Origin of the sequence: Flavobacterium tagetis, assembly GCF_016735615.1 — a bacterium.
GTDB lineage: Bacteria > Bacteroidota > Bacteroidia > Flavobacteriales > Flavobacteriaceae > Flavobacterium > Flavobacterium tagetis.
In genome coordinates, this window is the sequence record NZ_JAERSF010000001.1 from 1 (window position 1) to 57,671 (window position 57,671).

43 protein-coding genes (1 of these 43 running past the window's edge) are annotated in these 57,671 nt (G+C 34.0%); 29 read left to right on the forward strand and 14 right to left on the reverse strand.

Annotated features, from left to right (window positions below):
* Positions 1-293 (reverse strand): hypothetical protein (locus JI750_RS00005; RefSeq protein WP_201998096.1); only part of this gene is annotated, 293 nt, incomplete at its 3' end.
* Positions 294-742: 449 nt separating this feature from the next.
* The gene (locus tag JI750_RS00010) at positions 743-1,747 is read right to left on the reverse strand and encodes an LLM class flavin-dependent oxidoreductase (RefSeq protein ID WP_201998097.1); all 1,005 of its coding nucleotides are present in this window, start codon (positions 1,745-1,747) and stop codon (positions 743-745) included.
* A gap of 174 nt (positions 1,748-1,921) precedes the next feature.
* On the opposite strand from JI750_RS00010, the gene JI750_RS00015 reads away from it, so the two are divergent.
* The 4 genes from JI750_RS00015 to JI750_RS00030 all read left to right on the forward strand — a co-directional run bounded on the left by JI750_RS00015 (position 1,922) and on the right by JI750_RS00030 (position 7,188).
* The gene (locus JI750_RS00015) at positions 1,922-2,437 is read left to right on the forward strand and encodes a DUF2975 domain-containing protein (protein WP_201998098.1); all 516 of its coding nucleotides are present in this window, start codon (positions 1,922-1,924) and stop codon (positions 2,435-2,437) included.
* A gap of 2 nt (positions 2,438-2,439) precedes the next feature.
* Complete coding sequence (locus tag JI750_RS00020; protein ID WP_008466864.1) at positions 2,440-2,646, forward strand: helix-turn-helix domain-containing protein; 207 nt, start codon at positions 2,440-2,442, stop codon at positions 2,644-2,646.
* Between the two features lie 116 nt (positions 2,647-2,762).
* On the forward strand, positions 2,763-3,647 hold the full coding sequence (locus JI750_RS00025) for an ABC transporter ATP-binding protein (RefSeq protein ID WP_201998099.1): 885 nt from the start codon (positions 2,763-2,765) through the stop codon (positions 3,645-3,647).
* Positions 3,648-3,651: 4 nt separating this feature from the next.
* Positions 3,652-7,188, forward strand: a complete 3,537-nt coding sequence (locus JI750_RS00030; protein ID WP_236672942.1) for an ABC transporter permease/M1 family aminopeptidase — start codon at positions 3,652-3,654, stop codon at positions 7,186-7,188.
* A gap of 176 nt (positions 7,189-7,364) precedes the next feature.
* Here the strand turns inward: JI750_RS00030 and JI750_RS00035 are convergent, their stop codons facing one another.
* Complete coding sequence (locus tag JI750_RS00035) at positions 7,365-8,579, reverse strand: polysaccharide deacetylase family protein (protein WP_201998102.1); 1,215 nt, start codon at positions 8,577-8,579, stop codon at positions 7,365-7,367.
* Positions 8,580-8,745: 166 nt separating this feature from the next.
* On the opposite strand from JI750_RS00035, the gene JI750_RS00040 reads away from it, so the two are divergent.
* From JI750_RS00040 to JI750_RS00085, 10 genes are all read left to right on the forward strand, one after another.
* Positions 8,746-10,092: a sigma-54-dependent transcriptional regulator gene (locus JI750_RS00040; RefSeq protein ID WP_201998104.1), complete on the forward strand. Its 1,347-nt coding sequence runs from the start codon at positions 8,746-8,748 to the stop codon at positions 10,090-10,092.
* 203 nt (positions 10,093-10,295) lie between these two features.
* Positions 10,296-10,577 carry a DUF7674 family protein gene (locus JI750_RS00045; protein WP_113677797.1) on the forward strand — a complete coding sequence of 94 codons (282 nt, stop codon included), beginning with the start codon at positions 10,296-10,298 and terminating at the stop codon, positions 10,575-10,577.
* Positions 10,578-10,767: 190 nt separating this feature from the next.
* Positions 10,768-10,845 carry a K(+)-transporting ATPase subunit F gene (kdpF, locus tag JI750_RS00050; protein ID WP_201999725.1) on the forward strand — a complete coding sequence of 26 codons (78 nt, stop codon included), beginning with the start codon at positions 10,768-10,770 and terminating at the stop codon, positions 10,843-10,845.
* Positions 10,846-10,953: 108 nt separating this feature from the next.
* Positions 10,954-12,675 carry a potassium-transporting ATPase subunit KdpA gene (kdpA, locus tag JI750_RS00055; RefSeq protein WP_201998106.1) on the forward strand — a complete coding sequence of 574 codons (1,722 nt, stop codon included), beginning with the start codon at positions 10,954-10,956 and terminating at the stop codon, positions 12,673-12,675.
* Between the two features lie 201 nt (positions 12,676-12,876).
* A complete protein-coding gene (gene kdpB, locus JI750_RS00060) occupies positions 12,877-14,934 on the forward strand; it encodes a potassium-transporting ATPase subunit KdpB (protein WP_201998108.1) in 2,058 nt (685 codons plus the stop codon).
* 102 nt (positions 14,935-15,036) lie between these two features.
* Positions 15,037-15,588, forward strand: a complete 552-nt coding sequence (locus tag JI750_RS00065; RefSeq protein WP_201998110.1) for a K(+)-transporting ATPase subunit C — start codon at positions 15,037-15,039, stop codon at positions 15,586-15,588.
* Positions 15,589-15,949: 361 nt separating this feature from the next.
* Entirely contained in the window at positions 15,950-17,029 is a 1,080-nt protein-coding gene (locus JI750_RS00070) for a porin (protein WP_201998112.1), read from the forward strand.
* 91 nt (positions 17,030-17,120) lie between these two features.
* Positions 17,121-18,242, forward strand: coding sequence for a sensor protein KdpD (locus tag JI750_RS00075; RefSeq protein ID WP_201998114.1), 1,122 nt, complete (start codon positions 17,121-17,123; stop codon positions 18,240-18,242).
* An 88-nt stretch (positions 18,243-18,330) separates the two neighbouring features.
* On the forward strand, positions 18,331-20,046 hold the full coding sequence (locus JI750_RS00080; RefSeq protein WP_201998116.1) for an ATP-binding protein: 1,716 nt from the start codon (positions 18,331-18,333) through the stop codon (positions 20,044-20,046).
* A 324-nt stretch (positions 20,047-20,370) separates the two neighbouring features.
* A complete protein-coding gene (locus tag JI750_RS00085; RefSeq protein ID WP_201998118.1) occupies positions 20,371-21,132 on the forward strand; it encodes a phosphatase PAP2 family protein in 762 nt (253 codons plus the stop codon).
* A gap of 96 nt (positions 21,133-21,228) precedes the next feature.
* Here the strand turns inward: JI750_RS00085 and JI750_RS00090 are convergent, their stop codons facing one another.
* Entirely contained in the window at positions 21,229-22,002 is a 774-nt protein-coding gene (locus tag JI750_RS00090; protein WP_201998120.1) for an XRE family transcriptional regulator, read from the reverse strand.
* Positions 22,003-22,092: 90 nt separating this feature from the next.
* Between JI750_RS00090 and JI750_RS00095 the strand changes: the two genes are divergently transcribed.
* From JI750_RS00095 to JI750_RS00120, 6 genes are all read left to right on the forward strand, one after another.
* Positions 22,093-22,548 carry a LexA family protein gene (locus JI750_RS00095; protein ID WP_369409994.1) on the forward strand — a complete coding sequence of 152 codons (456 nt, stop codon included), beginning with the start codon at positions 22,093-22,095 and terminating at the stop codon, positions 22,546-22,548.
* A 97-nt stretch (positions 22,549-22,645) separates the two neighbouring features.
* Complete coding sequence (locus tag JI750_RS00100) at positions 22,646-23,905, forward strand: Y-family DNA polymerase (RefSeq protein ID WP_201998121.1); 1,260 nt, start codon at positions 22,646-22,648, stop codon at positions 23,903-23,905.
* 38 nt (positions 23,906-23,943) lie between these two features.
* Positions 23,944-25,326, forward strand: coding sequence for an exonuclease domain-containing protein (locus JI750_RS00105; RefSeq protein WP_201998123.1), 1,383 nt, complete (start codon positions 23,944-23,946; stop codon positions 25,324-25,326).
* A 45-nt stretch (positions 25,327-25,371) separates the two neighbouring features.
* The gene (locus JI750_RS00110) at positions 25,372-25,998 is read left to right on the forward strand and encodes an alpha-ketoglutarate-dependent dioxygenase AlkB family protein (RefSeq protein ID WP_201998125.1); all 627 of its coding nucleotides are present in this window, start codon (positions 25,372-25,374) and stop codon (positions 25,996-25,998) included.
* Between the two features lie 161 nt (positions 25,999-26,159).
* The gene (locus JI750_RS00115) at positions 26,160-26,621 is read left to right on the forward strand and encodes a DUF1810 domain-containing protein (protein WP_201998126.1); all 462 of its coding nucleotides are present in this window, start codon (positions 26,160-26,162) and stop codon (positions 26,619-26,621) included.
* Between the two features lie 158 nt (positions 26,622-26,779).
* On the forward strand, positions 26,780-27,184 hold the full coding sequence (locus tag JI750_RS00120; protein WP_201998127.1) for an MFS transporter: 405 nt from the start codon (positions 26,780-26,782) through the stop codon (positions 27,182-27,184).
* Between the two features lie 73 nt (positions 27,185-27,257).
* On the opposite strand, the gene JI750_RS00125 is transcribed toward JI750_RS00120, so the two are convergent.
* Positions 27,258-28,667, reverse strand: coding sequence for an APC family permease (locus JI750_RS00125; RefSeq protein WP_201998128.1), 1,410 nt, complete (start codon positions 28,665-28,667; stop codon positions 27,258-27,260).
* Between the two features lie 408 nt (positions 28,668-29,075).
* Between JI750_RS00125 and JI750_RS00130 the strand changes: the two genes are divergently transcribed.
* The 5 genes from JI750_RS00130 to JI750_RS00150 all read left to right on the forward strand — a co-directional run bounded on the left by JI750_RS00130 (position 29,076) and on the right by JI750_RS00150 (position 33,067).
* Positions 29,076-29,609, forward strand: coding sequence for a hypothetical protein (locus JI750_RS00130; RefSeq protein ID WP_201998129.1), 534 nt, complete (start codon positions 29,076-29,078; stop codon positions 29,607-29,609).
* A gap of 97 nt (positions 29,610-29,706) precedes the next feature.
* The gene (locus tag JI750_RS00135; RefSeq protein WP_201998130.1) at positions 29,707-30,051 is read left to right on the forward strand and encodes a hypothetical protein; all 345 of its coding nucleotides are present in this window, start codon (positions 29,707-29,709) and stop codon (positions 30,049-30,051) included.
* Between the two features lie 33 nt (positions 30,052-30,084).
* Positions 30,085-30,843 carry a methyltransferase domain-containing protein gene (locus JI750_RS00140; RefSeq protein ID WP_201998131.1) on the forward strand — a complete coding sequence of 253 codons (759 nt, stop codon included), beginning with the start codon at positions 30,085-30,087 and terminating at the stop codon, positions 30,841-30,843.
* 420 nt (positions 30,844-31,263) lie between these two features.
* Positions 31,264-32,688, forward strand: coding sequence for a sensor histidine kinase (locus tag JI750_RS00145; RefSeq protein ID WP_201998132.1), 1,425 nt, complete (start codon positions 31,264-31,266; stop codon positions 32,686-32,688).
* Positions 32,678-33,067, forward strand: a complete 390-nt coding sequence (locus tag JI750_RS00150) for a response regulator (protein WP_201998133.1) — start codon at positions 32,678-32,680, stop codon at positions 33,065-33,067. Before JI750_RS00145 ends, JI750_RS00150 begins: the two co-directional genes overlap by 11 nt.
* Here the strand turns inward: JI750_RS00150 and JI750_RS00155 are convergent.
* Positions 33,064-34,224 carry a C40 family peptidase gene (locus JI750_RS00155; RefSeq protein ID WP_201998134.1) on the reverse strand — a complete coding sequence of 387 codons (1,161 nt, stop codon included), beginning with the start codon at positions 34,222-34,224 and terminating at the stop codon, positions 33,064-33,066. The genes JI750_RS00150 and JI750_RS00155 overlap by 4 nt on opposite strands.
* A gap of 242 nt (positions 34,225-34,466) precedes the next feature.
* Here JI750_RS00155 and JI750_RS00160 point away from each other — a divergent pair, with 242 nt between their 5' ends.
* Both JI750_RS00160 and JI750_RS00165 read left to right on the forward strand, forming a co-directional pair.
* A complete protein-coding gene (locus tag JI750_RS00160; protein WP_369409996.1) occupies positions 34,467-35,846 on the forward strand; it encodes a Kelch repeat-containing protein in 1,380 nt (459 codons plus the stop codon).
* 215 nt (positions 35,847-36,061) lie between these two features.
* Positions 36,062-37,465, forward strand: a complete 1,404-nt coding sequence (locus tag JI750_RS00165) for a Kelch repeat-containing protein (RefSeq protein WP_201998135.1) — start codon at positions 36,062-36,064, stop codon at positions 37,463-37,465.
* 74 nt (positions 37,466-37,539) lie between these two features.
* Here JI750_RS00165 and JI750_RS00170 read toward each other — a convergent pair whose 3' ends face one another.
* The 4 genes from JI750_RS00170 to JI750_RS00185 all read right to left on the reverse strand — a co-directional run bounded on the left by JI750_RS00170 (position 37,540) and on the right by JI750_RS00185 (position 45,574).
* Entirely contained in the window at positions 37,540-39,804 is a 2,265-nt protein-coding gene (locus JI750_RS00170; protein WP_201998136.1) for an aconitate hydratase, read from the reverse strand.
* 123 nt (positions 39,805-39,927) lie between these two features.
* Positions 39,928-42,699, reverse strand: coding sequence for a bifunctional aconitate hydratase 2/2-methylisocitrate dehydratase (locus JI750_RS00175; protein WP_201998138.1), 2,772 nt, complete (start codon positions 42,697-42,699; stop codon positions 39,928-39,930).
* A 412-nt stretch (positions 42,700-43,111) separates the two neighbouring features.
* Positions 43,112-44,065, reverse strand: a complete 954-nt coding sequence (locus tag JI750_RS00180) for an AAA family ATPase (RefSeq protein WP_066032583.1) — start codon at positions 44,063-44,065, stop codon at positions 43,112-43,114.
* 78 nt (positions 44,066-44,143) lie between these two features.
* Positions 44,144-45,574: a peptidylprolyl isomerase gene (locus JI750_RS00185; RefSeq protein ID WP_201998140.1), complete on the reverse strand. Its 1,431-nt coding sequence runs from the start codon at positions 45,572-45,574 to the stop codon at positions 44,144-44,146.
* A gap of 488 nt (positions 45,575-46,062) precedes the next feature.
* Here JI750_RS00185 and JI750_RS00190 point away from each other — a divergent pair, with 488 nt between their 5' ends.
* Both JI750_RS00190 and JI750_RS00195 read left to right on the forward strand, forming a co-directional pair.
* Positions 46,063-47,505: an alpha-amylase gene (locus JI750_RS00190; RefSeq protein WP_201998142.1), complete on the forward strand. Its 1,443-nt coding sequence runs from the start codon at positions 46,063-46,065 to the stop codon at positions 47,503-47,505.
* 148 nt (positions 47,506-47,653) lie between these two features.
* On the forward strand, positions 47,654-49,246 hold the full coding sequence (locus JI750_RS00195) for a peptide chain release factor 3 (RefSeq protein WP_008466910.1): 1,593 nt from the start codon (positions 47,654-47,656) through the stop codon (positions 49,244-49,246).
* 88 nt (positions 49,247-49,334) lie between these two features.
* On the opposite strand, the gene JI750_RS00200 is transcribed toward JI750_RS00195, so the two are convergent.
* From JI750_RS00200 to rpoB, 4 genes are all read right to left on the reverse strand, one after another.
* Positions 49,335-50,066, reverse strand: a complete 732-nt coding sequence (locus JI750_RS00200) for a hypothetical protein (protein WP_201998144.1) — start codon at positions 50,064-50,066, stop codon at positions 49,335-49,337.
* A gap of 309 nt (positions 50,067-50,375) precedes the next feature.
* Positions 50,376-50,687: a DUF3467 domain-containing protein gene (locus tag JI750_RS00205; RefSeq protein WP_201998146.1), complete on the reverse strand. Its 312-nt coding sequence runs from the start codon at positions 50,685-50,687 to the stop codon at positions 50,376-50,378.
* A gap of 10 nt (positions 50,688-50,697) precedes the next feature.
* Positions 50,698-55,008 carry a DNA-directed RNA polymerase subunit beta' gene (gene rpoC, locus JI750_RS00210; RefSeq protein ID WP_201998148.1) on the reverse strand — a complete coding sequence of 1,437 codons (4,311 nt, stop codon included), beginning with the start codon at positions 55,006-55,008 and terminating at the stop codon, positions 50,698-50,700.
* Between the two features lie 259 nt (positions 55,009-55,267).
* Positions 55,268-57,671: the 3' portion of a DNA-directed RNA polymerase subunit beta gene (rpoB, locus tag JI750_RS00215; protein ID WP_201998150.1), read on the reverse strand. The gene runs 1,409 nt beyond the window's last position; 2,404 of the gene's 3,813 nt are visible here — the last part of the coding sequence; its start codon lies beyond the right edge, outside the window; the stop codon is at positions 55,268-55,270.

Sequence of the window (57,671 nt, forward strand, 5' to 3'; positions counted from 1 at the left end):
AAAAAATTTTTGAAGCTTTTTTTTCGCCTCATCTTTTCGTTTTTCTTACCAGTCTGCCAAGGAACTTTCCGTGTTTTGCGGGGTGCAAATGTAAAAAGCTTTTTCTTTTCCCGCAAGCTTTTTCGAATCTTTTTTTTCTGAGAATTTCTTCCCTCAATTATCATAAAGCTGCCGGAATGTCTAAGAGCGTTTTTCGCTGTTGCGGGTGCAAAAGTAGAACCTTTTTCCGCTTCTGCAATACTTTTGACCGGCTTTTTTAAATCTTTTTTCAAGTTATTTCCTAACTGTCTCATAACGGCAGGTTTACATTTTAAAGTTTTTTCATCCGCTGTGGGTTTTTTCTGAATTACGATGCAGTTTTCTTAGTTTTGCCACGTTTTATCCTTCCTGTTTTGAGGAGTTTTCAAACTTTGATGCCCTTTTTGAAGATAAAACTTCTCCTGGAAACAGCTCCCATAGCCCCGATAGAAGCGGAAATCCTTTTTGTGCCGGGGTTCGGCACAAAAAGATTGAAGCGGATAGCGGGATCAGGCTACTAATTAAACGCAAAATTCCAATATTTTAAATTCCAAATTTCAAAACTGCCGATAAAAAGGCTTCGCTGTGCTCTGACTGACAGCCGAAGTTTTCTCCTTATATATGTATACAAAAAATAAACCCGACAGGTTTTTAAAACCTGTCGGGTTGTAATCGAGACTTACTCTTATATATAGTATAATTTAAAAACTATACATTATATGTATTACTCATTCAAAGCATCTATTACTTCTTTTGTAATTTGAATGCTTTTTAGCTTTGCTTGGTGATCGAAGATTGGACTTGTCACCATTATCTCATCGATTCGGATATAGTCAATAAACTTTCTCAAATCGGTTACTAACTGTTCTTTGTTTCCTGTAAAGGTTCCCGCTGTCATTTGATTTACATGGAAACGTTCTGCTTCATTCATGATATCATCTAGCGATGGAACTGGTGGTTGCAATCCTTTACGATCATTTCTAATTAGATTTAGAAACATTTGATACAAACTTGTCGATAGCAATTCTGCTTCTTCATTGGTATCTGCCGCAATGATATTTACACAAGCCATTGTTTTTGGCTGATCTAAATACTCTGATGGCTGAAAATTTTCTCTATAAAATTCGAATGCCTGAATCATTAGTTTTGGCGCAAAGTGTCCTGCAAAAGCATAAGGCAATCCATAAGCAGCCGCTAGAGCCGCACTATCCATACTTGATCCTAAAATCCAAATTGGCACATTTAGCCCCTCGGCCGGAAATGCACGCACTTTTCCTGTGGCGTTTTCAGAAGAAAAATATTCTTGAAGCTTGCTTACGTTTTGCGGAAATCGCTGTGCTTGCTCAAAAAAATCTTTTCGAATCGCTTCGGCAGTTGGCTGATCTGTTCCTGGTGCTCTTCCTAAACCTAAATCGATTCGGTTTGGATAAAGTGTCTCTAAAGTCCCGAATTGTTCGGCAACCACTAAAGGCGAATGATTAGGAAGCATAATTCCACCAGAACCTACACGGATATTTTCGGTTTGACTTGCCACATAACCAATTAAAACCACAGTTGCAGTACTTGCAACGTGTGCCATATTATGGTGTTCTGCCAACCAGATTCTCTTGTATCCTAGTTTATCGGCTAATTGCGCTATGTCTTTTGTTTTTTGGAATGTTTCTGTTGCGTTGCTATCTTGGGTGATAATCGCAAGCTCTAATATTGAGACTGAAATTGGTTTTTTCATATAAATTAAGGCTAAAATGCAAAATTAACTCATTTATGCGAATGCCTTTTGTTTTCTAATGTTAATAGAATTATAATATTCTCAAATCATCCAAATTGTCTATTTTTTAATAATTAATTATTGTTTTACGATAATTAATTATACATTTGCAATATCAATTTAACTTTTTATTGTATGAAGACTACTCATATTGTTTCGAGAATATTATTTTATTTCACACGATTCTTAGCTGTTGTTTATTTTTTCTTGGCTGCTTATTCGGTTTTTACTTTAGTAACAGGATTATTTCTAACATTTAAAGATAGCGGAAAGTATTTTCAGGTTTGTTATCCGTTCACTACACATCCTTTAATGTTGGGTGATTACAACCTGCCATATATTCTTTTTGATTTTCTGGCTCCGCTGAGTCTTTATGGACTTTTCTTTTTACTGAGCAGTAATGTCTTTAAGGTCTTCTTTCAGCCAAAATTGTTTACTCAAAATGGAGTTGTACACTTAAAACGTTTTTATATATCCAATTTATTCATTCCGAGTATCGTGATATTTTTTGCATTCTTCTTCGTTCCTTTAGATAATGAAGTGGCGCTTTTTATCATATTGCACGGAATGCTTGGCGCTTTTGCTTATTTTTTAGCTGCCATTTTTAAACAAGGTTTAAACCTTCAAAACGAACAAGATTTATTTATATAGCTATGCCAATAATTGTAAATGTTGATGTAATGCTTGCCAAACGCAAGATGCAGAGTAAAGAATTGGCAGAGAAATTAGATATAACGCCTGCTAATTTATCGATTCTAAAAACTGGAAAAGCAAAAGGTATTCGATTTGATACTCTTGAAGCTATTTGCAAAATACTAGACTGCCAACCTGGTGATATTTTAGAATATGTAAGCGAGTAGCTTTCTTTTAAATCAAATTTTCTGAATCTAAAAATCGGCTTTTTGAGGCCGACTGGTATTCTATTGCCTAAAAATTTCAAATCATCATTTATATAATCATCAAAATCAATCAAAAAATGAACAGTTTATCTATCAAAAATCTCAGCAAAACGTATGAGAACGGCACGCAGGCGATTGACCATTTATCGCTTGAAATTTCTAACGGAATGTTTGGCCTGCTTGGACCAAATGGTGCAGGAAAATCAACTTTAATGCGAACTATTGCTGCTTTGCAGGAACCTACTTCTGGAGTTATCGAGTTTAACGGAATAAATATTCTCGAAAACCCAATGTTTATTAGAGAGAATCTGGGATATCTTCCACAGGAATTTGGCGTTTATCCAAAAATTTCTGCTTATCGTTTATTGGATCATTTGGCAATTTTGAAAGGAATTGTCAATAAAAAAGAACGTCACGATCAAATTTTGTATCTGCTGCAACAAACTAATTTATTACAACACAAAGACAAAGCGGTTCATTCGTTTTCGGGTGGCATGCGTCAGCGCTTTGGAATTGCTCAAGCTTTGTTGGGAAATCCGAAGATTATTATTGTCGATGAACCAACTGCAGGACTTGATCCCGAGGAAAGAAACCGCTTCAATAATCTATTGAGTGAAATTGGCGAAAGCATTATTGTAGTTCTATCAACGCATATTGTAGAAGATGTTCGCGATTTATGCACTAAAATGGCAATTATTTCTAACGGAAAATTGATTTTGGAAGGAAACCCAAATGAAGCGGTTGATTCTTTGAAAGGAAAAATCTGGACAAAAGCGATTCATAAAAACGAACTCAAAAATCATCAAGAACACTTTAATATTATTTCCTCTCATCTGAATTCAGGAAAAATCAATATTCATGTTTTTTCTGAACAACAGCCAGATTCTGGTTTTGAATTGACTTCTCCAGATTTGAGCGATGTTTACTTTAATATATTATCTCAAAATCAACTTAAAAAATAACGTTATGCTTTCTAAATTAATTCAATTTGAATGGCATAACAATACCAGAAACTGGACATTTTATGCCACCTTTATTATTTATCTGATTCTCGGCTTTTTTGTGAGTGCTTTTGCGAACTTTTCGTTCTCGGGTGCTTATAAAAATAGTCCATTTGTACTGACTTACGCGATTGGCTTGATATCGTTAATGACAATTTTCTCCACCACACTTCAAGTTGCACAGCATTTTTTAAAAGAATACGAAACCAAATTTGATTCAATAATCTTCTCTACTCCTATTTCTAAGTTTTATTTTTTGGGAAGCAAATTTATTACAGCTTTTGTAATTGCTATTTCTTCTTTTGGAATGTTTATAATCGGAATGATTGTCGGACATCAAATGTCGTGGATTCCTAAAAGTGAAATTGGACCTTTTGAAATTATCAATTACATCTGGCCTTTTCTTGTTATCGTTGTTCCCAACATATTTTTATGCCTTTCGATTCTGGCAACGATGGCTTGGCTCACGCGAAGTAAACTTTTTGTTTATGTTGGCGGCTTATTCATTTACATATTATATATAGCGGGTTCGATTTTTTCTAATTCGCCTTTATTTGCAAATGCTTCTCCGTCTTCCGCGAAAGCGATGTCTTTAGCAGCAAAAATAGATCCGTTTGGTTTAGCAGCATTTTTAGAACAAACGAGATATTGGACATCAATTGAAAAAAACACCCAATTGGTTTCTCTTTCAGGCAATTTTTTATTGAATCGAATCTTTTGGATTTGCATTTCTTTCCTTCTAATTTTTGTTTCGTATAAATTATTTTCATTTCGAAAAACAAAAACTAAAAAGATAAAATCAGTTAAAATCAGTAAAAAAGAGATACAAATGTTTTCTACTGTAATTACGAAACAGCAATTTAAAACCTCAAAACATAATTGGGCTGTTTTTAAAAGCAATTTGAAAATGGATATTTATTTGGTTTTAAAAGGAATTCCATTTTTACTGATTGTTCTTCTGTTTTCGGGATTATTAATGATTGAGATTTCAGATGAAATTGACGGAGGAATTAGATTGGCAGAAAAAATTACCGATACAGCTTTGATGATTTCTACAATTATGGATCGTTTGCCCTTCATATTAATTCTGGTTACTCTTTTTTATAGTAGTGAATTATTGAATCGAAGCGAAAATTCGATGTTTGAAATGCTTGAAAATACTGCTCCTTATTCTCAGTTTGTTGTTTTGATTTCGAAATTGACAGCACTTTTTATGATTCCGATAATCTTAATAGGAATTAGCATTTTGATTGGAATTGTTTTTCAAATCATACATGCAAATGCACCGATTGAAGCTGGACTTTACTTTTCGATGTTTTACTATATCGGATTTCCATTGTTTTTGATTTCGATTTTGATAATCGCCATTCAGACTTTCATTAAAAACAAATATTTAGGATTGGGAATTTCTGCCTTTATTGTTCTCTTATTTTGTACTGGAATTGGAGAACAATTAGGAATTTCGCATCCATTATTTCGATTCGGAGATTCTTTTAAAAGAGAATATTTTGATTTGAATGGTTTCGGAAGTTATACTTTTCCGTTTCATATTTCAATGCTCTACAATTTAGGTCTTGCTTTGATGTTGCTCACATTGACTGGAATTTTATGGAAACGAAATTCTACTATTCTAAAAACTATTCGTAGAAATTCATTTAATACTATTCAAAAAACAACTTTTGCTTTTGGAAGTATTCTTTTCATCGGTTTTGGAAGTTATCTTTTTTATAAAACAAATATTGAATATCCGTATTTGACCAAAGATGACGTTAACAATTGGAGGGAACAGTACGAAAAGCAATTTAAAAAATATACAAATCTTTTACAGCCAACGATAGTTTCTGTAAAAAGTAATGTCGATTTGTTCCCAGAAGAAAATCGTTATAATGTAAAAGGCGCTTATGAATTGGTGAATAATACTGAAAAACCTATTGATAGTTTACTCCTATATATAGATCGAAATTCGGAACTGACTTCTGTTGAAATTGAAAATGCGAAAAATCTAGATGATGTTTCTAAATTTCAGCATTATTGGTATCGTTTGGAAAAACCTTTAGAACCTCATCAGAAAATAAAAATGAGTTTTTCTTTTACCTCAACTTGGTCGCCGTTTGAAGGTCATACTGCGTTTAATTCGATTATTGAAAATGGTTCGTTTATGCGAATAAGCCGTTATTTTCCAACTTTTGGTTATCAAGATTCTAACGAAATCAGCAGTGAAAAAGAACGGGCAAAAAGACATTTAAAACCGCAAATACCACTTAAAAAGCTTGAAGACAAATCGAAAACAACAAATGATTTTATTGATTATGATGTTGTGGTTTCGACTTCTAAAAATCAAACGGCAATTGGTGTTGGAGATTTAGTTGGGAATTGGACCAAAGACAATCGCAATTATTTTCATTATAAATCAAATGGAAAGATTCCGTTTCGATTTGCTTTTTCTTCTGCCGATTATGAAATCCAAAAAACGAATTACAAAGATATTTCTATTGAAGTTTTTTATGATAAAAGACATTCAAGAAATGTTGTGAAACTGATTCAAGATGTAAAAAATACGTTAGATTATTGCCAAAACAATTTTGGAAAATATCCATACAAAACCATTCGTTATGCCGAAGTTTCTGCTTTCGCTGATGGATTTGCGGCGACTTCATATCCGTCGACGGTTTTTATGAAAGAGAATTTTGGATTTTACAGCAACTTGAATAATCGCGATAAAGAAGATATCATCAATCAGTTGACGGCTCATGAATTGTCGCACGAATGGTGGGGTAATTCACAAATCAGTCCTGAACAAAAAGAAGGAAGTTGGATTTTGACTGAAACTTTGGCGCAATACACGGAACTGATGTTGTATGAAAAAGAACATGGTTTGGAAAAAGCGCTCGAAACTTTAAAAATTCATTTGGATTTGTATTTAAGTAGTCGAAGTTATGATCCTGAAACGCCTTTGTATAAAACAAATTACGAAACCCCACATTTACCTTATGATAAAGGAATACTGGTCATGCATCAATTAAAAGTTTTAATTGGGGAAGAAAAAGTGAATCTGGCATTGCATAATTTCTTAAGCCATTATAAATATCCTAATCCAATTCCAGATTCTGAAGATTTATTGAAAGAGATTTATTTGGTTACAGATTCTAAACTCTATCCAAAACTGGATGAAATGTTTAAAAAAATCATTACTTATTCTTCTAAAATTTCTAAAGTTGAAAGCGTAAAAAAGAATAATCTTTATGAAGTTTCTTTTAACGCTAATTCTAAAAAATATATTGAAAATGCTACAGGAGTTCGGAAGCAAATTGACAATGATAAAACAATCGATATTGGGATTTATGATGAAAACGGAAAGTTATTTCGTTATACATTTCCAATCAAAAACAATATAGTTGAAGGGAAAATTAAAATCAAAAACAAACCTCAACGAATTATGATTGATCCTCTTTTAATGAATATTGACACTTTTATAAAGGATAACGAGAAAGAGATTGATTAAGTTTTTTCGTTGCGTATATTTTTAAACACATAGAATCATAGATTTTTTTATCGCTAAAAGGCGTTTCACTTGCATTAATTCACATAGCTTTCTATGTGTTAGAAACAAGTTTCTTTCAACTTCCTTTTTAGACAAACGAAAAACTATGTTTCTATGTGTTTATTTTTTTATCAGATTTATTTTTTCAATTGAATGAAAATCTGTTTGTGCGTTATTTTTCCATCATCTTTTATTTTCAAATCTTTATTCGATTCGATTTCAAATTTTGATGACGTTTCTACATTTAATGAAATATCGCGATTTCTAAAACTTTCTGGAATTTCTGGAAGATGAATTGTTACAGCTACTTCTTTATTTTTCTGCTGAAAATCGACTTTAATTCTGTCTCTTAACCAAATATATTCATAAACTTCCTGCCACGGCGCCATCCAGATTGAGTCATTCCCTTTTAAACCGTATTTATTGGCAAGCGTAGTCATATAATATTTGAATTCAGGAAAACGCATACTTAGATTCCACAAATTTGTATTTCCAGTTCCGTGCGTGAATTCGTTAAACCAAACAGGATCTTTTTGTTTTACAATAGAGTCTATCGTTTTTAAATATTTATCCATCGTTTTAAAACTTGTTGTGTCTTTTGAACTTTGAACAAATGTTCGGGCAGAAATCATTTTATCTAAATCTACTTTTGAATCAACTTTAAAAACTGGACCGACACCATAATAAGACGCTACAGAAAAATGTCCGTTATTAAGTGCTTCTTTTTCGTATTCCAAATAATATTTTTCATCACCTTCTCCACCAGGAACTACAAAATGAGACATTTTAAAATCTAGATTTTGCTGTATTGAAGTTGTATTTTCGGTTACTTCTGTTTTGTAGTTTGTTCCGTGTTTTGTGGCATGATGAAAACTATGGTTTAAAATATCCCAGCCAGCATTGTACATTTCTTTTACTTCTTTCCACGAAAGATGTCCGCGATTTTCTGGCAAATCACGTATTGAACCTCCATTGATTGCTAATGCCAATTTAAACGGAATTTTATTTCCCATTCCGTCCGAATAAAAAAGTCCTTCTGAAACTGTTCCATCTCCGCCTTGATCGATTTTCCATTCGTTAATGGATGAATTACTGATTTTTCCTCCATTCAATAATGGAAACGCAGTTAAATAAGCCGATCTGTAGCCATCGTCAAGCGTAAAACTATACGCTAAATGTTTGTTGTATTTTAAAGGAGAAACGGCAATTTTTACCTTATCAGCCGATTTCAGTTTTATTTTGAATGAAATAGTTTTCGGTTTTGAAGAATCTTTTTGAATAATTCCTTTAGAAAAACTATTAAAGCTTCCGAAGATTACGGCAACTATTATAAGTAGAATTCGTTTTGACATAAATTTTAGTGGTTCTTTTACGATCTAAAAGTACATTTCTTTTTGAAAAAATATTTTAAAACTGATTCTGTCCTTAAAAATAATTTGTTCTGAATGAAAAAAGAGAACAAATTTTAAACCTAAATTTGTACATTAAAACACCTATTCGGTTTTAGCTTATCTGCAAATGACACACAAAATTTTAATTATAGACGACGAAGAAAAACTAAGAAATCTGCTCGCGCGAATTATAAAATCGGAAGGATTTGAAGTTTTTGAAGCCAAAGATTTAAAATCTGGTTTTAAAAAATTGGAACAAACCGAAATTGATGTCGTTTTGTGCGATGTAAAACTTCCTGACGGAAACGGTGTTGAGTTTCTTCAAAACATAAAAAACAGTTTTCCTCTAACAGAAGTAATTCTGCTAACTGCTTTTGGAAATATTCCCGATGGAGTTCAGGCAATGAAAAATGGTGCTTTCGATTATATTGTAAAAGGCGACGATAACGATAAAATTATTCCGCTTCTCTATAAAGCGGTCGAAAAAGTACATTTGCAGAAAAAAGTTCAACAGTTAGAAAAACGCATTAATGATAAATATTCTTTCAATACCATTATTGGAAAATCGAAAGGAATAGAACAAGTCATTGATCTTGCACAAAAAGTAGCCAAAACCGATTCGACTGTTTTACTTATGGGAGAAACCGGAACCGGAAAAGAAGTTTTTGCACAGGCGATTCATGAAAACAGCAATCGTGCAGGAAAATCTTTTGTGGCTTTGAACTGCAGTACTTTTACAAAAGAAATTTTAGAAAGCGAACTTTTCGGTCATAAACAAGGCGCATTTACAGGAGCTGTAAAAGATAAAAAAGGTTTTATTGAAGAAGCAAATGACGGAACTTTGTTTCTGGATGAAATTGGTGAAATGCCAATTGATCTTCAAGCAAAATTATTGCGTGTTTTAGAAACTTCCGAATATATTCCCGTTGGAGACACGACTCCAAAAAAATCAAATTTCAGATTAATTGCTGCTACAAATCGTGATTTAAAAACAGAAAGTGATGAACATCGTTTCCGTTCTGATTTGTATTTCCGTTTGAATATTTTCGAAATTAAATTGCCTTCTTTGCGAGAAAGAATTAAAGATATTCCGCTTTTGGCTAATTATTACGTGAAGCAATTTTCAGAAAAAACGAATAAAAAAGCACTACAAATTGCGGATGACTTTTTACAGAAATTAGAGAATTATTCCTGGCCTGGGAATATCCGTGAACTTAAAAACGTCATCGAGAGATCGGTTATTTTGAGCAATGGAGATATTTTGACTTCAGATGTTCTTCCTTATGAAATGCAGCATCAAGCTGAAAATAATTCGAAACCAATGTCTGCTTTCTCCATGCAAAGTGTTGAGAAACTCCATATTCAAAAGGTTTTAAATTACACGAAAGGAAATAAGGCTGAAACCGCGAGATTATTGGAAATTGGGATCGCGACTTTGTATAGAAAGTTGGAAGAATACAATATTCAGCTGTAGTCCTGCAAGGTTTTCATAAAACCATCCAAGAATCAGAACAAACCTATCATTTCAATAAAAGCTTATCATTTTGATAGGCTTTTTTTATGCCTAATTTTTGGCACAAAACTACATTCCTTTTATTTACAACACTTTAAACTCAACTTGACTTTTTCGGAACATCTTTTGGCATAAAGAGGAAGAACATTAAAAATTCATTCCAAATGAAAAATCAAGTAACCTCAATCTACAAACAAGCCGAACGGTTTGCTGAGATAACCAAAAAATCTATTATTTCTGGAAATATCGTTCGTGCTAAAAAATGCTTAGCCCTTGCCGAACGGTTATTTATAAGCGGAAGCATCGAAACCAAAAATGCCATTTCTAACGTGTACGTTTTTTCAGTTTCATCTTTTATGGAAATGCGTCACTGCAATATTTCTCATCTTTTTCCACAGACACTTAAAGCAGAATATATCAAACAGGTTAATGCTTCGGGAGTCTAATGTCAATGTTGTATGTGAAAAGTAAGATGTACTTATCATTTTTCACATACAACATTTGACTTCTCACATTTTACATTTTACAAATCTAAATTCTAAAATAATCATGGTCACAATCCTCCTTCTCGCTTTAGCAGTTTTACTGTTTGCGATTTGTTTTCTGTCAGTTGAATTCTTTGAAAAAATCTAAATCATGACTGCACTATTTATTGTTTCAATCGCCGTTTTCCTGTATTTGATTTATGTATTAATCAAACCCGAAAAATTTTAATAATTGTGAAATGTCAAAAGTGAAATGTTAGATGTCTTTCATTTTAAATCACATCTCACTTTTCACAACTTCACATTTCACTTTTTACAATCAACAACTCACAATATTATGAACACAGAATTATTAGGCGTCATAGGTATTTTTATCCTTACCATTATTTTAGCTATTCCGGTAGGGAAATATATTGCTAAAGTTTTCTTGGGAAATAAAACACTTCTTGACCCAATTTTCAATCCGCTTGAAAAATTTATTTTTAAAATCAGCGGTATCAATCCAGCTGAAGAAATGAACTGGAAACAGCACTTAAAAGCACTTTTAAGCATCAATATGGTTTGGTTTTTTCTTTGCTTTTTTGTTCTGCTTTTTCAGGGTTCTTTACCACTAAATCCAGATAATAATCCATCGATGTCGCCTGATTTGGCATTTAACACCACTATTTCATTTGTTGTTAACTGTAACTTACAGCATTATTCTGGCGAAAGTGGGGTTTCGTATCTATCGCAAATGATATTGATGTTTTTGCAATTCGTTTCGGCTGGTGTCGGAATCGCTGCTGCTGCAATGGTTTTTACTGCAATGAAAGAAAGAACTACAGATAAACTGGGGAATTTCTATAATTATTTCGTAAAAAGCTGTACTCGCATTTTATTACCGCTTTCAGCAATCGTCGCTATAGTTCTAGTTTTCAGCGGAACTCCAATGACTTTTGAAGGAAAAGACGCTATTACAACTTTGCAAGGTGATCAGGTTGAGGTTTCTCGCGGACCAGCTGCTGCTTTTATTGCCATTAAACATATAGGTACAAACGGCGGTGGATTCTTCGGAGCTAACTCTGCTCATCCTTTAGAAAATCCTACTTATTTTACTAATGCCGTTGAACTTTGGGCACAAATGATTGTTCCCTTTGCGATGATTTTTGCACTTGGATTCTTCCTTAATAAACGAAAATTCGCTTACATCATTTTTGGTGTTATGACCGTTGGATTTTTACTTCTTGTAATTCCGACAATCTCAAGCGAAATCAACGGAAATCCCGCTATTGCAAAAATGGGAATTGCACAGACAACGGGAGCTATGGAAGGCAAAGAAGTTCGGTTCGGACCAGCTATTTCAGGTTTCTGGAGTATTGCTACAACAGTGATTTCTACAGGATCTGTAAATAGTATGCACGATAGCGCAATGCCAGTTTCTGGCGCTATGCAATTATTATCTATGATGGTCAATGCCTTTTATGGCGGATGCGGTGTTGGTATTTTGAACTACTACATTTTCATTATTCTGGCTGTATTTATCTCCGGATTAATGGTTGGTCGAACTCCAGAATTTTTAGGTAAGAAAATCGAAGCGCGAGAAGTTAAAATTGCCGCTTTTATTGCCATTCTTCATCCTTTATTGATTTTAGCAGGAACAGCTTTGGCTTCTTATTTTGCTGCAAATGATACTGCGATGGGATACTGGTTCAGCGGAAATGCCACAGGCTGGTTAAATAATCCAGGAAATCACGGATTCTCAGAAATGTTATACGAATACACGTCAAGCGCTGCCAACAATGGTTCTGGTTTTGAAGGATTGGGAGATAATAATCCGTTTTGGAATATCACTACAGGAATTGTATTACTTCTAAGCCGTTTCATTCCGATTATTGGTCCATTAGCAATTGCAGGCTTACTAGCAGGTAAAAAATACATTCCGGAGAGTGCAGGAACTTTAAAGACTGATACATCAATTTTTGGAATCATGACTTTTGCCGTAATCGCAATTATCGCTGCTTTATCTTTCTTTCCAGCCTTGGCTTTAGGTCCATTAGCAGAATACTTTACACTAAAATAATAACTCATTTTTCAATGCTTAAATTATTTTAAACACATAGAAACATAGATTTTTTCTTTTCTAAAAGAGATGAATAAAAAGAAACTAGTTTCTAACACATAGCTATCTATGTGTATTAATGCAAGTGAAACGCCTTTTCCTCAAAATAAAAATCTATGTTTCTATGTGTTTAGAAAAAAAGTCAACTAAAAATATAAAGAAATGACTAATAATAAATCCACATCATTGTTTGAAAGTAAGCAGGTAAAAGAAGCTTTATTGCAATCTTTTGTGAAGCTGAATCCGAAAATGATGATAAAAAATCCGGTAATGTTTACCGTAGAAATCGGAACTGCTATTATGTTTGCCGTTTGCATTTCGATCTTAATGGGCGCAAACGATCAGGGAAGTTTTATCTATAATTTGATTGTTTTCCTAATATTACTGGCAACACTTTTATTTGCCAATTTCGCTGAAGCCATTGCTGAAGCACGCGGAAAAGCACAAGCCGACAGTTTAAGAAAAACCCGTGAAGAAACTCCTGCCAGACAGATTTTGCCAAATGGAGAAATCAAAAATGTAAGTTCTTCAACATTAAAAAAAGACGATATTTTCATTTGTGAAGCGGGTGATTTAATTGCTGCTGACGGAGAAATTATTGAAGGTCTAGCAACAATTGACGAAAGCGCCATTACAGGAGAAAGTGCTCCTGTAATTCGCGAAGCTGGTGGAGATAAATCTTCGGTTACAGGAGGAACAAAAGTGCTGTCTGATAAAATTAAAGTAAAAGTAACTTCTGAGCCTGGCGAAAGCTTTTTGGATAAAATGATTGCTTTGGTTGAAGGTGCAAGCCGCCAGAAAACGCCAAATGAAATTGCTTTGACAATTCTGTTAGCCGCATTTACTTTAATCTTCGTGATTGTGTGCGTTACGCTAAAACCGTTTGCCGACTATGCTAACGCACCCATCACGATCGCGGCTTTCATTGCTTTGTTCGTTTGTTTGATTCCAACTACAATTGGAGGTTTACTTTCTGCGATTGGTATTGCAGGAATGGATAGAGCTTTACGTGCTAACGTAATTACAAAATCTGGTAAAGCGGTTGAAACTGCCGGAGATATTGATGTACTGCTTTTGGATAAAACCGGAACGATTACAATTGGAAACCGAAAAGCAACCAATTTTTATCCAACAAAAGGAATTTCTTTTGATGATTTTGTGAAATCGGCTGTTTTAAGTTCACTTGCCGATGATACTCCTGAAGGAAAAAGTATTTTGGAGCTAAGTGAAATGATCGATGTGAAAAGTGAAACAAAAGCAAGTTTCTTAAAAACTACTTCTGATATTTCACACACTATAAAATTTACTGCTGAAACTAGAACTTCTGGAATCGTATTGAAAGACGGAACTAATATTCGAAAAGGTGCTCAAGACGCAGCAAAAAACATTGCGCAACAAGCCGGAAATTCTTTCCCTGAAGATACAGCACAACAAGTAATTTCTATTTCTTCTAATGGAGGAACACCATTAGTTGTAATCAAAAACAATGAAATTCAGGGTGTTATTGAACTCCAGGATATTATTAAAACCGGAATGAAAGAACGTTTTGAGCGCTTGCGCCGAATGGGAATTAAAACAGTTATGGTTACAGGAGATAATCCCCTGACAGCTAAGTTTATTGCTGAGAAAGCTGGTGTAGATGATTTTATTGCTGAAGCAAAACCAGAAGATAAAATGAATTATATCCGAAAAGAGCAAGCCGAAGGACGCCTAGTTGCCATGATGGGTGACGGAACAAACGACGCTCCTGCCCTTGCTCAAGCCAATGTTGGTGTTGCCATGAATAGTGGAACGCAAGCAGCTAAAGAAGCTGGAAATATGGTCGATCTTGATAATGACCCAACGAAACTAATTGAAATTGTAGAAATTGGAAAACAGCTTTTAATGACTCGAGGAACGTTGACGACTTTCTCAATCGCCAATGACGTTGCTAAATATTTTGCTATCGTCCCTGCGTTGTTTATTACTGCAATTCCAGCACTTCAAGGTTTAAATATTATGCATCTGCACAGTCCTGAAAGTGCGATTTTATCGGCTGTGATTTTCAATGCGATTATCATTCCGATCTTGATTCCGCTTGCGCTGAAAGGTGTTGATTACCGACCAATTGGAGCAAGTGCAATCCTTAAAAGAAACCTTTTGATTTATGGTCTTGGCGGATTGATTGTTCCTTTTATTGGAATCAAAGTAATTGATTTGATCGTAACTCTATTTATGTAGTGAAATGTGATTTGTAAAATGTGAAATGATGAAAAATCTACATTTTACTTTTAACAATTTACAAATCACTTTTTACATCTAACATTTTACAATACAAAAAAAATGAAAAATCTATTTTCTATAATAAAACTTACTGCGGTTACTTTAATCTTGTTCGCAGTTATTTATCCTCTTGCGATTTATGGAATCGCACAAATTGCTCCAAATCAAGGAAAAGGAGAAACGATTTCGGTTAACGGAAAAGTGGTTGGTTACCAAAAAATTGGTCAGAAATTCGATAAGTCGAATTATTTCTGGGGAAGACCTTCGGCTGTTGATTATAACGCGGCGGGAAGTGCAGGAAGTAACAAAGGTCCAAGCAATGCTGAATATTTGGCTTTGGTTCAAAAAAGAATTGATACACTTTTATTAGTTCATCCTTATTTGAAAAAATCTGAAATTCCTGCTGATATGATTACGGCTTCAGGAAGTGGTCTAGATCCAAATATTTCTCCACAAGGTGCTTTGATTCAGGTAAAACGAATTGCTAAAGAGCGACATTTAGCTGAAACGAAAGTAAAAGCTTTGGTTGAATCTAAAATTAATACTGCTGTTGTTGGTCCTGAAACGGTTAATGTTTTGGAATTGAATGTGGCTTTGGATGCGCTTCGCTAAGATGTTAAAGTTCTAAGATACTGAGATTCTAAGTTTTTCTATGCGCATTCTTGTCATTTCGACGTAAGGAGAAATCACACTCGTAATTCGACAAAGATTGGCGATTAACTGTGCGGAGTTTCTAGTGTGATTTCTCCTTCGTCGAAATGACAAACTAAACGATAAAAACTAATCTTTAAAAATAAATACCTACAAGGTTTTAGAAACCTTGCAGGAAACGAAAACGCCTTTTTACCCCAAATGCCCTAGCCCCGATAGTAGTGGAAATCCTTTTGTGCCGGGGTTCGGCACAAAAGATTGGAACGGATAGCGGGATTAGCTCCTAAAAAAATCTACTAATAAATAATAGAATACCACAAAAATGAAAAAAATAATACTTACTGCTTTAATCGCTTTTGGTTACAGCAATTTACAAGCACAAGAAGAATCTAAAAGTCCATTCACATTTTCAGGATATGTTGACGCTTATTACAGTTATGATTTCGGGAAACCGGAAAATCATACTCGGCCAAACTTTTTTTACAGTTACAATAAAAGCAACGAGGTAAACCTGAATTTAGGAATGGCGAAAGTGAATTATTCGAAAGAAAATATTCGAGGGAATTTTGCCTTAATGGCGGGAACTTATGCCGAATATAATATGTCTGCCGAGCAAGGTTTGTTGAAAAATGTTTACGAGGCGAATGTTGGTATAAAGATTTCGAAAAACCATAATTTATGGGTTGATGCAGGAATTATGCCTTCGCATATTGGTTTTGAAAGTGCGATTGGAAAAGACTGTCAAACTTTAACCCGAAGCATTTTGGCCGAGAATTCGCCTTATTATGAAGCAGGAGTGAAAATTGGTTATACTTCTGATTCTGGAAAATGGTATTTAGCAGCCATGTATTTGAATGGCTGGCAGAGAATTCAGAAAATCGATGGAAATCAAACGCCTGCTTTTGGAACACAAGTTACGTACAAACCATCTGATCGGGTTGTTTTGAATTGGAGTACTTATGTTGGAAACGAACAGCCTGATATTGATAAAAAGTGGCGTTACTTCAATAACTTTTATGGACAATTTAAATTAGCTGAAAAAGTGAATCTGACAACTGGATTTGATATTGGTTCTCAGCAATCGGCAAAAGGAAGCAATAAATACGACACTTGGTTTTCGCCTGTTTTGATTCTGCAATACAAACCAACTGATAGAATTCAGCTGGCAACAAGAGGAGAATATTATAGCGACGAGAAAGGCGTGATAATCTCAACTGAAACTCCAAACGGATTTAAAACTTACGGATTTTCAGCTAACTTTGATTACTTAGTTACTGACAATGTTATGTTTAGAATTGAAGCCAGAAATCTATCAAGCAAGGATGAAATCTTTACAAATAAAGACAATCTTCCAACGGATACGAATACGTTTGTAACGACTTCTTTGGCAATTAGCTTCTAGCATAGTGAAATGTTTTTTGTAAAATGTAAGATGTACTAAAGATTACGCAAGACATTTTACATTTTACAGATAACATCTTACCTTATAAAACATGGAAAACGAAAACAATGCACAGCATTTTCTGGATTTGATTCAGAAATCACGGAAAGGAAAATTTAAAATCTACATTGGGATGAGTGCCGGCGTGGGGAAAACTTTTCGTATGCTTCAGGAAGCACATTCGTTATTGAAAAACGGAATCGATGTAAAAATTGGCTACATCGAAACGCATATGCGGAAGGAAACGCATGAACTATTAGCTGGTCTTCCGATTATTCCGAGGCGGACTATTTTTTATAAAGGAAAAGAGCTCGAAGAACTCGATGTTCAGGCGATCATCAACCTTAGACCAGAAGTGGTTATTGTTGATGAATTGGCGCATACAAATGTTGAAGGAAGCAAAAACGAAAAGCGCTGGCAGGATGTTTTGGAAATTCTCGATGCAGGAATTAATGTGATTTCGGCAGTTAATATTCAGCATATTGAGAGTTTAAATGAAGATGTAAAACGAATTACGAATATTGATGTTCAGGAGCGTATTCCTGATAATGTTTTACGATTGGCTGATGAGGTTGTAAATATCGATTTGACTTCAGAAGATTTAATTGCGCGACTAAAAGAAGGAAAAATTTATACGGCAGATAAAATTCCGACTGCTTTAGCAAACTTTTTTAAATCGGAGCAAATTCTGCAATTGCGTGAATTGGCTTTGAAAGAAGTCGCAAGTCAGGTGGTGCGAAAAGTAGAAAGCGAAGTTCCTAATTTACACGCTTTACGGCATGAAAAATTGTTAGCTTGCATTAGCAGTAATGAGAAAACTGCTAAAATCATTATTAGAAAAGCAGCCAGATTAGCCAGTTATTATAATGGATCGTGGTATGTTTTGTATGTCGAAACGCCAAAAGAAAGCAGCAATAGAATTGCACTAGACAAACAAAGGCATTTAATTAATAACTTTAAACTCGCAGTGCAATTGGGTGCTGAGGTTATTAAACTGGAAAACTCAAATATTACAAATGCTATTTTGACAACGGTAGAAGAAAAACAAATTACAACAGTGTGCATCGGAAAACCACATTTTAATTTGTTTAAAGTAATTTTGTCTACAACAATTTTCAGACGTTTGCTGAACAAATTGTCATTATCAAATGTTGATCTTGTAATACTCTCGTAAAATGTGAGATGTTTTTTGTAAAATGTGATTTTCTTTTACATTTTACGTTTTACATCTTACAAACAACATTTTACACAAAAAATAAAATATGAGAATTAAAACCAAATTGAATCTGGGTGTTGGATTGTTATTTTTAATGATCATCATTCTCTCATTAGTGAGTGCTTATTCGGTTTTTCTGATTAAGCAGGATACCGAAAATATTTTAAAGTCCAATTACAATACGCTGGAATATTCCAGAAATATGATTTTTGCTTTAGACGGAATGAAATCAGGGTCAACAGAAACGATTCGGAGTTTTGAGGAAAATCTCGAAAAACAGACTCAAAATATTACAGAGCCAGGCGAAAAACAAGCTACAGAAAAGCTTAAAGCCAGTTTTGCCCTTTTAGACACAAACAACTCCGACGAAACTGTAAAAACACAGATTCGTCAGGATATTTTTGCGATTATGAAACTGAATCTAGATGCCATAAAACAGAAAAGCGACATTGCTAAACATTCGGCCGAAACGGCTAATTTGTCGATTGCCATTGTGGGAAGTTTATGCTTTCTGATTGCTTTTAATTTATTGGTTAATCTTCCGAATAATATTGCCAATCCGATTAAAGAATTAACGCTAAGTATTAAAGAAATTGCCAATAAAAATTATTCAGAGCGTGTTCATTTTACTAGCCATAGCGAATTTGGAGATTTGGCAAAATCGTTCAATACTATGGCGCAAAAGCTTGAAGAATATCATGACAGCAATGTTTATAAACTCCTTTTTGAAAAGAAACGACTGGAAACTCTGATCAATAATATGAACGACCCGATTATTGGTCTGGACAACGAAGGGATTGTTTTGTTTGTGAATGATGAAGCACTGAAAATTATCGGCCTGAAATCGGAAGATATTATTGGAAAACCTACCTCTGAATTAGCCGTTTCTAATGATTTGATTCGTTCTTTGATTCTGAAAGAAAGTGAAACTCCGAAAAAACAGCCTCTCAAAATTTTTGCTCACGGAAAAGAAAGTTATTTCGAAAAAGAAATTCACAACATCACCATAACACCAACTGGCGAAGAAAAAGAAATTAATATTGGTGATGTGATTATTCTGCGAAATATTACCCTTTTTAAAGAACTGGATTTTGCTAAAACCAATTTTATTGCCACCGTTTCTCACGAATTAAAAACGCCGATTGCTTCTATAAAACTAAGTCTTCAATTGCTTGAAAATGGAAAAACGGGTGACATGAACGACGATCAGAAACAATTGGTTGAAAGTATAAAAGATGATAGTCAGCGATTGTTGAAAATTACAGGCGAATTACTGAATTTATCTCAATTGGAAACTGGAAACATTCAGTTGAATATTGGAAAAAGTAATCCGCACGAAATTGTGAAATATGCCGCAGAAGCTGTTAAAGTTCAAGCCGATCAAAAACAAATTCAGTTAGTTGTTGATGCCGATGAGAATCTCAAAAGCGTAAAAGCCGATGCCGAAAAAACAGGCTGGGTTTTAATTAATTATTTATCTAATGCTATTAGATATTCATCTGAAAAAAGTACGATTCTCATTAAATTGAAAGAAGAAAATAATCAAATGGTTTTTCAGGTAATTGATACTGGAAAAGGAATTGATACACGATACAAAGACAGAGTTTTCGATAAATATTTTCAGGTTCCAGGAAGTCAGAAATCTGGCACGGGATTAGGTTTGGCGATAAGTAAAGAATTTATCGAGGCACAAAACGGAAGTGTTGGTGTTGAGAGTAATTTAGGATTGGGAAGTACATTTTGGTTTTCGTTGAAAGTTTAGTTTTTTTGCCACACTTGAGCAATAGCGAACAGGCAAAGCGATTCACTAATTTTGATTTAAAATAATTCGTGAATTCGTGGCAAAAAAAAAATATTTGCATCACTTTTATTACGTTTGTCAGTCTGAGCGAAGTCGAAAACCTTTCATACTGTATAGCCCTTCAACTTCGCTCAGGGTGACACTCAGAATAATAAAAAAATAAGCCAATCTTAATTTAACCACATCATTTAAAACCAATAAATTAAAGTTCGCTTAAGGTTCAATTAAGTGCAAAATACCAGTGTTGAACATTCGTTACTATTGTAAAATATAACTACAAAAACAATGTTCCGCAAAACGATTTTCCTTGTATTTCTATTCGGATTATTTTCTGCAAATGCGCAGCAAAATGATTCGATTGCAAAAATTGACAGTACATCCAATCATTTAAAATTCAATTACAAACAATTAATCATTCCATCGGTTTTAATTGGTTATGGTGTTATTGGTCTAGAAAGTGATCAGCTTCTGAGTTTCAACTCTCAAATTAAAAAAGAAGTAACTGAAGATATTGACGAGAAAGTTACAATTGATGATTTCTCTCAATATGCACCTGCCGTATCTGTTTATGCTTTGAATGCTTTTGGCGTAAAAGGTAAAAACAATATGCGCGATCGTTCGGTTATATTGGTGACTTCGTACGCGATTATGGCGACAACAGTTTTAGGTTTAAAATCGATTTCACATGTAGAAAGACCAGATGGAAGTTCGAACAACTCCTTCCCTTCCGGACATACTGCAACTGCATTTATGGGTGCCGAATTTCTATACCAAGAATACAAAGACAAATCTATTTGGTACGGAATTGCAGGTTATGCCGTAGCTACAGGAACGGGATTATTTAGAATTTACAATAATCGTCATTGGTTAACTGATGTTGCTGCTGGAGCGGGAATCGGAATTTTGAGTACCAAAATTGCTTATTGGATCAATCCGTATATTACAAAGAAGTTATTCAAGTCAGATTCTGAGAACAAATCGACTTCTATGATTATGCCTTTTTATAATGGACAACAATATGGTTTGGGATTTGCGAAGGTTTTTTAGATTTTTTAGCCACGAAGGCGCTAAGACACAAAGTTTTTTTCAAGTTTTTTTTGATGAATAGGTTTGTGTCTTAGCGCCTTCGTGGCTAAACCCTTGTTATGTATTCGAAGTATTATTCTTAATCTCCCTAACTTCTCTTTTCAATTCTAAAAGCAAATCTTTCATTGCACCAGTTTCCGTCGTTTCTTGTTTTTTATCTGAACGGCCGATATTGCATTCGTATTCCCAAATCTCCAAAATATCAGAAGCTTTCACTTCATAATTTGGATAAAAACTGTTGTCTGATTCTAAAACCAAAGCGTTCTTTTTGTTTTTATTGAGACGTTTGTAAACCATTCCTTCATTTTTAGTAATCAAAATATAGGTTTTGCCGTCCATCACATCTCCCAGTTTTTCCACATAGCGACCAATAATAATTGAACCGTCTTCGTGTGGAGGCATTGAATCGCCTTCAACGGGAAATCCACGATGTTTTCCAGGTCCTAAAAACGGAAGTGTAATCTGCTGTAAACTTTCAATATATTCAGGATCAGCATATCCGTTGAGGTAACCGGCTTTTGCTTTTTGAGATACAATTTCAATAAAATTTTCTCCAAAACTATCCACTTGAATTGGTAAAATAAGTCGATTTCCTTCTAATTTTATCAAATTTTGCACATCAATTTTTCGTATATCGACAGATAGTATTAAGTCAATACTCATATGAAAATATAATGCAATCTTCTTTAGAATATCATACGGTGCTTCCGAAGTTCCGTCTTCGTATTTCACGTATCTTCCTCTGGTAATGCTAAGGTTTTCAGCTAATTTCTCCTGTGATATTTTATGCTTAACCCTTAACGCTCTGATGTTGTCTGAAAATAAGGACATAATAAATTTGTTATAATTTGGAACAGCAAATATACACAAAATGTTCTAATCTGTACTAATTTTGCTTTGTACAAAGAATTATTTTTTGAAGTGATTACGAAATTAAACAATATAAATACCACTAAATCAATTGAACTATACTTTCCAGACATAAGTTCGGAAGTAAAGCTGCCTTTTTTTGACGTTGGTATCAGCGCCGGTTTTCCTTCACCTGCTGATGACTTTATTGAATTATCTATTGATCTCAACAAAGAATTCATCAAACATAAATACACTACTTATTTTGCCAGAGTAAAAGGACATTCTATGAAAAATGTAGGCATCAATGACGGTGACTTATTGATTATTGATAAAAGCCTTGAACCCCAGAATAATAAAATTGCTGTTTGTCAAATCGATGGGGAATTTACTGTAAAACGTATCAAAATAGAAAAAGAGATTATCTGGCTTATTGCCGAAAATGAAGATTACAAACCTATAAAAGTAACCCCTGAAAATAATTTTGTAATCTGGGGAATTGTAACTCATAGTATCAAAACTTTTTGAATTTAATGTCACGTTGAGCGAAGTCGAAGTACTTTATAACATAAATGGTCTTCGACTTCGCTCAGACTGACAAAATAGAACAAAAACACATTTAGAAATGTTTGCTTTAGTCGATTGTAATAATTTTTATGCTTCTTGCCAAAGAGTATTTGAACCACATTTAAGAGGAAAACCTATTGTTATTCTCTCCAATAATGACGGCTGTGTTATTTCGCGTTCTGATGAAGCTAAAGCTTTAGGAATACCAATGGCAATCCCTGCTTTTAAATACGAATCTATTTTTAAGGAAAAGAACATTTTTGTTTATTCTTCAAATTATCCGCTTTATGGAGATATGAGTAATCGGGTAATGAATCTCCTTCGGACTTACACGCCTGAAATTGAAATTTACAGTATTGACGAAGCTTTTCTAAAGTTTTCGGGTTACGATTTATTTGATCTGAATATACTTGGCTTAAAAATGCGCAAAGAGGTCACACAAGGAACAGGTATTCCCGTAAGTGTAGGTTTTGCGCCTACCAAAGCGCTAGCCAAAATGGCGAATAAAATTGCTCGAAAATTTGCTGATCACACACAGAATGTTTATTGCATTGATTCTGAAGAAAAAAGAATCAAAGCCTTAAAATGGGCTAAAATTGAAGATGTTTGGGGAATTGGGAGAAAACATGCTAAAAGACTTAAAGCAAAAAAAATTAACACAGCTTATGAATTTACACAGCTTCCTGATGCTTGGGTAAGAAAAGAAATGTCTGTAGTAGGGCTTAGATTAAAACACGAATTAGAAGGGAAACCAACTTTAGAATTAGAGGAAGCATCAGACCGAAAAATGATTGCCACAACAAGATCTTTCGAAAAAAGGTATACTACTTATGAAGAAATATCAGAGCGAATCAGCACATTTACAGCCTCTTGTGCCGAAAAACTAAGAAGACAGAACTGTCATTGCAATATGGTAACAGTCTTTATCCAAACTAGTTTTATAAAAAACGAAGAATCTCATTATTCAAGAAGCATTACAATCACAACAGATTTCCCTACCAATTCTACAATAGAACTAAATGCAGCAGCTCAAAAAGGGTTTAAAGCTATCTTTAAAAAAGGGTATCGCTATAAAAAAGCAGGTGTAATTGTAATGGGTTTAACACCAAATAGCGAAACACAGCTGAATTTATTCAACACTTCGAACCCTAAACATCAACCTTTGATGAGTGTGATTGATCAAATGAACCGAAATTATGGCAATAACAAAATTAAATTCGGAGTACAGTCTTTGGGACGACAATGGAAAATGAAACAAGACAGATTATCTCCCAAGTTCTCTACTCTCCTTAAAGATGTCATTACAGTTAAAGCTTAATTAAATATCAGAAAAAGAACATTTTACGTTATATACAAATGAAGAAGCAAGAATATGCCATAGTCGATATTGAAACCACAGGCGGTAATGCCAGTGGAAGCCGCATTACAGAAATTGCCATTATTATTCATGACGGTACAAATGTGTTGGATCGTTACGAAACGCTTGTAAACCCAGAACAGGACATCCCTCCTTCTATTTTTGGACTAACAGGCATTAATAACGAAATGATTGCCAATGCGCCAATTTTCGACGACATTTCAGAAAAGGTTCTCGAAATGCTTACTGACCGTATTTTCGTAGCACACAATGTCAATTTCGATTATTCATTTGTTCATCATCAGCTGGAACAGGCCGGTTTTAAATGGTCTGCAAAAAAACTTTGCACAGTTCGTGCTGCACGAAAAATTAAACCAGGATTAGGTTCTTATAGTTTAGGGAATCTTTGCAATTCTTTAAATATCAATTTAGAAAACCGACACCGTGCAGGCGGAGATGCAGATGCTACTGCCTTATTATTTTCTCTTTTGTTAGAATGGGACGATGCTGGAGAAATTGAAAAAATGATCAAAAAAACAGCGCAAGATCAGCGCTTGCCTCCCAATTTACCACAAGAAGATTTTAATAACTTGCCAGATAAACCTGGAGTCTATTATTTTTATAATCAGGCGAAAAAAGTGATTTATGTTGGAAAAGCAATCAACTTAAAAAAGCGTGTTACTTCTCATTTTACAGGAAATAATATCAAACCGCAAAGACAGCATTTTCTAAGAGACATTCACGGAATCTCTTTTGAAGTCTGCGCTACCGAACTTATGGCACTTCTTTTAGAATGCACCGAAATCAAAAAACTTTGGCCAACTTACAATAGAGCCTTAAAACGTTTTGAAGCTAAATATGGCATTTATCAATACGAAGCTCGAAATGGCTATAAATATTTGGCAGTTGGTAAATTAAGTAAATTTCAGACTTGCATTCATGAGTTTAATAGTCAATACGATGGCATTAATTTATTGCGAACTCTAGCTGAACATTTTGAAATCGATCATCGTTTTTGTAAATACACGAGGCCCGAAGAAGGTGATTTTTTTCAAAATAATGAAACCAAAGATTTACCAGAGGTTTCATTTCATAACGAACAAGTCGACAATGCTATCGAATTTTTATTGAATAACAGACCCAGTTTTGCCATTATAGACAAAGGAAGATCTTCAGACGAAAAAAGTTGTATTTGGATAGAAAATGGTCATTTTCATGGAATGGGTTACATTCCGAGAGATGTTGCCATTAACGATTCTGATGAGGTTAAAAATTATGTTACACCTTATAAAAGCAACCAATATATCGAACAGTTAATTTTTGCTTATGCAGAAAAACATCCAAGAAAAATATTCTTTAACAAACAACTTTTCATTTCCTAAAACCGAATACGAATAAAATAGAGCTGTAAAACTAAAATCTGAATTATGACACTATTTAGCGATACCGAATTATTTACCACAGGTTTGGGAGGAAAAAAAATATTTGACATTCCAGATTCTGAATTGATTTTGATTGATAACTTCTTCAGTAAAGAAGAATCTGATAGCTTTTATGAAAGAATACTTCGCAAAACCAAATGGAGAGAACATCAAATGGAAATTTATGACAAAACCTATACAGTTCCTAGAATGATTGCTTGGTATGAAGACAAAGATAATGTTGGAGCAGACCCAAAAGGTCCAGATTGGACTTATGAATTGTTAAAAATAAGAGGACGTGTCGAAAAAGAAACACAGCTCGATTTTAACACCGTTCTACTCAATTTGTACAGAGACGGAAACGATGGCGTAGGCTGGCATAGCGATAAAGAGCACAATACAGGACCAAATCCTATTATTGCTTCGGTTACTTTTGGAGAAACTAGAATGTTTAAACTTCGTCATAAATTCAGAAAAGAAATTCCGCCAATTGAGATTCCGCTGCATCATGGTTCTTTTTTATTAATGGCTGGAACGACTAATAGTTTTTGGCAACATCAAGTTCCAAAAACAGCTCGAGATGTTTTGCCAAGGATCAATCTTACCTTTAGAAGAACTAATCGAAATCTTTGATTTTTATAGCATTGAATCTTCAAAAAGAAGTAATTTCTACTTAAAACAACGTAAGATATTCCTTCTTTAAAAAGTTAAAACATGCACTATATGAACCTTTTACTAGGCAAAACCTATCTTTTTTACTATTTTTGCAACCTTTTTTAAAATACAATACCGTAATGGCTTATTCGAACAATGATTTATCGCGTTTCTTAGACGCACAGAACAAACTTTATCTTACCGCTCTTTCTGAAATCGGAAAAGGGAAAAAAGAGACGCATTGGATGTGGTTTATTTTTCCTCAAATAAAAGGCTTAGGAAAAAGCGATACTGCAAATCTTTATGCCATTAACGATCTAAAAGAAGCTACAGATTATTTGGAACATCCAATTTTAGGAAAACATTTAATCGAGATTTCAGAATTGTTGTTGACTTTTAAAATGAAATCGGCGGATGGAATTTTTGGAGATTTAGATGCTCGAAAATTACGTTCATGTATGACTTTATTTTCTTTGGTCGAAAATGCAAATCCGATATTTCAAGAAATTCTGGAAGCTTTCTTCTCTGGAGAGACAGATCCGCTTACTTTGTCTATTATTAATTCAACTATAAAATCTGTTGACGAGCCAGTTACAATCTAACTAGAGTTTTCAACGATTATTTACATTTAAAAGACACTAATTTTAGTGTCTTTTTTTTGTTCGCAACCATATCATTTACTAAAATCAAGTCTTTAATTTGTTCATTTAAAAATAATTAGCATTAACTTGCATACTCAACCTCAAATCTAAACCAAATTATGAATGAAAAAATCAAAACTTTACAAATCATCCATCTTGGCATTTGTGCTGGAACAATTATTTTCTATTTCATTATAGGAGATATTTCATTAGAAACACTAAACATTCCTGCTATTGATTCTAATTCAATACTATATCTTATTATTCCAGTTCTTGCCTTTGTATTAAGTAGTATATTATTTAAAGCACAATTAAAACAGATTGACCCGAAATTAAAACTTGAGGACAAACTTCCTGTTTATCAAACCGCTTCTATTATGCGATGGGCAGTTCTTGAAGGCGCAGCCTTTTTGATATTATTCATAAAACCTGAATTCATCCTATTCGGAATACTTCTCATTATTTATCTTCTTTATCTAAGACCTACTGAAGAAAGAATTACCAATGATTTATCTAATTATTAAAACCTATAAAGCATAAAAAAAGCACCTTGAAAATATCAAGATGCTTTTTTTATGCGTTTTTAAACTTAAAATATTATTCGCTTGGTTTAGTTAAATAGTAAACTGGAATTCCAGTTAACATAATTAATACTCCCCATCCACAAGTTGAGAATTTCGTAATTAATAACGAAATACAAATTGCCGACGCTACCACAATATACAACATTGGTAAAAATGGATATCCAAACGCTTTATAAGGTCTTTCTGCATCTGGCATCTTTTTTCTTAGAATAAAAATTCCGTAGATGGTCAGGATGTAAAAAATCAATACAATGATAATTACAAAATCAAGCAAATCGCCATATTTCCCCGTCAGACACAAAGCCGAAGCCCAAATACACTGCGCCCAAAGTGCCCAAGCAGGAACGCTCGAACTATTTAAAACAGCTGCTTTTTTGAAAAATAAACCGTCTTTTGCCATGGTGTAATATACCCTTGCCCCTGCCATAATTAATCCGTTATTGCAGGCAAAAGTCGAAATCATAATCATAATTGCAATAATCAGCGCTCCGATATTTCCAAAAATATAATCTGAAGCCACAACTGCAACACGGTCAAATTTTGCTGTTGCAATTTCATCAAACGGAACAACAGCCAAATACATAAGATTTGTCACAACATAAAGAGAGGTTACTATAAAAGTTCCTAAAAACAAACTTAGACCTACATTTCGTTTCGGATTTTTAATTTCTCCCGCAATAAAAGTCACACCGTTCCAAGCATCACTAGAGAATAATGATCCTACCATTGCCGCTGAAATTCCAGAAATCAAAGCAGTTCCACTAATTGGCAACCATGACCCGCTTTCTTTATCAAATGTTCTCGTACTCCAACCGTCTGCCCAGTTTGCATCCCAAATTGAAGCTTTCGCAGCAAGCGTTAATCCGAAAACGACTAATCCCAATAACGATAAAATTTTAATTATTGTTAAAACGGTTTGCAGAATTTTTCCATTTTTCACTCCACGGCTATTAATAAAAGTCAGAATGATAATGGTTAAAATTGAAACAAGCTGGGCTGCATTCAATTTAAATGCTCCGAGTTCGTAAAGAATATTTTCATCACTTAGCGGTTCATACAAATAAGCTGCAAATTTAGAAAAAGCCACTCCTACTGCCGCAATTGTTCCGGTTTGAATAACTGCAAAAAAACTCCAGCCGTACAAAAAGGCAATCAGTTTGTTATAAGCTTCTTTTAAGTAAACATATTGTCCTCCAGCTTTAGGAAACATTGCGCTCAATTCGCCATAACTAACCGCTGCGACAACGGTAATAAATCCAGACAAAAGCCAGATTAAGGTAAGCCATCCTGCCGAACCTACTTGCCTGGCGATATCGGCGCTTACAATAAATATCCCGGATCCGATCATAGAGCCAACCACAAGCATGGTTCCGTCTAAGAGTCCGAGTTCTCTTTTAAAATGTTCTTGGTCGTTTTCTTGCATTTTTATTGGTTTAGGTTGGCTAAAGATATACTTTTTTCTGAAATCTCAATCTTCACTGATAATTTTTAAAAAAAATAAAAAAGTGCAGAAAAACTTACTCTTTTACGGTTTTACGTAATGTTGTAATATTTATTTTACATAGATTTGAGTAAAAACAGAAGCATATATCTGTAAAAAATCAATTCTTACAAGCCGAGAAACAGACACTTTGTCAATTATAAACCTCAGAAATTTAACCTAACGTTTCAATAGGAATTTCAGGTACTTTGATATAACTGCAAATAAATTAATTGAGCGGATTGCAAAATCTAAAGTTAAAATCTGAAAGGCGGAACAACTTAACCCAAATCCAGTACCTAAAGTTTTCGTCTCTAAAGGCTAGTATGCTTCAAAAGGGAAATAAAAATCATGAAAAATTTAAAAACTTATTTTAGCATTTTAATCATTTCATTAACTACGAGTGCATTTTTTTTGGCTTGCTCTAACGATGATAACCAGCAACAAACTGCAAGTTCTACAAAAAAAGAAGCTGTAAGCAAAACAGCAACAACAAACAAATCGGCTCTAGCAACAACAGAAACATGCTGCACGCCATTATTGTCTGCTTCATTTATCTGTAGAGGAAGCGGATCAGGAAGCGCTGGAGGATCAGTTGATCTATCTCTTCCATGTAATAATGACTGGTCTGTAGTTTCTAAAATTGATGTAAGCCTTTCTGACGGAACAAGATTTACAGTAACTTCTCCTAGCAGTTTATACAATCAAACTCAAGGAACTTTGACGCCGCCATATAATATCAACAACAATAAAATTCGCTTACCTTTTATTAATTCAGAATGTCTGGCAGAAATAACATGCTATGCTACATTTTACTTTAATAATGGCTGCCCGACAGTAACTACAAGCGTACTTACATTAGGACCAGTTGCAACATCTAACTAATTTTTAATTCTAGAATTCAAAAACTGCAAAAATTTTTTTTGCAGTTTTTTTTCACATTACAGTTTAAATAAGTCTTCTATTTTAATTTCTAAATCACATGAAAAAAATCACTTTTTTGCTTTTATTCTTTTTCGCTTCATTAAACACATTTGCTCAAGATATTACTGGTGATTGGAAAGGCCTCTTAAAAGTTCCAGGTGCCGAGCTTAATCTAGTTTTACACATTACAAAAACTGAAAACGGTTTGAGTGCAACTCTAGACAGTGTTGACCAAAAAGCATTTGGAATTCCAGTAACTACAACGGTATTCGAAAATTCAACACTTAAATTCACTGTTGCCAATTTACAAATAGAATATGAAGGTGTTTTGGAAAAAGACCAAACCATCACGGGAACTTTCAAGCAAATGGGACAGCCGTTACCTTTGGTTTTGAAGCGTTAGAAATTTTCCCTAACTTTAAATAAAAACAGCATCATGACTTGGGATCCAAAAAAATATAACGAATTTAAAGCAGAACGTTCTAAGCCTTTTGATGATCTAACAAGTCATATTATTGACAAACCCAATCTAAAAGTTATCGATCTCGGGTGCGGAACAGGTGAACTTACTAAAAAGCTGTCCGAAAAACTAACCAATACTAACGTTCTTGGCATTGACAATTCGGCTGAAATGTTGGCTAAAGCTCCAATACAAGAAAATCTTCAGTTTAAAGAAAAAACAATTTTAGAGCAGATTGAAGATGAAACCAAATGGGATTTGATTTTTTCCAACGCAGCATTGCAATGGATCGATAATCATAACGAACTTTTTCCGAAAATTATTTCTCGTATAAACCCAGGCGGCCAGTTGGCAGTTCAGATGCCACAGCAAAACGAAAACATTTTAAACAAAATACTTTTACAATTGGTGCAAGAAGAACCTTTTGCCTCATATCTCAAAAATTGGATACGCCCTTCTCCTGTATTGACTTTAGATGAATATGCAAAAATCCTGTTCGAAAATGGTGGCACAGATTTGGTACTGTATGAAAAAGTTTATCCTATAATTTCTAATAAAAAAGATGACTTTTTTGACTTTATTTCAGGCTCTGCATTAACGGTTTATCAAGAAAGATTAAAAGAAGAAGAATTTGCAAAATTAACAACCGAATTCAAGAAGAGAATAGATGCTTATTTTCCTGTTGTACCATCTATATATGCCTTTAGAAGATTGATTATTTATGCTAAATTCTAATCGTATAATCTTATAAGATTCTTTGTCAATCCTTAAACAAAAATAAGGCTTCGTATTTTTTGCTTAACGTTATCTTTTTATTCCTTTTTTATCTTCAAAATTGAGGTTTAAACTCTTTTTACTTCAATGCAAAACTGCTAAAAACTTCATTACAGAAGCAAAAAACATTAAAAACAAAATAGTTAAACAAAAAAAATTCGAAATAAAAATATTTTTGCTTAAACACTATAATTTTTAGTAAAACTATAAGATAAATTTTATTATATTTGAGAGAATCATTTTAACAGCATTTACAAACAGCAAAATATCTTAACAAGTGTTTAATGTTATATAAAGATTAATCTGCCCGTTTTTCTTTATTAGTAATTACAAAAAAACACATAAAGGGAGCCTTTTTATTAACCTACTAATTTTAAGATTATGTCTAAACTGCGAGCTTTAAAAAACTTTCGTTTCCCAAATGTTTTCATCCTAATTTTAATCGTTTTTATTTCTTGTGCTTTATTAATCTGCATCAATTTTTTTACAATTAAAATCTTATCCGCCAACAGGGCTTATGTAAACGGAGAATCTCATTACTCAAAAGGGCAAAAAGATGCATCGAGACATTTAATCACCTATTTATTTACTAAAAATCCTTCGCAATGGAAACTATACCTAGAAGAATTAAAAGTACCTCAAGGTGATGGCATTGCAAGAATCACACTTTTGAAAGCTGGAGACAATAAAGCTGCTAGAGAGGGATTTTTAATTGGGCGAAATCACGAAGATGATTTAGACGATCTTATTTGGCTGTTTGACAATTTTAAAAATGTAAGCTTTTTATCTAAGGCCATAAATGAATGGGGACAAGGAGATAAATTAATTTTTGATTTATTTGTTATTGGCCAACAGATTAACGCCAAAATTGAGCATAATATACTAACTGCTGAGGATCAGAAGAAATATTTGAAACAAATAAGTGCAATAAGTGATCGATTAACGGTTAATGAGCGTAATTTTTCGAATACATTAGGTGAAGGAACACGAAAAATAAAGGATTTGCTTATTATTACAAATATCTTTTTTATTCTGGTTATAGTCTGCAGCGTTTGTCTTTATTATTCTATAATGGTCAAAAGGTTATTGGTTTCGAAAAAAGAGACGGAAGTAAAAAATGAAAATCTTATTATCGTAAATCGCGAATTGGACCGATTTGTTTATAGCGCATCACACGATTTGAGATCTCCCATTACTTCATTAAAAGGTCTTATCGAAATAACAGCATTAGAAGATGATGTACAGCAAGTTCGAAATTATTTACAAATGATGCATCACAGTCTTGAAAGGCAAGATCAATTTATTAGTGACATTATTGATTATTCTAAAAATAAAAGAAAAGAAATAATATTAGAACCGGTAAGCCTGAAAGAATTATGCAATGAAGCTATCCTGCAATTAATGCATATTGAAAATGCAAACAGAATTAAATTTACACAGGAACTTTTGGTAGATCAGATTGAAAGCGATGGACTTCGTTTAAAAATCATTATCAATAATTTGCTTTCTAATGCTATAAAGTATGCAGACTGCGATAAGAAAGAAATGTTTATAACCATTAGAACTTATTTTAGCGAAGGCGTAAATAAAATTGAAGTATCCGATAACGGAATCGGAATTCATGACGACTATAAAGCAAATATTTTCGACATGTATTTTGGAACAAACAAAAATAAAGGTTCTGGTTTAGGCTTATATATCGTAAAAGAAGCTGTTGAGAATATCAGAGGAGATATTTCTGTTTTTTCAGAAAGCAGTGTTGGAAGCAAATTCATCGTAACAATACCAAATTCGTATGCCGTATAGATCTCAATTTATAATTATAGAAGACAATCTGATTGATCAATTTGTCACTAAAAAGCTATTGAAAAAAGGACTCGATATTAATCCTGCTTACATAGCCAATAACGGAAAAGAAGGAATGAATTGGATTCTAAAAAATCAGAATCAAAATCCACTAATTATTCTTTTAGACATTCAAATGCCAGTTATGAATGGTTTCGAATTTTTGGAAGAGTTTGACAGACTACCTGAAGATGTAAAAGAGAACATTGAAATTTTTGTGCTTTCTTCGACTTTAGATAGTGACGAAATCAAGAAAGTCAAAGAAAATAAATACGTCTCTGATTTCTGGAACAAACCTTTTAGATTAGAAATATTGAAAAATGCTTTTCTTTCAGTTTAATTCAAAACACGATTTACTTGAGAGAAAGCTCTTGTGTAATATGGTTCTTTTGTAGAAGAAATCATAACACCACCATGAGTTGATGAATGTACGAATTTAATCTCACCATCAACATTTTCGACAACCATTCCTACATGATTTATATGACGTCTGCCGTTGGTTCTAAAGAAAATTAAATCGCCTTTTTGAGCTTCCTCCGAAGCTACTTTTGTTCCTATTCGAGATTGTTCTATTGAACTTCTAGGGAGTTTAATATCAAAATTGCCAAAAGTACAGAACATTAATCCTGAACAGTCGAAACCTGCTTTTGTTGTTCCGCCTGAACGATAACGCGTTCCGATATTTTCAGTTGCACTTGCTATAAGCCTATCAATTAATTCTGAATAATTTCCTGTTCTAACAACAGTTGAATCTTTTATATCTGGAGCAGTTTCTGCTACTTGACTTGATGATGCATCTTGCTTCACATTAGTCTCTTGCAAAGTTTTTGCTGCCTGTATAGCATCTGCTTTTTCTTTTGGAACACGAATTTTCAATAAATAACCAACAGGAACTTTTCCTTTAATTGATGGATTCTGACGTTCTAACTCTGCAACCGTGATGCCATATTCTTTAGAAATACCGTATTTTGTTTCTTTGGGCTTAACTTCTCTATAAAGCTCCACATCTGTTGAAACCACTTCCGAATTAGCTGGAGTTTCACTTGGCGAACTAATATTTGACGCTACGTTATTTGAAGGAATATTTATTTGCTGCCCTATTTTTAAGCCTTCGCTTTCCAACGATGGATTTGCTTTCTTTAGATCATCAACAGAAACATTGTATTTTTTAGAAATTCCCCAAAGTGTTTCTTTGGAAGCTACTTCATGAGTGCCTGAAGTATTTACAGAAGAGGTATTATTATCTGCAATTTCAACATTTTTAGATTTTGTCTTTGCAGTAGTTTTATTTTTATTCGGAATTAAAAGAACTGAATTTAGTTTTAATATTTTAGGAGCGTTTGGATTTGCATCTGCAATGTCTTTTACTTTTACTCCATATTTCTTAGCAATAACAGAAAGGTTATCTCCTTGTGAAATTTTGTGCTTAATAAAATTATCCTGCGCAAAAGCTCCCACACTGAAAAAAAACAATACTATTATTAACCGATAAACCATACTCTCTTTCTTAAAGTTTTTATACTTTTTCTATATTTTACATTAATTCCAACTCAAAAAAGACAAATATATTGCCTAAAAAGCGAATTTAACTTTTTAAAGTAAAAAAATCGGTATTTTTAACAATTATTTTACCTCAAATTAACAGCCTCGGCATAGAAATTGAGCCAACTTTTTGAAAAGCAGTTTTTTATAAAAAGTTGCATTTTTAAAAATTTTCCAACCAAACTAAAACCAATATTGTGAAAAAACTACTCTACATTGTCATTTTACTGCCTTTTATTACAAATGCGCAAACAATAAGCGGAATTGTTAAGTCTGAATCTAATAATTCACCAATCGAAGATGCAAACCTATATGCGTTAAGAGCTCAAACTGGAACCATAACCAATGATAGCGGGGAATTTTCACTAAACAGAGTAAAAGCAAATGATACAATTCAGGTGTCACATATTGGCTACACTCCGACTAAAATTGCAATTACCGATCTTAAAAAATCAAATTTTATCATTTTACTTAAAGAGGATATTGAAACTCTTAATAATGTTGAGATAACAAATCATCAGGCAAAATTAAAATCTAAGCTTGACTTTACTAAGCTTGAATCTTTAAACAATGTTCTTTATTCTTTTGGTTCGACAGTAATAAATGGCAAAATTTATATTACAGGCGGAGATACCAGCGAAGAAGAGAATGCACTAAACATTTTAAAGGAAAGAAGCATAAGCTCTGACAACGATCCTAACTTCGAAAAAAAATATCGAGATTTACTTCAAATGAATGTTGCTAAAAAGTTTTACAAAGAAGATCTGCTTATTTATGATCCTAAAACAGATGTATGGGAGAAATCAGATATAAAATTCAAGAGAAGAGCCTATCATAATATAAATTATTACAATAACACACTCTATGTTTTGGGAGGAAAAAGAGTATCCACAAACCAAAGATTTGAATATTTAGAAAACGAAATTGAAGTTTTTGACATTACTAAAAACTCGATTGCAATTGACAAAACCAATCCTCATACAGCTGCAGATTTTGCTTCTTTTGTTTATAAAGACAATATTATTGTTATGGGCGGTTCTATAAAAAAGACTGAAAAAGGACAAAAAACCTTCACAGACAAAGTACATATGTACAATATCACTTCTGGATTATGGTATGAGTTAGAAAAAATGCCGGTTGCCAAAGAAGTAAAAGGGGTTTTGATTGGCGATAAAATTTTCACCGTTGGAAGCAAAGACAACAAAAGCTTATCTGAGATTCAAAGTTTTGATTTAACAAATGAAACTTGGAAAAATGAAGCGACTTTAATTTCTCACTTAGAAAATCCAGCAATTGCTTACAATGATAATGACATCTACCTTCTCGAAGATGGAAAGCTGTCAATTTATAATACAAAATCAAAACAAATTAAAGAATACTTTGTTGATCTTCAATTAAGAGGCGCTACCATGCACTTTATAAACAACAAGTTGTACATTATTGGAGGTTATTCTTTTGGCTCGTTCATGAAGCTTCCTTCATCAAAAGTGTATAGCATTTCTATTGATGAATTTGACACTACAGCACCAAACCGCATTAGAATTTTATCACAAAACAACGTAGCTCAAAGAAATTAGCTCGCAATAAAAAATGCTCTGTAAAAACAGCATTTTTATATCTTATTTTCTTTAAATTGAAGCCGCCTCATTTTCAGCTAAAAATCTATTATTATTACAATTGCAGTTCAAAAATTTAATACTAAATTTACTTCAAACCAATAGCTAAACACAAAGTTTAATACGCTTTTCTAAGAGATTTTCTTAAGTCCAATCCAAGATAAAACTTATTTGCTGTGAAAAAACTACTTTACATCGTCATTTTACTACCTTTTATTACAAATGCACAAACAGTAAACGGAATTATTAAATCTCATGCCGCTAACTTACCAATTGAGGATGCCAACGTCTATGCATTACTCACCCAAATTGGGACTTTAACTAATGAGAAAGGAGAATTTTCATTGAATAATAAAATAAAGCCAAATGACACTCTTCAAATTTCTCATATTGGATACATTACATCAAAAATGGCAATTGCAGATTTAAAAAAGTCAAATTATATTATTTCGCTAGAAGAAGATATTGAATCCTTAAAAAACGTAACTATTGCCAACAATAGGTGGTCGAAACTAAAATCCAAACTTGATTTCACCAAACTGGCACCTTTAGAGTACGGTATTTATTCTTTTGGCTCTTTGGTAGCAGATGGCAAAATTTATGTTGTTGGAGGTGATAATAGCGAACAATGGAATGCTTTAACTAATATAAAATCAAAAGACATTGGTGGCGGTGACCCCACAAGATTTAACGATCCTGTTTTTGTAAATAAATATCTCCAAGAGATTGGAGGGGATCAAAGTAAAGTTTTTTACAAGGGAGACCTCTTTATTTATGATCCAAAAACAGATGTGTGGGAGAAATCAAAACAGAAATTAAAAAAACGAGCCTATCATAGCATAAATTTTTACAATAATACTCTTTATGTTTTGGGAGGAAAAAGAGGCCCCTTAGGCAATAAAAAACATGAATTTCTAGATAATGAGATTGAAGTTTTTGACCTTAACACAAATCAAATTGCAATTGACAAAACAAATCCGCATAAAGCCGTAAACTTTGCTTCTTTCACCTACAAGGACAATATTATTGTTATGGGTGGATCAATAAAATCAACCGTAAGAGGTGCAAAAACTTTTACAGACAAAGTACATCTGTACAATTTAACTTCTGGATTATGGTATGAGCTAACAAAAATGCCAGTAGCCCAAGAAGTAAGTGGAGTTTTGATTGAGGACAAAATTTTCACGATTGGCAATAGCGACAATAGAAGTTTTTCTGAAATTCAGAGTTTTGACTTAACAACTGAAAGCTGGAAAAAGGAAGCAACTCTACTTTGTCGACTCGAAAATCCTGCAGTTACAAACCATGACGACACTATTTATATATTTGAAGATGGAAAACTATTGGTTTACAATACAAAATCGAAACTAATTAAAGAATACTCTATAAAGCTTGAGCTAAAATCTGCTGCAATGCACTTTATTAATGACAAATTATATATTATTGGCGGATACAATTTCACCAATTACTATACCTCTCCTTCATCAAAAACATACAGCATTTCTCTAGATGAATTTGAAACCACAAGACCTGACCGAATTAGAGTTTTGTCGCAAAATAATTTAGCAAGCGGAAAGTAATTTCATCAATAAATTTTCTCTAAAAACAAAAGCCCTGTTCTCACAGGGCTTTTAATATATAAAAATCTAAAATATTAAGCTTTTCCAGCCGCAATTAAGTTTAATGCAGAACCTGCAACAAACCAGCCAATTTGACCTTCGTTATAGGTGTGGTTCGCCAAGATAATATCTTTTGTACCATCTGCGTGAACAAATTCTAATGTTAATGGTTTACCTGGAGCAAATTCTGTTAAATCTAAGAAATTGATGGTATCATCTTCCTGAATTTTATCGTAATCTGCTTCATTTGCAAAAGTCAATCCTAAAAGACCTTGTTTTTTAAGGTTAGTTTCATGAATACGAGCGAAAGATTTCACCAATACCGCTTTAACCCCTAAGAAACGAGGCTCCATAGCAGCATGCTCACGAGAAGAACCTTCTCCGTAGTTATGATCTCCAACTACAATAGATGGAACTCCAGCTGCTTTATATGCACGAGCAACAGCAGGAACAGCATCATATTGACCCGTCAATTGGTTTTTAACTGAGTTTGTTTTTTGGTTATATGCATTTACAGCTCCAATCAACATATTGTTTGAAATGTTATCTAAGTGCCCACGGAAACGTAACCAAGGTCCAGCCATAGAAATATGGTCTGTAGTACATTTTCCGAATGCTTTGATTAACAATTTAGCACCTGTGATGTTTTTACCATCCCAAGCATCAAATGGAGCTAATAATTGTAAACGCTCTGATGCTGGATTAACCACCACTTGAACATTTGAACCATCTTCTGCTGGCGCTTGAAAACCTGGATCTTCGGCATAGAAACCTTTAGCAGGAAGTTCATCACCCGTTGGCTCATCAAGCATTACTTCTTCTCCATCCTCGTTGATTAATTTATCCGTTAATGGATTAAAGCTTAAATCACCTGCAATAGCCAAAGCAGTTACCAATTCTGGAGATCCCACAAAAGCTAATGTATTTGGATTACCGTCTGCACGTTTTGAGAAGTTACGGTTGAAAGAGTGCACAATTGTGTTTCTTTCTTCTTTTTCTGCTCCTTCTCTATCCCACATACCAATACATGGTCCGCATGCATTTGCGAAAACTGTTGCTCCAATTTTATGGAAAGTATCAATAAAACCATCTCTTTCGATTGTAGAACGAACTACCTCAGAACCTGGAGTTATTGTAAATTGTGATTTTGTTTTCAAATTTTTATCTGCAACTTGTCTTGCCAATGATGCTGCACGAGAAATATCTTCATAAGAAGAGTTTGTACAAGAACCAATCAATCCTACTTGGATTTGTAATGGCCAATTATTTTTAACTGCTTCATCTTTCATTTTAGAAATTGGAGTAGCTAAATCTGGAGTAAAAGGACCATTTAAATGCGGTTCTAATGTAGATAAGTTTATTTCAATAACTTGATCAAAATATTTTTCTGGGTCTGCATATACTTCTGGATCTCCAGTTAAGTAAGAAGCAATTTTATCTGCAGCGTCAGCTACTTCTGCTCTATTTGTAGAACGAAGATAACGGCTCATTGAATCATCATATCCAAAAGTTGAAGTTGTAGCTCCAATCTCAGCTCCCATATTACAAATTGTTCCTTTACCTGTACAAGACATTGCTTTTGCACCTTCTCCAAAATATTCTACAATCGCTCCAGTACCACCTTTTACAGTAAGAATACCTGCAACTTTAAGAATAACATCTTTAGGCGCTGTCCATCCAGATAATTTACCCGTTAATTTAACTCCGATTAATTTAGGAAATTTAAGCTCCCATGCCATTCCAGACATAACATCTACAGCATCTGCTCCACCAACACCAATTGCAACCATTCCTAAACCACCTGCATTTACAGTATGAGAATCGGTACCAATCATCATTCCACCTGGGAAAGCATAATTTTCAAGTACTACCTGGTGAATAATTCCTGCTCCTGGCTTCCAGAAACCAATTCCGTATTTATTAGAAACAGAAGACAAGAAATCAAAAACTTCATTACTTTGTGTTTTTGCTCTAGCTAAATCTGTTGCAGCGTCAATCTTTGCCTGAATCAAGTGATCACAGTGAACTGTTGTAGGAACCGCCACTTTAGATTTTCCGGCATGCATGAATTGCAATAAAGCCATTTGCGCTGTTGCATCCTGACACGCTACGCGGTCTGGTGCAAAATCAACATAATCAACTCCTCTTCCAAACGCCTTAGTCGGATTTCCTTCCCAAAGGTGATTGTATAAAATTTTCTCTGTTAAAGTAAGTGGACGACCAACAATCTCACGCGCTTTATCAACGCGTGTAGGCATATTTTCGTACACTTTTTTAATCATTTCGATATCAAAAGCCATAGATTTTTTGTTTTTATTATTCTTTTTTGAACATGACAAGTTACAAAAAATAGAACAATTATTACTAAAAAAGCCCGAGTTTTACGACTCGGGCTTTTAAAATATTACAAAATAATCTTTGGATTACATAACTAATTGTTTGTTAGAAGGTGCGAACTTAGTTAAGTTGATACCATCTACTGCTGCAGTATATTCTTCCATAGTTGGAGTTCTACCTAAAATTGTAGAAAGAACCACAACTGGTGTAGAAGAAAGTAATGATTCTCCTTTTTTACCTTCTTTATCTTCTACAACTCTTCCTTGGAATAAACGCGTTGAAGTAGCCATTACAGTATCCCCTTTGGCTGCCTTTTCTTGGTTACCCATACAAAGGTTACATCCAGGACGCTCTAAGTATAACATGTTTTCGTATTCAGTACGAGCAGCACCTTTTGGAGCATTATCGTCAAATTCGAAACCAGAATATCTTTGTAAAACTTCCCAATCACCTTCAGCTTTCAATTCATCAACGATGTTGTAAGTAGGAGGAGCAACTACAAGAGGAGCATTAAACTCAACTTTTCCTGTTTGTGCTTCAACATTTTTCAACATTTGAGCAAGGATTTTCATATCTCCTTTATGAACCATACAAGAACCTATAAATCCAAGATCTACTTTTTTCTCCCCACCATAGAAAGATAATGGTCTAATAGTGTCGTGAGTATAACGTTTAGAAACGTCTTTATTATTAACATCTGGGTCAGCAATCATTGGCTCGGCAATTTGATCCAAATCAACCACAACTTCAGCATAATATTTAGCGTTTGCATCTGGAGTTAAAGCTGGTTTTTCGCCAGATTTAATTTCAGTAATTCTCTTATCAGCTTTATTGATTAAACCTTGAAGAACTTGTCTGTCGTTATCCATTCCTTTATCGATCATGATTTGGATTCTGCCTTTAGCAATTTCCAATGATTCGATCAAAGTATCGTCTTCCGAAATACAGATAGAAGCTTTTGCTTTCATCTCTGCAGTCCAGTCTGTAAATGTAAACGCTTGGTCAGCAGTAAGAGTTCCGATGTGAACCTCAATGATTCTTCCTTGGAATACGTTTTCACCGTTAAATTGTTTAAGCATTTGCGCTTGAGTAGCGTGAACCACATCACGGAAATCCATATAACCTTTCATATCTCCTTTGAAAGTTACTTTTACAGATTCTGGAATTGGCATAGAAGCCTCTCCCGTAGCTAATGCAAGAGCAACAGTTCCTGAGTCAGCACCAAAAGCAACACCTTTAGACATTCTCGTGTGAGAGTCACCACCGATAATGATTGCCCATTCGTCGATAGTAATATCATTAAGTACTTTATGGATTACGTCAGTCATTGAGTGGTAAACACCTTTCGGGTCACGAGCCGTGATTAAACCGAAGTTATTCATGAACTTCATCAATTTAGGAATGTTAGCCTGAGCTTTTTTATCCCAAACAGAAGCAGTATGACAACCAGATTGGTAAGCACCATCAACAATTGGAGAAATAACTGTAGCCGCCATAGACTCTAATTCTTGGGCAGTCATAAGACCTGTAGTATCCTGAGAACCTACAATGTTTACTTCTACACGAACGTCAGAACCAGCATGCAACACTTTTCCTGGAGCGATACCAACAGCATTTTTGTTGAAGATTTTTTCAACCGCTGTTAAACCTTGTCCTTCGTTAGAAATTTCTTTAGACGGAGCAAATACAGCAGGAGCCTCAATATCTAAAACTTTTGCAGCAAATGTTTGTAACTTTTTACCGAAAACAATTGCATAAGATCCTCCAGCTCTAATGAACTCTTTTTTCTGAGGCGTAAATGATCTAGAAATATCAATTAATTCTTGATCACCGTTATATAATTTTTTAGTTTGAGTATTAATAGTCAAAACAGTTCCTGTAGCAACAGAATAAGCTTGCTCAAGAATCGGTTCGTTATTTTCGTTCAATACTGGTTTCCCGTCTGCATCAACTTTTTTAACCCAGTTTTTAAGGTCGATTCCGATACCTCCTGTTACGTCAACTGTAGTTAGGAAAATTGGAGAAATACCATTTGTACCTCCAACAATTGGAGCAATATTTACGAATGGAACATACTTACTTGCTTGTTTTCCTGTCCAAAGCGCAACGTTGTTTACACCTGACATTCTAGAAGAACCAACACCCATTGTTCCTTTTTCAGCAATTAACATAATACTTGCATCTGGATGTTTAGCTTGTAATGCTTGAATTTCCTCTTGTGCTTGAGGTGTAATCATACATTTACCATGAAGTTCACGATCTGAACGAGAGTGAGCTTGGTTTCCTGGAGAAAGTAAATCTGTAGAGATATCTCCTTCACCAGCAATATATGTAACAACTTTAATTTCTTCTGCTATTTCTGGAAGTTTAGTGAAGAATTCAGCTTTTGCATAACTTTCGATAATTTCTTTAGCAAATACATTACCAGCTTTAAAAGCTTCTTTCAAACGATCAGTATCTGCATCGTAAAGGAAAACTTGCGTTTTAAGAACATCTGCAGCTTGTTGAGCAATTGCCGCATCGTTTCCTAAAGCTAAATCTAATAATACTTCAATTGAAGGTCCACCCTTCATGTGTGATAATAGTTCAAAAGCAAAAGCTGGAGTGATTTCTTTTACTATAGATTGACCTAAAATAATTTCTTTTAAGAACTTAGCTTTTTCACCTGCTGCACTTGTAGTACCAGGCAAAGTATTGTAAATAAAAAACTTAAGAGAGTCTTCGCGATTTGCGTTATCAACATCTTTAATTTGAGCAATGATTTCGCTTAATAATTCAGCTCCATCAATTGGTTTAGGGTGTAACCCTTGATTTTTTCTTTCTTCAATTTCTTGAAGGTAATCCTGATAAATATTCATAATAAAAGCGGATTTATTTTTTTGAGGCAAATTTAAGCATTAAACCCGATAATTAAAAAAAATATAATAGAACAAGCCTTTTCAAAAATTATTATTGCTAAAAAACGATTTTCACTGCTTGTTTTTACCAAAAACTCAATTTTATATCAAAATAATGAATTATTAACATTTAAAAATCTTTTCTTTAACAAAGTCGAAATTTGATGTTATAAAGGAAGTGAGATTTTACCTCTATTTTCGCAAAGAATCTTTCTAAATAAGCAATTATAACGTTATAGTTAGGATTTTTAGCGTCGCCGAAACGTCATTAATCGATTTTGCTTTTTTGTAAAATCACAAGATTTAAATCACATAAAAACAAAAAATCCCGACAATAGTTTATCGGGATTTTAATTCGTATTTCTTAAAAAAATTACATCAATTTTTTAATTATTGTCTCTTCAGTAATTCCTTCTGCATCAGCTTTATAATTTTTAATAATCCTATGTCTCAAAATACCTGTTGCAACAGCTTGAACATCTTCAATATCTGGTGAAAATTTTCCGTTAAAAGCGGCATGTGCTTTTGCTGCTAGAATTAAATTCTGCGAAGCTCTTGGTCCTGCTCCCCAATCTAAATAGTTCTTTACAAAATCGTTTGTCAAACTATTATCAGGACGTGTTTTGCTTACTAATGTTACTGCATATTCAATAACATTATCTGCAACTGGAATTCTACGAATCAAATGCTGAAAATCAATAATTTCCTGCGCATTAAATAAGGGATTAATTTCTGTCTTAACATCAGAAGTTGTTCTTTTTACTACCTGAACTTCTTCTTCAAAAGTTGGATATTCTAATTTAATAGCAAACATAAAACGGTCTAACTGGGCTTCTGGCAAAGGATATGTTCCTTCTTGCTCAATTGGGTTTTGAGTTGCCAAAACAAAATAAGGCAAATCTAATTTATGATGCTGACCTGCAATAGTTACCGATCTCTCCTGCATAGCTTCCAACAAAGCAGCTTGCGTTTTTGGAGGTGTTCTGTTTATCTCGTCTGCCAAAATAATATTAGAGAAAATTGGCCCTTTAATGAATTTGAAATTTCTATTTTCATCCAAAATTTCGCTTCCCAAAATATCAGAAGGCATTAAATCTGGCGTAAATTGAATTCTCTTGAAATCTAAACCTAAAGCCTGAGATAAAGTATTTATCATTAAGGTTTTTGCCAAACCTGGAACTCCTATTAAAAGTGCGTGTCCTCCAGAAAATATACAAAGTAAAATTTGATCTACAACGGCGTCCTGCCCTACAATGATTTTCGCTATTTCTTTTTTTAATTCGTTTCTTTTTTGAACTAAATTGTGAATTGCTGTTACGTCAGACATTTATGAATGTATTTAAAATTAAAAAGAGTTAATTCTATGAATTCATAAAACTAACTCTTTTTATTTATTTATTAAAACTTATTTTTTCAACCAATTGTTTGCAAAAGAACAGTCTTTATACTCTCCAATAATTTTAATGTAAGTATCTTTAATTTTAGCATCAAACCATTTTGCTATTGCATTGATTTGCTTTTCTTTTAATGCTAATTCTTTAATTTTTGTATAATCCTTAGCATAATCAGCAGTGTGCTCATCAATTCTATTGGTAACAGTGATTAACTTATATGTCTTTTTACTTTTATCATCAGTATTTAAAAGTGGTTGAGAAATCTCATCTCCTTTTAAATTTGAAACTTGACTGTACAATTGCGGATCCATTTTAGTCAACTCAAATCTAGTATCTTGCGTTGTAGGATTTACCAATGTTCCTCCGTTTGCTCTAGTTTCTTTTTCATCAGATTCTGTTCTTGCCGCTTCAGCAAAAGTTACTTCTTTATTAACAATTTTATTTCTAATAGTAGTAATTCTTTCTTTTGCTTCTTTTAAAGCTGCTTCTGAAACAGTTGGAGCAATCAAAATATGACGAAGCTCAACTTCTTGCCCTTTAATTTTTTCTACCATTATGATATGAAAACCAAAAGTTGTCTCAAATGGCTGCGAAATTTCTCCCGCTTGCAAACTAAAAGCTACATCTTTAAATTCTTTTACAAATGGAGTTTTTCTTGTCATTTTATAATATCCTCCATTTGGTGCAGATCCTGGATCTTGCGAGTATAAAACTGCTTTTGTTGCAAAACTAGAACCTTCAAGAACATCTTGTCGAATAGAATTTAATCTATCAATAACTTTCTGTTTATCTTCTTTAGAAATTTTAGGTTCAATTACAATCTGAGCTACTTCCATTTCAGCTCCAAAAGTTGGCAATTCATCTTTTGGGATTTTCTTAAAGAAATTACGAACCTCTTCTGGAGTAATTTCAACATCCTTAATAATCTTATCTCTCATCTCTGAAGCTAATTTCTGCTCCTTTAAGATATCTGCAAAATAAGTTTTAAATTCTTCTACAGAGCTTTTTTTATAGTATTCAACTACTTTATTGATATCACCTACTTGTTGAGTCATATAATTAAGACGCTCTTCCATCATACCTCTTACCTCTGCATCACTTACAATAATACTATCTTGAATGGCTTGGTGAGCATATAATTTATCCTCCAAAAGTTTACCAAGCATTTGACATCTTGTAATATCTTTTATAGATCCTCCTTGTGCAGTAATCTCTAAAAAACCTTTATCGATATCAGAATCCAAAACGATGTAATCTCCTACAGTCGCAATGATTCCATCTATTTTTAATTTTCCGCCAGAAGGAGTTTCAACTGGTTTTTGGGCAACGACATCAGGAATAATTTCTTGCGCTGTGATGATTGAAGTAAAAAAAAGAAAAAAACAAATTGTTAGTGCAAACTTGTAATCAATTGTTTTTAGCTGTAATTTTTTTAATAGCATTATTTTAATTTTTATTTGAATGTAAGCCTGTTTTAGATAATCCCTCTAAAATTATTGATGTTGAACTTAAACATAAATAATTAAAGTATAGTTCTTTCGTAACTTATAACGAACAAAAATAACAATTCAATTACATAATCCAACTATCCGATATACTATTAACAAAAAATTATAGGATAGTTCTATTCCAACCCGCAAAATCTTCTCTTCTATTTTTCTAATACATGAAAGACAATTCTATAGTTGTTTTTAAAATTTGAATTTAAACGACAAATAAACATCTAATTATAAGCACTATAAAAAAAGTTCTCAACACTACAACGTTTTCGTGGCAAACTATTTTCTTACAAATTAAAATTAAATCAAAAAACATTTACTTTAGATGCGTAATTATCAAATTAAGCTATCAAAATTTACCAATAACACCATTTTTTAAGCTTAAAAACAATAATTACAAAACTTACTATTTAACTTAACCACAATCTACTATGAAAAAACCTATTTTAAAATTATGCCTTATTATGGCATTTAGCGCTCTTCTCTATTCGTGTTCTGAAAATGAAATCAACGAATCGGATGCAAAAGCTGAAAGCCAAAAATTTAAAGTTATTGATGTTACTCATCACGATGGAAAACCATTTAATACAGGAGTTACTAGCTCTTCTCCAACAGGAAAATATGTCGACAATCCCGGAGGAGGTGTTATGATGCAAGCTTTCTACTGGGACGTTCCTTCGGGAGGGACTTGGTGGAATACCGTAAGCAGCAAAGTAACCGCATGGGGTAACGCTGGAATTGGTTCTATATGGCTTCCGCCTGCTTCAAAAGCACAAAATGGAGCTTTTTCTATGGGATATGATCCAACAGATTATTTTGATTTTGGAGATTATAATCAAAACGGAAGTATCGAAACCAGATTTGGATCTAAAACTGAACTGGTAAACTTAATTACTGCTGCTCACAACGAAAACATCAAAGTTTATGCAGATATCGTAATAAACCATAACAGTGGTGGACAATCTGAAGCAAATCCATTCACAGGAACAAATACGTGGACTAATTTCACGGGAGTTGCTTCGGGTAAATTTCCTCGTAACTATAATGATTTTTATAAAAATAGCTACGGAAATAATGACGAAGGATCTTTTGGCGGGTTTCCAGATTTATGCCATGCTGCACCAAATGTTCAGAACTGGCTGTGGCTACGTACTGACGGAGTTGGTAAATACTATAAAAATACCATGAAATTTGATGGATGGAGATTTGACTATGTAAAAGGATTTGGTGCATGGGTCGTAAATTCATGGAATGCTAATGTAGGTGGATTTTCCGTTGGAGAGTTATGGGATTCGAATGTAAATGTATTAAATGACTGGGCAAACGCAGCTAATAGTTCTGTTTTTGATTTTGCTTGTTATTACAAAATGAATGATGCATTTGATGGGAACAATTTAGCGTTATTGAATGATGACATGATGTGGAAACGTAATCCGTACAAAGCGGTGACTTTTGTAACCAATCACGATACTGATGAAATTTGGAGCAAAATGTTAGCGTACTCTTATATATTAACTCACGAAGGTTATCCAACTATTTTCTACCGAGATTACGAAGAATGGCTGGACAAAAACAAACTAAATAATCTGATCTGGATTCACAATAGTAAAGCAACCGGAACAACTTCTATTTTATATTCTGACAATGACGAATATGTGGCAAGAAGAAACGGTTACAACGGAAATCCAGGATTGGTAGTTTACATCAACAACTCAGATGTTTGGCAAGAAAGATGGATTCAGACGAATTGGGCCAATACTCAAATTAAAGATTTCACAGGAAATTCATCTTGGTACCCAACGACTCAGGCAGACAAATGGGTTAAAATACAATGTCCTCCTAAAGGATATTCAATTTGGTCAATTAATCAGTAATTTTAAAAATGACTATTTAAGGCTGTTGCAAAACAGCCTTATTTTTTTCTAAAAAAACCTTTCCAGAATAAAGACTTCCAAATTTACGAACTGAATATTTTTATAAAGCCGTATTTAATAGTACTTTTGCAACCTATTTATACGAAATATGAGCTTTTTAAAAGAAATACAACGCAGAAGAACATTTGGAATCATCTCGCACCCCGATGCCGGTAAAACAACTTTAACTGAAAAATTACTGTTGTTTGGAGGGGCTATTCAGGAAGCGGGAGCTGTAAAAAACAACAAAATTAAAAAAGGAGCAACAAGTGACTTTATGGAAATCGAGCGTCAGAGAGGTATCTCGGTTTCGACTTCTGTGCTTGCTTTTAATTATAAAGATAAAAAAATCAATATCCTTGATACTCCTGGACACAAGGATTTTGCCGAAGATACCTTTAGAACTTTAACCGCTGTTGATAGTGTAATTGTTGTAATTGATGTTGCAAAAGGGGTTGAGGAACAAACAGAAAAACTGGTTGCTGTTTGTAGAATGCGTAACATTCCGATGATTGTTTTCATCAATAAATTAGACCGTGAAGGTAAAGATGCTTTTGACCTAATGGATGAAGTTGAACAAAAATTAGGATTGAAAGTTACACCACTAAGTTTCCCAATCGGAATGGGTTATGATTTTCAAGGAATTTACAATTTATGGGAAGAAAACATTAACCTTTTCAGTGGAGACAGCCGTAAAAATATTGAAGAAACAATTGCTTTTTCTGATGTGCAAAACAATCCAGAATTGGATAAAATTGTGGGAGAAAAAGCTGCTAATAAGCTTCGTGAAGAATTAGAACTAATTGATGAGGTTTATCCAAAATTCGAACGTCAGGATTATTTGGATGGAAAAATTCAGCCAGTATTCTTTGGTTCTGCTTTGAATAACTTCGGAGTTCGTGAACTATTAGACTGTTTCATTACAATAGCCCCGTCTCCAAGAGCAAAAGATTCTGAAACACGCACAGTTGAGCCTACAGAAGAAAAAATGACTGGATTTGTTTTTAAAATCCACGCTAACATGGATCCAAAACACCGTGACCGTTTAGCATTTATTAAGATCGTTTCTGGAACTTTTGAAAGAAATAAACCTTACTACCACGTTCGCCAAAAGAAAAATTTAAAATTCTCTAGTCCGAATGCATTCTTCGCTGAGAAAAAAGAAATCGTTGATATTTCTTATCCTGGTGACATTGTTGGTCTGCATGATACAGGAAACTTTAAAATTGGTGATACTTTAACCGAAGGCGAAATCATGAGCTTTAAAGGAATTCCGAGTTTCTCTCCAGAGCACTTTAGATACATTAATAATGCCGATCCGATGAAAGCTAAGCAATTGGAAAAAGGAGTTGATCAGTTAATGGATGAAGGTGTAGCTCAGTTATTTACTTTAGAAATGAATAATCGTAAAGTTATCGGAACGGTTGGAGCGCTTCAGTATGAGGTAATTCAATATCGTTTGGAGCACGAATACGGTGCTAAATGTACATACGAGAATTTCCCTGTACATAAAGCTTGCTGGGTAAAACCTGATGATGCTAAAAATGAAGAATTCAAAGAATTTAAACGTATTAAACAAAAATTCTTGGCTCATGATAAGTACGGACAATTAGTTTTCTTAGCAGATTCTGATTTTACAATTCAAATGACACAAAGTAAATATCCAACTGTTAAATTGTACTTTACATCTGAGTTTGATTAATAATTCACTTTAGATTAAAATATAAAAGGCTGTCAATTTATTTAGACAGCCTTTTTCATTTACATTCCCCAATATGTAAATTTGATAATTATCGTGTATAGTTAATTCCTAATCCGCCTGCAATATAGATTTTAGTAAGTTCATCAGCTGAAATAATTATATTTTGTTGTAATACATTATCTTTTAGTAAACTCATATTAAAAGGAATTGTTTTCGAAAGATAATAATCATTGGCCGTAATTGTGACTTCAAATGCTTTAGAATTCTTCGCAATTAATATCGGAATTAAAAACTCCCCTGTTTTTGAACTCATTTTTACATTACTCTTTGAACCATTAATAGCAATAGCTAAATTTTGATATATTTTTTTATCGAAAGGTTTATTTGTTTTGGCATCAAGCAATTTTCCTTTTATAAAAATTGATTGTTCTTCTGTATTTTGAACGTAAGCAACTTTTCCAACTGTATAATGTACTGGTTCTGGAACCCTAATTTCAGTTTCAGCTGCATTTTTTTCTTGTGCGGTTACATTTGATGCTAACATAATTGACGCCGCCACAGCTGCATATTTTAAGTTATTGATTTTTGATGTTTCATTAAACTGAAATTCTTCTGCCAACTGAGTTGTTTTTAATCTGGCACAAATATTTGTGTTTTTGTTATCTGAAATGAATTTTGCAACTTCAGAATTCGTCTTTTTGCTTAAATCAATTACATTTTTCATACAGGAATTGCAAAATGAACCGCTTTCATTTGGAGTCATTTTATCAAAATTTTCAGAACATGGACTTGCTATTTCTAAGGTGAATTTCTTTTTCATGGACATATCTTTTTAAGTTAAAAAATCTGTAACAGACTATTTACTTATATAGAGTACATTTTCGCGAAAAAGGTTGGGAAGAAAACATAAAAAAAACGCTAATATTGGATTAGCGCTTTTTTATAATTTGAATTAAATCAACCTTACTAAGTTATTATATTTCAAAATTCGTTTTTTTAGGCAACAGCAAGTTAAAATAATACTCATTTGAAAAGAAAATTAGTCGACTAAAGTGAATTAAATCCGACAAACAACATTTTATTATCTATTAAGCATTAAAAAAAGCCCCTTAAAAAGGGGCTTTAAATTTTATGCTTGTCCTGTTGGACCAAAATTAAGCGGAATTGGTGCTTGCTCCGTTTCTTTGATTTCGCCATGAGCTGCCTCAAATCTATGGATATTTTCACCTATTGCTCGCAATAATCTTTTAGCATGTTGTGGTGTCAAAACAATTCTTGACTTTACCTTGGCTTTAGGAATACCTGGCATAATGCTCACAAAATCTAAAACAAACTCTGATGATGAGTGATTAATTATCGCAAGATTGGAATAAATTCCTTCTGCAATGCTTTCATCTAACTCGATGTTAATTTGCTCTTGTTGTTGTTTCGGATTACTCATAGTTTCCTAATTAATAAATGTATTCTTCTTTATTAGCCATCATTTCGTTGTAATCATCTTTAGATCCTACGATAGTGTTATCGTACTCTCTCATACCAGTTCCCGCAGGAATTCTGTGTCCAACAATTACATTTTCTTTTAATCCTTCTAAATCATCTACTTTACCAGCTACAGCAGCCTCGTTAAGTACTTTCGTTGTCTCCTGGAATGAAGCCGCAGAAATGAATGATTTAGTTTGTAACGAAGCTCTTGTAATACCTTGTAAAACTGGCGTTGCAGTTGCAGTAATTACATCTCTTGCTACAACAAGATTTTTATCTGTACGTTTCAATAATGAATTCTCGTCACGTAATTCGCGAGGAGTAATGATCTGACCTGGTTTCAATACTGAAGAATCTCCAGCATCTTCAACCACTTTCATACCATATAATTTGTCATTTTGAATGATAAAGTCTTTAGTATGGATCAATTGATCTTCTAAGAATAGAGTATCTCCTGGATCTTCAACTCTTACTTTACGCATCATTTGACGAATAACTACCTCAAAGTGCTTGTCATTAATTTTTACCCCTTGTAAACGGTAAACCTCTTGAATTTCATTTACCAAGTACTGTTGTACAGCAGCTGGACCTTGAATTCTTAAGATATCATCTGGTGTAATTGCACCATCAGACAATGGAACTCCCGCTCTTACGAAGTCATTTTCTTGTACTAAGATTTGGCTAGAAAGTTTAACTAAATATTTCTTAATCTCACCAAATTTAGACTCGATAACGATCTCACGGTTACCTCTCTTAATTTTTCCAAAAGATACAACACCATCAATTTCAGATACAACAGCAGGGTTTGAAGGGTTACGAGCCTCAAGCAACTCAGTAATTCTTGGAAGACCTCCCGTAATATCGCCCGCTTTAGAAGAACGACGTGGAATCTTAACTAATACTTTACCTGCTTTAATTTTCTCACCATTTTCAACCATTAAGTGTGCACCTACTGGTAAGTTGTATGAACGAATCAATTCACCTTCTTTACCATAAACTAATAAAGTTGGGATTAATTTTTTGTTTCTAGCCTCAGAAATTACTTTTTCTTGGAAACCAGTTTGCTCATCAATTTCAACCATATATGATTGTCCTTGCTCTAAGTCTTCGTAAGCAATCTTACCTGTAAACTCAGAAACAATTACACCGTTATATGGATCCCATTTACAGATTACAGTTCCTTTTGCGACAGTATCACCATCATTAACAAAAATACTAGATCCGTAAGGAATATTATGCGTATTTAAAACAATTCCAGTTCCTTCGTCAATTAATTTTAACTCAGTAGAACGTGATACAACGATATCAACTTCGTTACCTTCACTATCTTCTCCTTTTACTGTTTTTAAATCTTCAATTTCAAGTCTACCCGCAAATCTTGTAACAATACTAGACTCTTCAGAAATACCTCCAGCAACCCCTCCAACGTGGAACGTACGAAGTGTTAACTGTGTACCTGGCTCTCCAATAGACTGAGCTGCAATAACTCCGACAGCTTCCCCTCTTTGTGTCATCTTACCAGTAGCTAAGTTTCTACCGTAACATTTAGCACAAATACCTTTTAAAGCTTCACAAGTTAATGGAGATCTAACTTCTACTTTCTCAATTGGAGAAGCTTCGATAGTTCTCATAATTGCTTCAGTAATTTGCTCACCAGATTTAACCATTACTTCGTTAGTAAGAGGATTGATAACGTCTTGTAATGCAACACGCCCTAGAATTCTCTCTCCTAAAGATTCAACGATTTCCTCATTTTTCTTCAATGCTGCAACTTCAACACCTCTTAAAGTCCCACAATCTTCAATGTTAACAATAACATCTTGAGAAACGTCATGAAGCCTTCTTGTCAAGTAACCAGCATCGGCCGTTTTAAGAGCCGTATCCGCAAGACCTTTACGCGCACCGTGAGTAGAAATAAAGTACTCAAGGATCGAAAGACCTTCCTTAAAGTTAGAAAGAATCGGGTTTTCAATAATCTCACCACCACCAGCAGTAGATTTTTTAGGCTTAGCCATCAAACCACGCATACCAGTTAACTGACGAATCTGCTCCTTAGAACCCCTCGCCCCAGAGTCAAGCATCATATATACAGAGTTGAAACCTTGTTGGTCTTCTCTAATATTTTTCATTGCTAACTCTGTTAACTGAGCATTTGCTGAAGTCCATACATCAATAACTTGGTTGTAACGCTCGTTATTTGTGATAAGACCCATGTTATAGTTAGTTGAAATACCTTCAACTTGCTCTCTAGCATCTGCAATTAATTTCGTTTTTTGTTCTGGAATTCTAATATCACCTAAAGAGAATGATAAACCTCCTCTAAATGCGAATTTATAACCCATATCTTTCATATTATCCAAGAAAGCTGCCGTTGTAGGTACATCAGTCACACTTAAAATGTGTCCGATAATATCTCTAAGGTTTTTCTTAGTCAATACGTCATTGATATATCCAGCTGCTTCAGGTACTACTTCGTTAAATAATACACGTCCTGCAGTTGTCTGGATGATTTTGTACACTAATTCTCCGTTCTCATTAAAATCTTTTGCTCTAATTTTCACACGAGCATTCAATTCTAATCTTCCTTCGTTTAATGCAATATTTACTTCTTCAGCAGAGTAGAAAGTCAAATCCTGGCCAATAATTTTGTGATCTTCAGTAGAAATACGCTCTTTGGTCATATAGTATAGACCCAAGACCATGTCCTGAGAAGGTACAGTAATTGGAGCACCATTTGCAGGGTTCAAGATATTGTGAGAAGCCAACATTAATAATTGAGCCTCTAAAATAGCCTCTGGCCCTAATGGTAAGTGAACCGCCATCTGGTCACCATCGAAATCGGCGTTGAATGCCGTACATACTAATGGGTGTAACTGGATCGCTTTTCCTTCAATTAATTTTGGCTGGAATGCCTGAATACCAAGTCTGTGCAAAGTAGGAGCACGGTTAAGTAATACTGGGTGTCCTTTAATTACGTTTTCAAGGATATCCCAAACTACAGGCTCTTTTTTGTCAATGATTTTCTTAGCAGATTTTACTGTTTTTACAATACCTCTTTCAATCAATTTACGGATAACGAAAGGTTTGTATAACTCAGAAGCCATATCTTTTGGCAATCCACACTCATATAATTTTAACTCAGGACCAACGACAATTACCGAACGAGCAGAATAATCTACACGTTTTCCTAAAAGGTTTTGACGGAAACGTCCTTGTTTACCTTTTAATGAGTCAGATAATGATTTTAATGGTCTGTTTGATTCTGTTTTAACAGCAGAAGCTTTACGAGTGTTATCAAATAATGAATCTACAGATTCTTGTAACATACGTTTCTCGTTTCTTAAGATAACTTCTGGAGCTTTAATCTCCATCAATCTTTTCAAACGGTTGTTACGGATGATTACACGACGATATAAGTCATTCAAATCTGAAGTTGCAAAACGACCTCCATCAAGTGGCACAAGCGGACGTAATTCTGGCGGGATAACTGGAACCACTTTCATAATCATCCATTCTGGACGGTTTTCGCGGTTTTCGTTAGACTCACGGAAAGACTCAACAACTTGTAATCTTTTTAAAGCTTCCGTTTTTCTTTGTTTAGAAGTCTCGTTGTTAGCGCTGTGTCTTAATTCATAAGATAAAGCATCTAGGTCAATACGAGCTAATAAATCCATAATACACTCTGCTCCCATTTTGGCAACAAATTTATTAGGATCTAAATCATCTAAATATTGGTTTTCTTGCGGAAGAGTGTCTAAAATGTTTAAGTATTCTTCTTCAGTTAAGAAATCTAATCTTTGTAATGATTCTCCATCTGCATTTTTAGCAATACCTGGCTGAATTACTACGTATCTTTCGTAGTAAATGATCATATCTAATTTCTTAGATGGAAGACCAAGGATATAACCAATTTTGTTTGGAAGAGAACGGAAGTACCAGATATGAGCAATTGGCACAACAAGGTTGATGTGTCCTACTCTATCACGACGTACTTTTTTCTCAGTAACTTCAACACCACAACGGTCACAGATGATACCTTTGTAACGAATTCTTTTATACTTACCACAAGCACATTCGAAATCTTTTACTGGTCCGAAGATTCTTTCGCAGAAAAGTCCGTCACGCTCTGGTTTGTGAGTTCTATAGTTAATAGTTTCTGGCTTTAAAACCTCTCCTCTTGATTCTTTCAAGATAGATTCTGGTGAAGCCAATCCAATAGAGATTTTGTTAAATCTTTTTACTGGATTCTTATCTTTATTATTGTTTCTGTTATTCATCATAGTTTTTACTATTGATTTATTTGCAATTAAAAAATTGAATTTAGATTTATAATCTACTCCTAAAAAAATAAGAGTTAATCATTCAGCTACTACCTCGGGTTACTTCTCTAAACCCCAAAATTAAATTTGAAGTGCTAGTTATAAAATGCCTCGCATTGTTATAAAAAATCGGAACGGTTTACGGGTATAAATCTTTAAAAACTTATTATAAATGAGTAATCAGTCCCGATAAAAATCGGGACTGATTCCAAAACTTTTATTATTCTTCCAAACGAAGATCTAATCCTAGACCTTTCAATTCGTGCATTAATACATTGAATGATTCTGGTAAACCTGGTTCTGGCATAGTTTCACCCTTAACGATAGCTTCGTAAGTTTTAGCTCTACCAATAACGTCATCAGACTTAACAGTTAAGATTTCACGTAGTGTACTAGAAGCTCCATAAGCCTCAAGTGCCCAAACCTCCATCTCTCCAAAACGCTGACCTCCAAATTGAGCCTTACCTCCAAGTGGTTGTTGCGTAATCAATGAGTATGGTCCGATAGAACGTGCGTGCATCTTATCATCAACCATGTGTCCTAATTTAAGCATGTAAATTACACCCACAGTCGCTTTTTGTGCAAAACGCTCTCCAGTTCCACCATCATAAAGATATGTATGTCCGAAACGTGGTACGTTAGCTTCATCAGTCAAAGCATTGATCTCGTCAAGAGAAGCACCGTCGAAAATTGGAGTAGCAAATTTTCTACCCAAGTTCATACCAGCCCATCCAAGAACAGTCTCATAAATCTGACCAATGTTCATACGTGAAGGTACCCCTAGTGGATTCAATACGATATCTACTGGTGTTCCATCTTCTAAGAAAGGCATATCTTCATGACGAACGATTCTAGCAACAATACCTTTGTTACCGTGACGTCCCGCCATTTTATCACCCACTTTTAACTTACGTTTTTTAGCGATGTAGATTTTAGCCAATTTCAAGATTCCAGATGGTAACTCATCTCCAACTGTAATAGTAAATTTCTCTCTTCTTAAAGCTCCTTGTAAGTCGTTCAGCTTAATTTTATAGTTATGAATCAAATCATTAACCATTTTATTAGTAGCATCATCAGCAACCCATTGACCTTTGCTTAAGTGAGCGAAATCTTCTACTGCGTAAAGCATTTTTTGAGTATATTTTTTACCTTTTGGTAAAACTTCTTCGCCCAAATCATTCATTACACCTTGAGATGTTTTTCCGTTAACGATCAAGAATAATTTCTCTACCAATCTGTCTTTTAATTCAACAAATTTAGTTTCGAATTCCATTTCTAAAGCGCCTAAAGCATCTTTATCCTGAGTACGTTTACGTTTATCTTTTACGGCTCTTGCAAATAATTTTTTGTCAAGAACTACACCATGTAAAGATGGAGAAGCTTTTAATGAAGCATCTTTTACATCACCTGCTTTATCCCCGAAGATTGCACGAAGCAATTTCTCCTCTGGAGTTGGATCTGATTCTCCTTTTGGTGTAATTTTTCCGATCAAAATGTCGCCAGGTTTAACCTCTGCTCCAATTCTAATCATACCGTTTTCATCTAAATCTTTAGTAGCTTCTTCAGAAACGTTAGGAATATCGTTTGTTAACTCTTCGTTTCCTAACTTAGTATCTCTAACCTCTAATGAATAATCATCAACGTGGATAGAAGTAAAAATATCATCACGAACTACTTTTTCAGAAATTACAATCGCATCCTCGAAGTTATACCCTTTCCATGGCATGAAGGCAACTTTTAAGTTTCTACCTAAAGCTAATTCACCATTTTGAGTAGCATATCCTTCAGACAATACCTGTCCAGGAGCAACTCTGTCACCTCTTCTTACAATAGGCTTCAAGTTGATACTCGTACCTTGATTGGTTTTTCTAAATTTAATAAGATTGTATGTTTTCTCATCAGCATCAAAACTAACCATTCTCTCGTCTTCTGTACGATCGTATTTAATAGTAATGATATTAGCATCAACATATTCAACAGTTCCGTGCCCTTCAGCATTGATCAATACTCTTGAATCTGAAGCTACCTGACGCTCTAAACCTGTACCAACAATCGGTGCTTCCGGACGGATCAAAGGAACTGCCTGACGCATCATGTTAGATCCCATCAACGCACGGTTCGCATCATCATGCTCCAAGAAAGGAATCAAAGATGCAGAAATCGAAGCGATCTGGTTAGGAGCAACGTCTGTATAATGAACTACTGATGGCTCAACAACCGGGAAGTCTCCTTCCTCACGAGCAATAACATTGCTTGCTGTAATTTTACCTGTAGCATCCATTTCAATGTTTGCCTGAGCAATCATTTTACCTTCTTCTTCTTCAGCACTTAAGTAAACTGGAGTACTTTCTAAATCAACTACACCATTTGTTACTTTACGATATGGAGTTTCGATGAATCCCATTCCGTTTACTTTTGCATAAACACCAAGAGATGAAATCAAACCAATGTTTGGTCCCTCAGGAGTTTCAATCGGACATAAACGACCATAGTGAGTATAGTGAACGTCACGAACCTCGAAACCAGCTCTTTCTCTCGAAAGTCCACCTGGTCCAAGTGCAGAAAGTCTTCTTTTGTGTGTAATCTCAGCTAATGGATTCGTTTGATCCATAAATTGAGATAAC

Coding starts and splice junctions, on each gene's coding strand:
- JI750_RS00010 (WP_201998097.1), bottom strand. CDS start 1,747: ATGAAAAAACCAATTTCAGTCTCAATATTAGAGCTTGCGATTATCACC.
- JI750_RS00015 (WP_201998098.1), top strand. CDS start 1,922: ATGAAGACTACTCATATTGTTTCGAGAATATTATTTTATTTCACACGA.
- JI750_RS00020 (WP_008466864.1), top strand. CDS start 2,440: ATGCCAATAATTGTAAATGTTGATGTAATGCTTGCCAAACGCAAGATG.
- JI750_RS00025 (WP_201998099.1), top strand. CDS start 2,763: ATGAACAGTTTATCTATCAAAAATCTCAGCAAAACGTATGAGAACGGC.
- JI750_RS00030 (WP_236672942.1), top strand. CDS start 3,652: ATGCTTTCTAAATTAATTCAATTTGAATGGCATAACAATACCAGAAAC.
- JI750_RS00035 (WP_201998102.1), bottom strand. CDS start 8,579: ATGTCAAAACGAATTCTACTTATAATAGTTGCCGTAATCTTCGGAAGC.
- JI750_RS00040 (WP_201998104.1), top strand. CDS start 8,746: ATGACACACAAAATTTTAATTATAGACGACGAAGAAAAACTAAGAAAT.
- JI750_RS00045 (WP_113677797.1), top strand. CDS start 10,296: ATGAAAAATCAAGTAACCTCAATCTACAAACAAGCCGAACGGTTTGCT.
- kdpF (WP_201999725.1), top strand. CDS start 10,768: ATGACTGCACTATTTATTGTTTCAATCGCCGTTTTCCTGTATTTGATT.
- kdpA (WP_201998106.1), top strand. CDS start 10,954: ATGAACACAGAATTATTAGGCGTCATAGGTATTTTTATCCTTACCATT.
- kdpB (WP_201998108.1), top strand. CDS start 12,877: ATGACTAATAATAAATCCACATCATTGTTTGAAAGTAAGCAGGTAAAA.
- JI750_RS00065 (WP_201998110.1), top strand. CDS start 15,037: ATGAAAAATCTATTTTCTATAATAAAACTTACTGCGGTTACTTTAATC.
- JI750_RS00070 (WP_201998112.1), top strand. CDS start 15,950: ATGAAAAAAATAATACTTACTGCTTTAATCGCTTTTGGTTACAGCAAT.
- JI750_RS00075 (WP_201998114.1), top strand. CDS start 17,121: ATGGAAAACGAAAACAATGCACAGCATTTTCTGGATTTGATTCAGAAA.
- JI750_RS00080 (WP_201998116.1), top strand. CDS start 18,331: ATGAGAATTAAAACCAAATTGAATCTGGGTGTTGGATTGTTATTTTTA.
- JI750_RS00085 (WP_201998118.1), top strand. CDS start 20,371: ATGTTCCGCAAAACGATTTTCCTTGTATTTCTATTCGGATTATTTTCT.
- JI750_RS00090 (WP_201998120.1), bottom strand. CDS start 22,002: ATGTCCTTATTTTCAGACAACATCAGAGCGTTAAGGGTTAAGCATAAA.
- JI750_RS00100 (WP_201998121.1), top strand. CDS start 22,646: ATGTTTGCTTTAGTCGATTGTAATAATTTTTATGCTTCTTGCCAAAGA.
- JI750_RS00105 (WP_201998123.1), top strand. CDS start 23,944: ATGAAGAAGCAAGAATATGCCATAGTCGATATTGAAACCACAGGCGGT.
- JI750_RS00110 (WP_201998125.1), top strand. CDS start 25,372: ATGACACTATTTAGCGATACCGAATTATTTACCACAGGTTTGGGAGGA.
- JI750_RS00115 (WP_201998126.1), top strand. CDS start 26,160: ATGGCTTATTCGAACAATGATTTATCGCGTTTCTTAGACGCACAGAAC.
- JI750_RS00120 (WP_201998127.1), top strand. CDS start 26,780: ATGAATGAAAAAATCAAAACTTTACAAATCATCCATCTTGGCATTTGT.
- JI750_RS00125 (WP_201998128.1), bottom strand. CDS start 28,667: ATGCAAGAAAACGACCAAGAACATTTTAAAAGAGAACTCGGACTCTTA.
- JI750_RS00130 (WP_201998129.1), top strand. CDS start 29,076: ATGAAAAATTTAAAAACTTATTTTAGCATTTTAATCATTTCATTAACT.
- JI750_RS00135 (WP_201998130.1), top strand. CDS start 29,707: ATGAAAAAAATCACTTTTTTGCTTTTATTCTTTTTCGCTTCATTAAAC.
- JI750_RS00140 (WP_201998131.1), top strand. CDS start 30,085: ATGACTTGGGATCCAAAAAAATATAACGAATTTAAAGCAGAACGTTCT.
- JI750_RS00145 (WP_201998132.1), top strand. CDS start 31,264: ATGTCTAAACTGCGAGCTTTAAAAAACTTTCGTTTCCCAAATGTTTTC.
- JI750_RS00150 (WP_201998133.1), top strand. CDS start 32,678: ATGCCGTATAGATCTCAATTTATAATTATAGAAGACAATCTGATTGAT.
- JI750_RS00155 (WP_201998134.1), bottom strand. CDS start 34,224: ATGGTTTATCGGTTAATAATAGTATTGTTTTTTTTCAGTGTGGGAGCT.
- JI750_RS00170 (WP_201998136.1), bottom strand. CDS start 39,804: ATGGCTTTTGATATCGAAATGATTAAAAAAGTGTACGAAAATATGCCT.
- JI750_RS00175 (WP_201998138.1), bottom strand. CDS start 42,699: ATGAATATTTATCAGGATTACCTTCAAGAAATTGAAGAAAGAAAAAAT.
- JI750_RS00180 (WP_066032583.1), bottom strand. CDS start 44,065: ATGTCTGACGTAACAGCAATTCACAATTTAGTTCAAAAAAGAAACGAA.
- JI750_RS00185 (WP_201998140.1), bottom strand. CDS start 45,574: ATGCTATTAAAAAAATTACAGCTAAAAACAATTGATTACAAGTTTGCA.
- JI750_RS00190 (WP_201998142.1), top strand. CDS start 46,063: ATGAAAAAACCTATTTTAAAATTATGCCTTATTATGGCATTTAGCGCT.
- JI750_RS00195 (WP_008466910.1), top strand. CDS start 47,654: ATGAGCTTTTTAAAAGAAATACAACGCAGAAGAACATTTGGAATCATC.
- JI750_RS00200 (WP_201998144.1), bottom strand. CDS start 50,066: ATGAAAAAGAAATTCACCTTAGAAATAGCAAGTCCATGTTCTGAAAAT.
- JI750_RS00205 (WP_201998146.1), bottom strand. CDS start 50,687: ATGAGTAATCCGAAACAACAACAAGAGCAAATTAACATCGAGTTAGAT.
- rpoC (WP_201998148.1), bottom strand. CDS start 55,008: ATGATGAATAACAGAAACAATAATAAAGATAAGAATCCAGTAAAAAGA.